53 protein-coding genes (2 of these 53 cut by a window edge) are annotated in these 57,414 nt (G+C 62.4%); 35 read left to right on the top strand and 18 right to left on the bottom strand.

Translation table 11 applies throughout. The features are described 5' to 3' along the window. Positions 1-476: the 5' portion of a sugar kinase gene (locus tag ACWTV3_RS07715; protein WP_498477604.1), read on the bottom strand. It extends 433 nt beyond the left edge of the window; 476 of the gene's 909 nt are visible here — the first part of the coding sequence; it begins with the start codon at positions 474-476; its stop codon lies off the left edge, out of view. A gap of 89 nt (positions 477-565) precedes the next feature. Between ACWTV3_RS07715 and ACWTV3_RS07710 the strand changes: the two genes are divergently transcribed. Together ACWTV3_RS07710 and ACWTV3_RS07705 are read left to right on the top strand one after the other, a co-directional pair. Further along, complete coding sequence (locus ACWTV3_RS07710; protein WP_498477603.1) at positions 566-1,303, top strand: IclR family transcriptional regulator; 738 nt, start codon at positions 566-568, stop codon at positions 1,301-1,303. Between the two features lie 160 nt (positions 1,304-1,463). Beyond that, positions 1,464-2,105, top strand: a complete 642-nt coding sequence (locus ACWTV3_RS07705) for a nucleotidyltransferase domain-containing protein (protein WP_498477602.1) — start codon at positions 1,464-1,466, stop codon at positions 2,103-2,105. A 242-nt stretch (positions 2,106-2,347) separates the two neighbouring features. On the opposite strand, the gene ACWTV3_RS07700 is transcribed toward ACWTV3_RS07705, so the two are convergent. From ACWTV3_RS07700 to ACWTV3_RS07670, 7 genes are all read right to left on the bottom strand, one after another. Then, positions 2,348-3,115: a DNA alkylation repair protein gene (locus tag ACWTV3_RS07700; RefSeq protein WP_498477601.1), complete on the bottom strand. Its 768-nt coding sequence runs from the start codon at positions 3,113-3,115 to the stop codon at positions 2,348-2,350. A gap of 44 nt (positions 3,116-3,159) precedes the next feature. Beyond that, positions 3,160-4,188 (bottom strand): L-glyceraldehyde 3-phosphate reductase, encoded by a 1,029-nt coding sequence (gene mgrA / locus ACWTV3_RS07695; protein WP_498477600.1) that lies wholly within the window; start codon positions 4,186-4,188, stop codon positions 3,160-3,162. Between the two features lie 72 nt (positions 4,189-4,260). Next, positions 4,261-5,034 (bottom strand): lysophospholipid acyltransferase family protein, encoded by a 774-nt coding sequence (locus tag ACWTV3_RS07690; RefSeq protein WP_498477599.1) that lies wholly within the window; start codon positions 5,032-5,034, stop codon positions 4,261-4,263. 71 nt (positions 5,035-5,105) lie between these two features. Beyond that, on the bottom strand, positions 5,106-6,260 hold the full coding sequence (locus ACWTV3_RS07685) for an ABC transporter ATP-binding protein (protein WP_498477598.1): 1,155 nt from the start codon (positions 6,258-6,260) through the stop codon (positions 5,106-5,108). Beyond that, positions 6,257-7,144 carry an ABC transporter permease gene (locus ACWTV3_RS07680; protein WP_498477953.1) on the bottom strand — a complete coding sequence of 296 codons (888 nt, stop codon included), beginning with the start codon at positions 7,142-7,144 and terminating at the stop codon, positions 6,257-6,259. Before ACWTV3_RS07680 ends, ACWTV3_RS07685 begins: the two co-directional genes overlap by 4 nt. Further along, positions 7,141-8,010 (bottom strand): ABC transporter permease, encoded by an 870-nt coding sequence (locus tag ACWTV3_RS07675; RefSeq protein WP_498477597.1) that lies wholly within the window; start codon positions 8,008-8,010, stop codon positions 7,141-7,143. Before ACWTV3_RS07675 ends, ACWTV3_RS07680 begins: the two co-directional genes overlap by 4 nt. Further along, complete coding sequence (locus ACWTV3_RS07670) at positions 8,007-9,323, bottom strand: ABC transporter substrate-binding protein (protein WP_498477596.1); 1,317 nt, start codon at positions 9,321-9,323, stop codon at positions 8,007-8,009. Before ACWTV3_RS07670 ends, ACWTV3_RS07675 begins: the two co-directional genes overlap by 4 nt. A 142-nt stretch (positions 9,324-9,465) precedes the next feature. Between ACWTV3_RS07670 and ACWTV3_RS07665 the strand changes: the two genes are divergently transcribed. Then, positions 9,466-10,185 carry a TVP38/TMEM64 family protein gene (locus ACWTV3_RS07665; protein ID WP_498477595.1) on the top strand — a complete coding sequence of 240 codons (720 nt, stop codon included), beginning with the start codon at positions 9,466-9,468 and terminating at the stop codon, positions 10,183-10,185. Positions 10,186-10,187: 2 nt separating this feature from the next. Then, on the top strand, positions 10,188-10,832 hold the full coding sequence (locus tag ACWTV3_RS07660; RefSeq protein ID WP_498477594.1) for a CDP-alcohol phosphatidyltransferase family protein: 645 nt from the start codon (positions 10,188-10,190) through the stop codon (positions 10,830-10,832). On the opposite strand, the gene ACWTV3_RS07655 is transcribed toward ACWTV3_RS07660, so the two are convergent. Beyond that, positions 10,829-12,268 (bottom strand): dihydrolipoyl dehydrogenase family protein, encoded by a 1,440-nt coding sequence (locus tag ACWTV3_RS07655; protein WP_498477592.1) that lies wholly within the window; start codon positions 12,266-12,268, stop codon positions 10,829-10,831. The genes ACWTV3_RS07660 and ACWTV3_RS07655 overlap by 4 nt on opposite strands. A 113-nt stretch (positions 12,269-12,381) precedes the next feature. Between ACWTV3_RS07655 and ACWTV3_RS07650 the strand changes: the two genes are divergently transcribed. The 7 genes from ACWTV3_RS07650 (at position 12,382) to ACWTV3_RS07620 (ending at position 19,184) form a co-directional block, all read left to right on the top strand. Then, positions 12,382-13,131 (top strand): flavodoxin family protein, encoded by a 750-nt coding sequence (locus ACWTV3_RS07650; RefSeq protein WP_498477590.1) that lies wholly within the window; start codon positions 12,382-12,384, stop codon positions 13,129-13,131. Positions 13,132-13,241: 110 nt separating this feature from the next. After that, positions 13,242-13,937, top strand: coding sequence for a Crp/Fnr family transcriptional regulator (locus ACWTV3_RS07645; protein ID WP_498477589.1), 696 nt, complete (start codon positions 13,242-13,244; stop codon positions 13,935-13,937). A gap of 80 nt (positions 13,938-14,017) precedes the next feature. After that, positions 14,018-14,650 carry a hypothetical protein gene (locus ACWTV3_RS07640; RefSeq protein WP_498477588.1) on the top strand — a complete coding sequence of 211 codons (633 nt, stop codon included), beginning with the start codon at positions 14,018-14,020 and terminating at the stop codon, positions 14,648-14,650. Positions 14,651-14,863: 213 nt separating this feature from the next. Beyond that, positions 14,864-15,967 carry an ABC transporter substrate-binding protein gene (locus tag ACWTV3_RS07635; protein WP_498477586.1) on the top strand — a complete coding sequence of 368 codons (1,104 nt, stop codon included), beginning with the start codon at positions 14,864-14,866 and terminating at the stop codon, positions 15,965-15,967. 73 nt (positions 15,968-16,040) lie between these two features. After that, positions 16,041-16,841: an ABC transporter ATP-binding protein gene (locus ACWTV3_RS07630; RefSeq protein ID WP_498477584.1), complete on the top strand. Its 801-nt coding sequence runs from the start codon at positions 16,041-16,043 to the stop codon at positions 16,839-16,841. A 22-nt stretch (positions 16,842-16,863) separates the two neighbouring features. Then, a complete protein-coding gene (locus tag ACWTV3_RS07625; RefSeq protein WP_498477582.1) occupies positions 16,864-17,721 on the top strand; it encodes an ABC transporter permease in 858 nt (285 codons plus the stop codon). Positions 17,722-17,804: 83 nt separating this feature from the next. Continuing rightward, positions 17,805-19,184, top strand: coding sequence for an NtaA/DmoA family FMN-dependent monooxygenase (locus ACWTV3_RS07620; RefSeq protein ID WP_498477580.1), 1,380 nt, complete (start codon positions 17,805-17,807; stop codon positions 19,182-19,184). On the opposite strand, the gene ACWTV3_RS07615 is transcribed toward ACWTV3_RS07620, so the two are convergent. Beyond that, a complete protein-coding gene (locus tag ACWTV3_RS07615; protein WP_498477578.1) occupies positions 19,181-19,780 on the bottom strand; it encodes a PadR family transcriptional regulator in 600 nt (199 codons plus the stop codon). The two genes, ACWTV3_RS07620 and ACWTV3_RS07615, sit on opposite strands and share 4 nt — an antisense overlap. A 141-nt stretch (positions 19,781-19,921) precedes the next feature. On the opposite strand from ACWTV3_RS07615, the gene ACWTV3_RS07610 reads away from it, so the two are divergent. From ACWTV3_RS07610 to ACWTV3_RS07595, 4 genes are all read left to right on the top strand, one after another. Next, a complete protein-coding gene (locus ACWTV3_RS07610; protein ID WP_498477576.1) occupies positions 19,922-20,416 on the top strand; it encodes a flavin reductase family protein in 495 nt (164 codons plus the stop codon). A 42-nt stretch (positions 20,417-20,458) separates the two neighbouring features. After that, positions 20,459-20,866 (top strand): riboflavin kinase, encoded by a 408-nt coding sequence (locus ACWTV3_RS07605; RefSeq protein ID WP_498477574.1) that lies wholly within the window; start codon positions 20,459-20,461, stop codon positions 20,864-20,866. A 66-nt stretch (positions 20,867-20,932) separates the two neighbouring features. Beyond that, a complete protein-coding gene (gene dcd, locus ACWTV3_RS07600) occupies positions 20,933-21,538 on the top strand; it encodes a dCTP deaminase (RefSeq protein WP_498477572.1) in 606 nt (201 codons plus the stop codon). An 88-nt stretch (positions 21,539-21,626) separates the two neighbouring features. After that, complete coding sequence (locus tag ACWTV3_RS07595; RefSeq protein ID WP_498477570.1) at positions 21,627-22,289, top strand: hypothetical protein; 663 nt, start codon at positions 21,627-21,629, stop codon at positions 22,287-22,289. A 26-nt stretch (positions 22,290-22,315) separates the two neighbouring features. On the opposite strand, the gene idi is transcribed toward ACWTV3_RS07595, so the two are convergent. After that, the gene (gene idi / locus ACWTV3_RS07590) at positions 22,316-22,858 is read right to left on the bottom strand and encodes an isopentenyl-diphosphate Delta-isomerase (protein ID WP_498477568.1); all 543 of its coding nucleotides are present in this window, start codon (positions 22,856-22,858) and stop codon (positions 22,316-22,318) included. A 106-nt stretch (positions 22,859-22,964) separates the two neighbouring features. Between idi and ACWTV3_RS07585 the strand changes: the two genes are divergently transcribed. Genes ACWTV3_RS07585 through ACWTV3_RS07565 form a run of 5 tightly spaced genes read left to right on the top strand, consistent with a single transcriptional unit; the run spans position 22,965 to position 26,943 of the window. After that, positions 22,965-23,831, top strand: coding sequence for a phytoene/squalene synthase family protein (locus ACWTV3_RS07585; protein WP_498477567.1), 867 nt, complete (start codon positions 22,965-22,967; stop codon positions 23,829-23,831). Continuing rightward, positions 23,828-25,405 (top strand): phytoene desaturase family protein, encoded by a 1,578-nt coding sequence (gene crtI, locus ACWTV3_RS07580; protein WP_498477566.1) that lies wholly within the window; start codon positions 23,828-23,830, stop codon positions 25,403-25,405. The genes ACWTV3_RS07585 and crtI overlap by 4 nt, the downstream gene beginning before the upstream one ends. Positions 25,406-25,407: 2 nt before the next feature. Continuing rightward, a complete protein-coding gene (locus ACWTV3_RS07575; RefSeq protein ID WP_498477564.1) occupies positions 25,408-25,740 on the top strand; it encodes a lycopene cyclase domain-containing protein in 333 nt (110 codons plus the stop codon). Further along, a complete protein-coding gene (locus tag ACWTV3_RS07570) occupies positions 25,737-26,093 on the top strand; it encodes a lycopene cyclase domain-containing protein (RefSeq protein ID WP_498477562.1) in 357 nt (118 codons plus the stop codon). The genes ACWTV3_RS07575 and ACWTV3_RS07570 overlap by 4 nt, the downstream gene beginning before the upstream one ends. Further along, positions 26,086-26,943 (top strand): prenyltransferase, encoded by an 858-nt coding sequence (locus tag ACWTV3_RS07565; protein WP_498477561.1) that lies wholly within the window; start codon positions 26,086-26,088, stop codon positions 26,941-26,943. The genes ACWTV3_RS07570 and ACWTV3_RS07565 overlap by 8 nt, the downstream gene beginning before the upstream one ends. A 26-nt stretch (positions 26,944-26,969) precedes the next feature. Here ACWTV3_RS07565 and ACWTV3_RS07560 read toward each other — a convergent pair whose 3' ends face one another. The 6 genes from ACWTV3_RS07560 to ACWTV3_RS07535 all read right to left on the bottom strand — a co-directional run bounded on the left by ACWTV3_RS07560 (position 26,970) and on the right by ACWTV3_RS07535 (position 33,120). Further along, positions 26,970-28,358 carry a sugar nucleotide-binding protein gene (locus ACWTV3_RS07560; RefSeq protein WP_498477560.1) on the bottom strand — a complete coding sequence of 463 codons (1,389 nt, stop codon included), beginning with the start codon at positions 28,356-28,358 and terminating at the stop codon, positions 26,970-26,972. Between the two features lie 2 nt (positions 28,359-28,360). Beyond that, the gene (rfbB, locus tag ACWTV3_RS07555; RefSeq protein ID WP_498477558.1) at positions 28,361-29,359 is read right to left on the bottom strand and encodes a dTDP-glucose 4,6-dehydratase; all 999 of its coding nucleotides are present in this window, start codon (positions 29,357-29,359) and stop codon (positions 28,361-28,363) included. A 5-nt stretch (positions 29,360-29,364) separates the two neighbouring features. Then, positions 29,365-30,234 (bottom strand): glucose-1-phosphate thymidylyltransferase RfbA, encoded by an 870-nt coding sequence (gene rfbA, locus ACWTV3_RS07550; protein ID WP_498477557.1) that lies wholly within the window; start codon positions 30,232-30,234, stop codon positions 29,365-29,367. Positions 30,235-30,295: 61 nt separating this feature from the next. Next, positions 30,296-30,745 carry a MarR family winged helix-turn-helix transcriptional regulator gene (locus tag ACWTV3_RS07545; protein ID WP_498477556.1) on the bottom strand — a complete coding sequence of 150 codons (450 nt, stop codon included), beginning with the start codon at positions 30,743-30,745 and terminating at the stop codon, positions 30,296-30,298. A 21-nt stretch (positions 30,746-30,766) separates the two neighbouring features. Then, positions 30,767-31,570, bottom strand: coding sequence for an isocitrate lyase/PEP mutase family protein (locus ACWTV3_RS07540; protein WP_498477555.1), 804 nt, complete (start codon positions 31,568-31,570; stop codon positions 30,767-30,769). 92 nt (positions 31,571-31,662) lie between these two features. After that, on the bottom strand, positions 31,663-33,120 hold the full coding sequence (locus ACWTV3_RS07535) for an MFS transporter (protein ID WP_498477554.1): 1,458 nt from the start codon (positions 33,118-33,120) through the stop codon (positions 31,663-31,665). Positions 33,121-33,482: 362 nt separating this feature from the next. Here ACWTV3_RS07535 and ACWTV3_RS07530 point away from each other — a divergent pair, with 362 nt between their 5' ends. From ACWTV3_RS07530 to ACWTV3_RS07460, 15 genes are all read left to right on the top strand, one after another. Continuing rightward, positions 33,483-40,727: an SdrD B-like domain-containing protein gene (locus ACWTV3_RS07530; protein ID WP_498477553.1), complete on the top strand. Its 7,245-nt coding sequence runs from the start codon at positions 33,483-33,485 to the stop codon at positions 40,725-40,727. Between the two features lie 259 nt (positions 40,728-40,986). Further along, entirely contained in the window at positions 40,987-42,855 is a 1,869-nt protein-coding gene (dnaK, locus tag ACWTV3_RS07525) for a molecular chaperone DnaK (RefSeq protein ID WP_498477552.1), read from the top strand. After that, on the top strand, positions 42,856-43,512 hold the full coding sequence (locus tag ACWTV3_RS07520) for a nucleotide exchange factor GrpE (RefSeq protein WP_498477551.1): 657 nt from the start codon (positions 42,856-42,858) through the stop codon (positions 43,510-43,512). An 18-nt stretch (positions 43,513-43,530) separates the two neighbouring features. After that, positions 43,531-44,526: a DnaJ C-terminal domain-containing protein gene (locus ACWTV3_RS07515; RefSeq protein ID WP_498477550.1), complete on the top strand. Its 996-nt coding sequence runs from the start codon at positions 43,531-43,533 to the stop codon at positions 44,524-44,526. Positions 44,527-44,531: 5 nt separating this feature from the next. Further along, complete coding sequence (locus ACWTV3_RS07510) at positions 44,532-44,966, top strand: heat shock protein transcriptional repressor HspR (RefSeq protein WP_100387923.1); 435 nt, start codon at positions 44,532-44,534, stop codon at positions 44,964-44,966. Between the two features lie 49 nt (positions 44,967-45,015). Beyond that, positions 45,016-45,798 carry a YqjF family protein gene (locus tag ACWTV3_RS07505; RefSeq protein ID WP_498477549.1) on the top strand — a complete coding sequence of 261 codons (783 nt, stop codon included), beginning with the start codon at positions 45,016-45,018 and terminating at the stop codon, positions 45,796-45,798. Between the two features lie 241 nt (positions 45,799-46,039). Continuing rightward, entirely contained in the window at positions 46,040-46,885 is an 846-nt protein-coding gene (locus ACWTV3_RS07500; RefSeq protein WP_498477548.1) for a nitrilase-related carbon-nitrogen hydrolase, read from the top strand. Positions 46,886-46,958: 73 nt separating this feature from the next. Further along, positions 46,959-48,422, top strand: a complete 1,464-nt coding sequence (gene hydA / locus ACWTV3_RS07495) for a dihydropyrimidinase (protein WP_498477547.1) — start codon at positions 46,959-46,961, stop codon at positions 48,420-48,422. 80 nt (positions 48,423-48,502) lie between these two features. Beyond that, positions 48,503-49,519 carry a TIGR03842 family LLM class F420-dependent oxidoreductase gene (locus ACWTV3_RS07490; protein WP_498477546.1) on the top strand — a complete coding sequence of 339 codons (1,017 nt, stop codon included), beginning with the start codon at positions 48,503-48,505 and terminating at the stop codon, positions 49,517-49,519. A 4-nt stretch (positions 49,520-49,523) separates the two neighbouring features. Continuing rightward, positions 49,524-50,477: an ABC transporter permease gene (locus ACWTV3_RS07485; RefSeq protein WP_498477545.1), complete on the top strand. Its 954-nt coding sequence runs from the start codon at positions 49,524-49,526 to the stop codon at positions 50,475-50,477. Next, a complete protein-coding gene (locus ACWTV3_RS07480; RefSeq protein ID WP_498477544.1) occupies positions 50,474-51,367 on the top strand; it encodes an ABC transporter ATP-binding protein in 894 nt (297 codons plus the stop codon). The genes ACWTV3_RS07485 and ACWTV3_RS07480 overlap by 4 nt, the downstream gene beginning before the upstream one ends. Then, the gene (locus ACWTV3_RS07475; RefSeq protein WP_498477543.1) at positions 51,364-52,215 is read left to right on the top strand and encodes an ABC transporter permease; all 852 of its coding nucleotides are present in this window, start codon (positions 51,364-51,366) and stop codon (positions 52,213-52,215) included. Before ACWTV3_RS07480 ends, ACWTV3_RS07475 begins: the two co-directional genes overlap by 4 nt. Before the next feature lie 107 nt (positions 52,216-52,322). Continuing rightward, complete coding sequence (locus ACWTV3_RS07470) at positions 52,323-53,474, top strand: ABC transporter substrate-binding protein (protein ID WP_498477542.1); 1,152 nt, start codon at positions 52,323-52,325, stop codon at positions 53,472-53,474. A gap of 133 nt (positions 53,475-53,607) precedes the next feature. Continuing rightward, a complete protein-coding gene (locus ACWTV3_RS07465; RefSeq protein WP_498477541.1) occupies positions 53,608-54,933 on the top strand; it encodes an aspartate aminotransferase family protein in 1,326 nt (441 codons plus the stop codon). Positions 54,934-55,030: 97 nt separating this feature from the next. After that, positions 55,031-55,453, top strand: a complete 423-nt coding sequence (locus ACWTV3_RS07460) for a hypothetical protein (RefSeq protein ID WP_498477540.1) — start codon at positions 55,031-55,033, stop codon at positions 55,451-55,453. Between the two features lie 9 nt (positions 55,454-55,462). Here the strand turns inward: ACWTV3_RS07460 and ACWTV3_RS07455 are convergent, their stop codons facing one another. Next, positions 55,463-57,414: the 3' portion of a YcaO-like family protein gene (locus ACWTV3_RS07455; RefSeq protein ID WP_498477539.1), read on the bottom strand. 40 nt of this gene lie beyond the right edge of the window; only the last 1,952 of its 1,992 coding nucleotides appear in the window; the start codon falls outside the window, past its right edge; its stop codon occupies positions 55,463-55,465.

Below are 57,414 nucleotides of genomic sequence, written 5' to 3'. Positions count from 1 at the left end.
TCGAGCACTGACTCAATAAGCGCGGCACACGTGGCCGAGAGCGACGGCGTGATCCCCGAGATGTGGGTGATGGCCGCTTGCTCGAACGGAACCTCGGCGAGATCATCCGGTGTCATGGCCGATGCCGCAGAGCCCGCGCGATAGTAGGTCACACCGTTGCCGGGATCCTTGAAGTAGAAGCCGGTGGGGGCATCCGGAGTGAATTTCACGAGACTCGTATCAACACCGCGCTCGCGCAATTGGCGTTCAACGCGACGACCGAAAGCATCGGTGCCGAGGTGGCTTGCCCACGCGGCGTGATGGCCGAGAGCCGAGAGGTGCACGGCAACGTTCGACTCGGCGCCACCCGTTTCGAGGTGGAACAGTTCGGCGGTCTCGATGGGCTCGGCGACCGTGGGCGTAATGAGCACCATGGTCTCGCCGATCGTGATGATCTCCGGCTGCGTCGTCGTCTGCACGGTTCCACTATCGACCATGTGCGCATCCTGTGCAACACTGTTGCATATAGTGCAACACACTCGAGCGGGGCAAAGCTCCGCCAGTGCAGCAACGAGAGGGAGCCCGGATGTCGCAGAGCGTTCGTCGTGCAGCACGCATCGTCGATTCAATCGCCCGTCGCCCGGCGAGTGTCAGTGAGCTCGCGGAAGAGTTCGGAGTGCACCGCTCCACGATGTTCCGCGAAGTGCAATCTCTCGAAGAGGTTGGCTATTTGCGCAAGCGAAAGAATGGCGAGTACGTGCTCGGCTTGCACCTCATCGCGCTCGCTCACCAAGCATCCGACAGCCTGGATCTGCGCGAGATCGCCCACGATCGCCTACTGAAACTTCATCGCACGGTCGGCAACACCATCCACCTCGCCGCGCTCGTTGACCACAGCATTGTGTACGTCGACAAGGTCGAAGACACCAGCGGGGTGCGTATGTATTCGCGCATCGGCAGCCCGGCGCGACCCTACTGCAGCGGCGTTGGCAAAACGATTCTGGCCGAACTGCCCACCACCGATCGGGATGCCGTGCTCGCTGGCGTCGTGTGGGAGAAGTTCACCGACAAGACTCTGACCTCGCGCTCCCAGCTGGATGCGGAACTCACCACGGTTGCCGCGCGCGGTTGGGCGGTCGACGACGGCGAATTCGAAGACTTCGTGAACTGCATCGCCGTGCCAATCCACGGACCAGCCGGCGTGGTGGGCGCGCTCTCAATCACCGCGATTCGGATGGCAGCCGACCTGAATGCGCTCAAAGCGCACCTGCCGCTGTTGCAGAGCGTCGCCCGCGAGATCTCGGCGGAGCTCGGCGGGGCCTAGCTCGCTGTCGCGTCGCTAATGGGGAGGAGCTTCGCCTGCGGCGGGCTGGCGCGACGGTGTGGGGCTGATTCCCGCAACGCTATGAGTAGAAAACTGACGTTATGAGTAGTATTATAATTAAAGCCTAACGTGACTAGGAAGCGAAGCGATCGGGGAGGGTATGGATCTCAGCAATCCGATCGCGACCGTTTTTCCGTCGCTTGATGGCGACGTGCTCACGGTGCTTGCTCGCACCACTCGGCCTTTGACGGGGCGCCAGGTGGCGGAGCTCGCGCACCGGGGCTCTCAGTCGGGAGTCCGTCTGACGCTCCTCCGGCTTGAAGAGCAAGGGCTCGTTCTCGCCGACAGTGCGGGTAGATCGATGCTGTACCGTGCGAACCGAGACCATCTGCTGTGGGCCGCGCTAGAGCCGTTACTTCACACGGCGGAGTCTGCCGTGCAGCTGCTGCAGGAGCGAATCGTTGCCGTTGCTTCCTCCGCACTCGGTGCCGAAGCGTCGTCTGCAACGACTATCGCGCTATTCGGTTCGGTCGCCCGAGGAACCGCCACTCCGGCCAGCGATATAGACCTCGTGATCGTCCTCCCTGATTGTGTGACCGATGAGGGCGGGCAGGCGGCTATTGATCAGATTTCTCAGGCCGTTCTCGGCTGGACCGGCAACGACTGCAATGTTTTCACGGCGAAGCGGGAGCTTCTGCGGAAAATGGTTACGAGTGACGATCCAATGATCGAATCGTGGAGGGGTGACGCCGTGACATTCAACGGCCCAGAACTCCGAGAACTGATCGATACTTTGTCGTAGCCTCATGCGAAATTGAAGCATGACCAGAACACAGCGGATGAACGCTACCGATGTCGCTCAGCGCGCGGGCGCCGCACGTGCTTACCTCCAGATAGCAGAGGAAAGCCTCCTTCTAGCTCTGAAAAACTGCGGCCCCTCTGCTGATGCCCAGGCCTCGGCCGCGAATTCTGTTCTCGCTGGCATCGCAGCGTCCGACGCGATCTGCGGTAAAGCTCTGGGGCAAGCCCCGAGGCAAACCCGAACTAAGTTAGCGAAGCGCGCACGCGGTCGCGCTCTGGTTGAGGCAGGCGTTCCGTGGCGCGGTGGATGGCAGGCCGCGGCATACTCGACGCGTGCGTCTTCAGAAATGTAAGTACGGCATCCGGATGCACGGCCAGCAGTTCGCGCAGCACCCAACCGAGCGCGCTCGACACCGTCTCGCGCCGGTCGTCCACGCAGTTGGTGAGCAGGCGAAGGCAGGGGTCGATCGGCATGAAGACGGCGTTCTTGCCGCTGTAGTGGATGAGGCTCACCATTGCGATGCGGCGTTGCCATTCGTTGTCGGAGCGGCTCCACTCCTCGAGCGTCGGGTACACGAGTTCCGGTTGGTCGGCTAGCGCGAACGAATACAGCCGGGCAAGGTCGTCGGCGTGAGCCCAGTTGTCGATGCGCCCGATCCAGCCCATTGCGGTGCCCCAGAATTCGACGCTGTCTGCGGGGGCCCACGAGCGCGACCCGATGCGACGCCGATAGAAGTCGAGGACCGCGAACATCACTTCGCCGTTGTCGGCGAGGTTCCAGATGTCATTCCATGCAGCGAGTACGGATGCCGCATCCTGGCTCGTGAAGGAAAAACCGGCGGCGACCCGGCGGCGTCGGTCGGGCGTGCGGAGACCGAAGTACTCGAACTCGGAGCGACGATCAGCCCGCACGAGTTCGCCGCGTTCGGGCGAGATCCCCGTTTCTGCAGCAAGCGCGGTAAGCGCGCCGAGTACTTCGTCATGCTGCTGCTGCGCCGTGGGAGAGCTCACGCTCTACCCTCCCACAGCGACTGCAGCTGTTGTGCGGTGGCGGCTTAGGAAACCGCGCTCGACGCCGCCCACAGGTTGATGCCGGCATCTTTGGCGTGCTCGTCGATTGCAGCCAGCTCAGCATCCTCGAAAGTAAGGTTCTGAACCGCAGCAAGGTTTTGTTCGAGCTGCGTCACGCTCGAGGCGCCGATGAGGGCGGAGGTGACGCGGTCGTTGCGCAGCGCCCACGAGATGGCGAGCTGCGCGAGCGACTGGCCTCGTCCCGAAGCGATCTCGTTGAGAGCCTTCACGCGGCCGAGCGTTTCGTCGTTGAGCATTCCCGACTTGAGCGAGCCACCCTTGGCTGCCCGCGAGTCGGCAGGAACCTCACCGAGGTAACGGTCGGTGAGCAGGCCTTGGGCGAGCGGCGAGAAGGCAATGACGCCCAGGCCGAGTTCGTCGACAGTGTCGAGAAGGTCGGCTTCGATCCACCGGTTGAACATCGAGTACGAGGGCTGGTGGATGACGAGGGGCGTTCCGAGGTCATTCATAATGCGCACGGCTTCACGGGTGAGTTCGGGGGAGTAGCTCGAGATTCCCGCATAGAGTGCACGGCCCGAAGTGACGGCGGTGTGCAGGGCACCCATCGTCTCCTCCAGCGGAGTGTCGGGGTCGGCGCGGTGCGAGTAAAAAATGTCGACGTAATCGAGACCGAGTCGGTTCAGCGACTGGTCGAGGCTCGCAAGCAAGTACTTGCGCGATCCCATCACACCGTAGGGGCCGGGCCACATGTCGTAGCCAGCCTTGCTCGAGATGATCATCTCGTCGCGGTACGGGCGGAAGTCTTCGCGCAGAATCTGGCCGAAGTTCGACTCCGCAGAACCGGCGGGAGGGCCGTAGTTGTTGGCGAGGTCGAAGTGGGTGACACCGAGATCGAAAGCGCGGCGCAAGATGGCGCGCTGGTTCGCGAGCGGCTTGTCATCCCCAAAGTTCTGCCAGAGTCCCAGCGAGACGGCGGGCAGTTTCAGGCCACTACGCCCCACACGGCGGTAGGGCATCGGCTCGTAACGGGCATCATCAGCGACATAAACCATGTGCTCATGCTGCCATGACTTGCTGCGAACACGAACAAGAACACGAACATAGGCCGGGCGCGCGAGTCAGGGTTATTTCTTGTTGCGCGCGGCTTCTGCTCGGCGGGCGTCACGAGCAGCATCCGCCGCGACCGCTTCTGCCGGGGTGGGAGCCGTGCCGCCGAGGTGGCGCGGTTGCCACCACTGACCGGTGCCGTCAACGGGATACGACTCTTGCGCGGTGACAAGCAGCCGTTCCATGGTGGTCTTGAGTTTCGAGGTGGCCTCGGTGGCGTCATCCGTCGGCGCAACTGTAATCGGCTCGCCAACCACAAGAGTGAGCGGGATGTTGCTGCGTTCGCGCAGCGTGATCTTGCGGTTCTTGGTCAGCAACCGCTGGCCGCCCCACAGCGCGAGGGGGATGAGAGGAACGCCCGCTTCGGCTGCCAACCGCACGGCGCCCGTCTTGAAATCGCGAATCGTGAAGGATGCACTAACACCGGCTTCGGGAAAGACGCCGATCAGTTCGCCCGACTTCAGCGCCTTAACCGCAGCAGCGTACGCCGTGGCTCCCGCCTTCATGTCGACGGGGATGTGCTTCATGTTGCGCATAAACGAGCCGACGATGGGCTTATCGAACACGCTCTTCTTTGCCATGAAGCGGATGCGGCGACGATTGTGCAGCCAGAGCGCCCACTCCACAAGGGCAAACTCCAAATACCCGAAGTGCGTCATCGCGATGACGGCGCCGCCCGAGTTCGGCAGATTCTCTGCGCCGATGACGGTGCGACGAACGCGGAGAGCACCGAACATGGCACGACCCGCACCGATCGCTGCCGTGTAGATCGGCTCGTTTCGGTACTTCATGGTTCCATTTTATGAGAACTCGATGGGAGTTTGCCGCTGATGGTCATCACGGCAGCCGTGAGTGGACCGAGCTAAAGCTGAGGCACAGCCCAGAGCGCTTCACAGGGCAGGCTCACGGTGACGAGATCGCCGACCGAGAGTGGATGCCCGGGGGCTGCCTCGGTGTGCACGTCGGCATTCGCGACCTGCACGATGACCTCGCGGCGCGGACCCCGCTGAACGGTGGACGTGACGACACCGTGCAGTTCGCGCGGGCCGAAACGTTGGCACGCGGCAGCGTCGGCGTGACGGGTGACGAGAGCGTCAGCATCCGCCCCGCTCGTGGGTTGACGCAGGGTGGAGGTGACGGCTTCGTGGCGAAAGACGAGCGTGGCTGGCCCGGATGCGACGTCGCCATCGAGAGCGACGTCGCCGAGAGCGGAACGGTGCACGCCATTCTCGATCGTGCCCGCGAACGCGTTCTTACCGCCGAGCAACCGGGCGACCGCAAGGGAGGCTGGACGATGAAAGACGTGATCGACAGAGTCGTGCTGCAACAGCTGACCGTTCTCGAGCACGACGATGCGCTCGGCCATGGCGCTGGCCTCATCGCGGTCATGCGTGACAAACAGGATGGTCGGGTTCACGGCTTGGCGAATCTCGGCGATCATCGCGTGCATGTCGTCTTTGAGCCCCGGATCGAGAGCGCTGAACGGTTCGTCGAGCAACAGCACCGAGGGTTTCGCGGCGAGCGCCCGGGCGACGGCAACCCGTTGCTGTTGGCCACCCGACAGTGAGTGCGGGGAGCGCCCGCCGAACTCCGCCATGTGTACGAGCTCAAGGTACTCTCGCGCCCGCTCCCGGGACTGCGACCGGCTAAGTCCCGCGGCGCGATCGGCAAACGCAACGTTGTCGAGCACCGTCAAATGCGGGAACAACAGTGGGTTCTGAAAGACCATCGCAATGCCGCGCTCTTCGGGAAGCAGTGCTGTGACATCGCGACCGGCCAAGCGCACTCGACCGCCATTGGCATCCTCGAGGCCCGCAATGATGCGCAAGATCGTGCTCTTACCTGATCCACTCGGCCCGACGATGGCGGTGCTCGTGCCGGGCAGAATGTCGAGATTCACGCCCTGCAGCGCGGCCGGCGATGCTGCCGAGTAGGTCTTCGTGACGCCGGTGAGCGTGATCGCCGAGGGGGCGGTTTCGGCGGCTATTGGCGCTGCGGCTGTCGGTGTGGGGGTCATGACTGCTTCCCTGGATTGAGGTTGCGTGCACGCGAAACGAACGCGAGAAGGATAAGCGGCGGGATCACCGCGGAGAGCGACAACACAGCCACACTCGATTCATTGCCGATTCCGGATGCACTGGAAGCGATGATCAGCGGCAGAGTGACCAGTTGCCCGCCACCCACCACCAAAGTGACGAGGTAATCGCTCCAGCCGACCAAGAACGCGAGGAACGCTGAGCGGGCCAACGCCGGCGCAATAAGCGGAAGATGGATGCGCCACAGCGCGAACCGGGAGGTGGCACCGAGCGTGCGCGCGGCCTCATCGAAGCCGTCGTCGTAGGCGGCATACGCGACCCGCATCGAGAAGGTTGTGTACGGGATCGCCACGACCACGAGCACCAGAATCACCCCGAGCTCGGGCGGCACCCACGCGCGCAACAGCACCACGTTGATGCCCAGCACGGCGGCGAACGGGGGAAGCAGCACGGGGGAGAAGAGCAGCACACTCACGAGCCGACCGAACGGAAGGGCGCGGCGGGAGAGCGCGCGGGCCGCCATGGCTCCGAGGGGAGTGGCGATGGCGGCGACGATGAGCGAGAGCAGCAATGAGTCACCAAAGGCAGCCACGGCACCGTTCGCGAGGGCGGCGGTGAGACCATCCACTCCCAGCGTCGCGGGCAGCAAGTCGGGCGCCGACCACGAGTTCGCGAACGACCACAGCACGAGCGGCAAGAACGGCAGCGCGAACCACAACGCCATGAGGGCGGTCGAGGTAATGCGCGCGGTGCGCATCACTCCGCGGGACTGCGAGAGGGGGCGGCCCGCGTCGCCCGGCATCCGGCGTTCCTGCTGAATCCGCTGCGCGTGATCGACGTCAACGTTACTGGTGGAGAGAGTCATCGCCACGCTCGCATTCGTCGCAGCCCGAGCATCGCGACGGCCACAATTACGGCCGTGAGAACGACGGTAATCACGCCAATCGCTGCTGCCTCTGGCCGGGCGGTGAGGCTCGCGGAGTTGAAGAGGCGCAGCGCCATGACCGAGAGCGGTTCGGGGTAAGTCTTGCCGAGCATCCACGCCACTTCATAGGAGCCAAGCGTGTACGCGAAGGCGATAGCGGATGCCACCAGTAGTGACGGTGCCGCCAACGGAAAGAGCACGAGCCGCAATCGCGCGAAGCGGTGCGCGCCGAGAACGGCGGCGGTTTCGTCGTACGACGTGATGCGAGTGGCGAGGGTGCCGACGATGATGAGCGCGATGAAGGCCGACTCTTTCCACGCGTATTCGGCGATCACGGCGAACCAGGTGGGGCCGGCGACGAGGGCGGGCCAGGCTTCGGGCGCGACCCCGAACAGTCGGGCGAGCACGCCGGAGTCGGAGAGCAGTAGGCCAACGGTCGCGGCGCCGACGAGGTGCGGAACCGTCACCGCTGCAGCGCCCAGCGCACCCACGATGCGGCCGCCCCAGTTGCCCGAAATGATCAGCACCGCCGTGAAGAAGCCGATGACCGCGGCGATGGCGGTGGAGACCACGGCAATAGAGAGGGAGAGTAAAGCTGAGGTGAGCAGCTCGTCGGTGTCGTCGAAGGCCGCGGTGCTGAGCTCGGCCGCGCCGACCAGCGGCATGAGGCCGAGGCTCTGCAGCAGAGTCGTGCCCACTCCACCGATCACCACGAAGGCGACCGGGATGACCGCGGGGAGAACGAGCAGTGCCGCGCGCAGCTGACGTCGCTGCGGTCGCACTAGTTGCGTCGGCGCTGCTGTCATTGACCCGCAGCGATCCGGGTGCGCCAAGCCTCATCCAGGGCGGGAACCCACTCGGCGGAAAGCTCCGGGTTGGCGTTGCGCGACAGCACGTCGAAGCTCGGCACGACGGGCGATTGAGGCAGAGCATCGAAGAGTTCGCGATCAGCGGCCGAGAGAGCATCCAGATCAAGAACCGTGAACTGGCCCCACACCGCAGGGTCAGCCTTCGTGACCTGCTGCTCAACCGAGAGCGCTTCGTTGGCGACAACCATGGCACCCGCGATGTTGCCCGAATTGCTGGGGATGCCGAAGAAGCTGGCGTTGCCGAGCGTGCCGTCCTCCACGGTCAGCACTCGTGTCGTGTCCGGCAGCGTGCCGTTTTCGACGAGCGCCGTGAGGGTCGCGGGGCCGTAGGTCATCATCATGTCGATCTCGCCATCGGCAAAGAGCTTGGTGAGTTGTTCAGATGTTGCGGGGTACGTGCTGCCTTCACGCCACAGTGACGGGGCGAGGGCTTCGAGGCGGTCGAACAGTGCAGGCGACAGTTCGTCGAACGCCTCATCGCTGAACGTGGATGGCACGTTCTCGTAGCCACCAGACTCGCTATAGAGCACAGACCGCAAGAAGGCCGAGCCGGTGAAGTCGGGAGCCGCCGGGTAGGTGAAGCGGCCGGGGTTGACTTCGGCCCAATCGAGAATGCCCTCGATCGTGGTCGGCGGGTTTTCGACGTTTGCCGAGTTGTAGACGAAGGAGAACTGCGCCTTGTGCCAGGGCGCTTCGCAGCCGTCTACTGATGTTCCGAAGTCTTCCGTGAGTAGCGGGTCGGTGGCGGAGACCGCGGTCATGTTGGGCAGCAGACCGGTCCAATCGCACAACCAGGCATCCGCTTGCTTGCCGGTGCGAAAGTTGTCGCCATTGATCCACACGAGGTCGACAGCGCCATCCGTGTTGCGGCCAGCCTGCAGCTCCGTGAAGACGCGGTTGAGGGCATCTTTCGTGTCCGCGATCGGCACCCGTTCGAGTGAGACGCCCTGCGCCGCCGCGGCCGGAGCTAGTACGTCGTCAACGTAGGCATTGCCCTGATCGTCGCCGCCCCACATCCACAACTTCACCGTTTGGCCATCGGCCGCGACCTGCACGTCAGACCAGTCAGCAAACTCGGGGCCGCTCGGGGCGTTCGTGGGTGCCGAGCACGCGGTGAGAGCGAGTGCAGTGCCGGCGGCGGTCGCGAGAACGGGAAGGATGCGGTGGGGGGCCTTCGTGGTGGACGCGCCAGCGTCGCTAGCGGGCACGCTCGTGGCGGTCGGGCGGCGGAACGGATTACGAAGCGGCACGCACATGCTCCTTGCGGTCTCGGCGATCAAAAAGGGGCAGCACCCCCGGTGCAGCATCCCTCAACAGTAAGTGCGAATAACTTCATTGCTCAGTAAGCCACATCACATACGCAGCGCCGCACGCCGACATAGCATTGGCCAAATGAAAAAGAACCGCTCCTCTTCCCTGTGGAAAGCAGGCGCGTTTGTCGTCTTCCTGATCGCGATTGTGATTGTGGCTTTCACGATCGAAATTCCCTCGGTTGACGAAATCCAAGCGTGGGCAGCAAGCACCGGAACCCTCGGTGCGGGCATCTTTGTGCTCGCCTACGCGATTCTCACCCTTACCCCCGCGCCGAAAGCGGTCATCAGCATCGCCGCGGGCCTCGCTTGGGGGCTGTGGATCGGCACGCTCCTCGTGCTCGTCGGAGCCGTTGCCGGTGCAGCACTGTCGTTCTGGATCGGTCGGATGCTCGGCCGCGACGCCGTGGAACAGTACACCGGTGGCCGGGTGCGAGCTGTGGACGAAATGCTGCAGAAGCGCGGACTGCTCTCGATGATCGCGCTGCGACTCATCCCGCTCATTCCGTTCACCGTCATTAACTACGCCGCCGGCCTCACGGCAGTGCGCGTGCGTGACTACATGCTTGGAACCGCCATCGGCATCATCCCCGGAACTATGGCCTACGTCGCTGTCGGAGCCTCGGGTGCCGAACTCAACAGCAGCCTCTTCATTGCTCTCGGCGCGCTCGGCGTGCTCACGATCGGCGGGGGAATCGCTGCTTCACGTCTGCGCAAGAAGGACGCCGCTGCGGCTGCGGCTGCAGCTGCCGGTCAGGTAGCAAACGACAGCGCGGGCGACATCACTGCGGAGAAAATCTAACCATGCTGGATGTCCAGCTGCGTCGAGCGGTCAGCAAGCCCCTGAACGCCATGGCTTCGGCTCTCGACGTGCCCTGGATCACGCCTGACCGTCTCACGATGGCCGGGCTCGTCATCGGGCTGAGCAGTGCGGCGCTCGCCGCTACCCAGCTTTGGGCTCTGGCGGTAGTCGCGTGGCTGGCCTCGCGAGTGCTCGACGGGCTCGACGGAACGCTGGCTCGGCGCCGGCTTGCTGCGGCATCCGCGCCTCGTTCGCCTGCCGCAAGCGAAGCGGGGGGCTTTCTCGATATCGTCGCCGATTTTGTGGTGTACGGCGCGACCGTTGTGGGCGTCGCGATTGGTGCCACGACTGCGTTTGCTGCGCCGTGGTGGCCGTTCCTGATCGTCTTGTTTGCCTATTACATCAACGGCGCCGCGTTTCTGGCGTTCTCGTCGATCGCCGAACGCACAGGCCGCACGCTCTCGGACGACGACAACCGATCGCTGTTCTTTCTCGGTCGCATCGCCGAGGGCGGCGAGACAGTACTTGTTCACACCCTGTGGCTTGTGTTGCCGTTCATCGCCTGGCAGATCGCGATGGTCTGGAGCATTGTCGTTCTTGTCAGTGCCGCCCAGCGCATGATCGTCGGCTACCGCCTGCTGCGCTAGGTGCGGGGCTTGCCCAAGATCGCCCGTCGCACGCGAACCAGCAGCTGGATGCCCGACTTCACGACGCCGCTCTTCAAGCGGTACTGCACGTCAGCGATGGCGGCGTTCCACAGCGCATCGCTGAACGTCGGATAGGCATGGGTGGCGCCGGCCAGAGTGCTCGTGGAGAGCTTGGCGCTCACAGCAACGGTCAGTTCGCCGAGGCTCTCGCCGGCACGGGGGCCGACGATGGTTCCGCCGAGCACGCGGCCGCTTGAGCTGACGACGATCTGCGCGAAGCCATCTTCTTCACCCTCGGCGATGGCGCGGTCGGTGGAGCCGTGCTCGCCGGTGAAGACGCGGTGCTTGCCTTCGACGGCGTCCGCAGCGGTGAGGCCAACGGCGGCGATTTCGGGCGAAGTGAAAGTGACGCGGGGCACAACCGCCTCGTTGAACTTGCGGCGCAATCCGAGGATGGCATTGGTGCCGGCGGTGCTGCCGCTCACGCCCGCAATGTGGCTGAACTTCGGCAGCCCGGCCACGTCTCCCGCCGACCAAATGTGCTTGTTTGTGGTCCGCAGCGAGGCATCCACGTCAACGTAGCCCTGGTCGGTGACGTCAACGCCGGCGGCTTCGGGGGCAAGGGTGTCGAGATTGGGCGTGCGGCCGATTGCGGCAAGCAGACGATCGAAGGCTACGCGAGTGCCGTCATCAAGAACTAGTTCGCCACTGAGTCCATCGCTCGAGACCACTTCAACGGCGCTGCGGCCGTTCAGCACGGTGATTCCGTCGCGGTCGAAAGTCGCTTGAAGCACGGCGCTAGCGCGCTCTTCTTCCGCGGGAAGAATGCGGTTGCTGCGGTTCACGATCGTCACGTCAGAACCGAGTCGAGCCATCGCTTGGCCGAGTTCACTGCCAATGGCGCCGCCGCCGAGAACGACGAGGCGCTGGGGGAGTTCGCCCAGCTCCCAAATGCTGTCGCTCGTGAGCATCTGGATGGTGTTGGTGCCGGTGAAGGTGGGAACGCGCGGCACAGTGCCGGTAGCGATGACCGCCTGCACGAAGGTGTGGCGAGTGCCATCGATTTCGAGAGAGTGGCGGCCAGTGAAGCGCGCATCGCCGTGAGCGACCTCGATGCCGAACTCGGCGAAGGCTTCCACCGAATCGTGCGGTTCAATCGTTGCCACGGCGCTCTGCACGTGGCCCATCGCGCGAGCGAAGTCGACCGTCACGTTCTCAGCCGTGACGCCGAAGCGTTCCGACGTGCGCGCAACGTGGGCGGCATGAGCGGCGGCGATCAGTGACTTGGAGGGAACGCAGCCGGTCCACAAGCAGTCCCCACCGAGGCGGTGTCGTTCAACAAGCAGCACGCGCGCGCCAAAGCGGGCAGCGGTTTTGCTGGCGACGATTCCGGCGCTGCCGGAGCCGATGACGATGAGATCCCACTGAGCGGGCATGCGTGTTCCTTTCGAGAGGGCGTTTGCCCACAGTCATGTTTAGCAGCGCATTGTTCAGCGAACCGTACGCTAGGTCACAGTTCGCTGGGAGGGCTCGCCCGTAGCATCGGGTCATGGCTACTGAAACTACTGAGAATTCCGTTCCCGCAGACGCTCCCCGCTACGACGGGCTCAAGGCTGTCTTCATCAACTGCACGCTCAAGAAGAGCCCTGAGATGAGCCACACGCAGGGACTCATGGATTCGAGCATCCAACTGATGCGTAGCGCCGGCGTTCACGTCGATAACGTGCGCCTCATCGACCACGACATCGCGATCGGCGTCTACCCCGACATGCGCGAGCACGGCTGGGAGAAAGACGCCTGGATGGACGAAGTCTGGCCGCTCATCGAAGCCGCCGACATCCTCGTCATCGGTGGACCGATCTGGCTCGGCGACAACTCTTCAGTGACGCGGATGCTCATCGAGCGTCTCTACGCCATGAGTGGCGAGTTCAACGACAAGGGCCAGTACGTCTTTTATGGCAAGGTCGGCGGCGCGCTCTTCACCGGTAATGAGGATGGCGTGAAGCATTCCGCCATGTCCGTTCTCTACAGTCTTCAGCACATTGGCTACGTCATCCCTCCCGCAGCGGATGCCGGCTGGCTCGGCGAGATCGGCCCTGGCCCCAGCTACCTCGACGAGGGCTCGGGCGGCCTCGAAAACGATTTCACCAACCGCAACACCACCTTCATGTCGTGGAACCTCATGCACTTGGCCTCAATTCTCAAGAACGCCGGCGGCATCCCCGCCTACGGAAACACGCGCAAGGCGTGGAACGACGGCGAACACTTCGGCTTCGAAGCCAACCCCGAATACCGCTAGCGAGTAGAGGCGAGCGTGTCATGATGGATTCCTGTGGCGAGAGAGTGGCGTCAGCCCCTCTGGCGGGCGAACGCCCGTGGTCGCCGCAGCGAAGGGATCCTGAACCACTCATGCCGATCGACAATGGTTCTTTTAGTTGCTTGAGCGAAGTTGACCTCTTCGCCGATCTCTCGCCTGCTGAGATCGAGCAGATGGACCGCATGGCACCCTCGCGCTCATACTCGCTCGGTGAGATGGTGTTCAGCCAGAGCCAGCCCGTCACCGCGCTCTTCATCTTGAAGAAGGGCCGCATCCGCATCTTCCGCGTTACGGAAGAGGGTAAAGCCCTCACAATGGCCATCCTCGAGCCCGGTGCAGTCTTCGGCGAGATGATGATGGTCGGCCAGCGCATGTACGACAACTACGCCGAAGCGATTGACGACGTCGAGATCTGTCTCATGAACACGGCGGATGTTGAGCGCTATCTCATCGCCGACCCACGCATCGCAATCCGCATCTCGCGCCATCTGGGAGAGCAGGTGGTGCGGCTCGAAGAGCGCCTCACTGACCTTGCGCTGCGTCCGCTGCAGTCGCGCGTGTGTAGCACTCTGCTTCGTTTGGCGGAGTCAGCGCGCACGCCGCGATTCACGCATCCGACCATCCGCCTCAGCCACGACCAACTCGCCGGGCTGCTCGGCGCCACCCGCGAATCGACGAGTAAGACTATGTCGGAACTCGCCAGCCGCGGCATCATTCGGCAGGGCCGGGCTCGCGTTGTCATTCTCGATGCGGATGCTCTGGGCCAGTTAGCTCGCCAGTCGAACTAGCGGCGCTCACGGGCGCTCGCGGGCGATGAAGTAATTCTTACTCTCTTCCGCCCGGAAGGTTGCAGGGTTACTCTTCACTCATGAACACTGGGTGGGACATAAAAATGGTGGTGGCTGCGGCATCCGCGATGCTTCTCGGTGGGGTGCTTGCCGGGTGCGTTCCCGCGGAGCCAGAAAGCGCAACGACAGCGAGCGCTCCGCCGGCCACAGCGTCGCCGAGTTCTAGCCCGATTCCGACTCCGGATCCACTGATCCTCCCGGGCTGCGACACTTTGTTGCCGCTGAACGACGCGAAGAGTCTGTTCTCTCCCTCGACCGTGGTCCTGGGGGCTGACGACACGATTCCTATTCGCGGCGACGGGTTGCCCGAGATCGACACCGCGGCGGGCAATGCCTCCATTGCGAAGAACTGTCTTTGGGGAGTTCCCAATTCGGATGGCGGCTTCACCGTGGTGGTAGCCGACATTTCCGAGACGGATGCCACCAACCTGCAAGATGCGCTGCTCGCAACCGGATTCACCGGTGCCAGCGCGGGAACGGTGACAACGCTGGAGAAGGAGTTCGAAACCGCCGTCGGGTGGAGCGCTGAGACTCACTACTTCGTGAGCGACCTCTGGGTCTACGTCTCCGGCACGAGCATAGGGCTCACCGTCGACGTCGCCGACGCCGTGCTCGACCAAGTGCGAACGGCGAACCCCACGCGCACTTACTGACTCCGGTCTTCCTCCGCTAACGTCAGTAGCAACCACTCATGCGCTCCCGGGCGCACGCTCTGTCTGCCCGCAGCGAATTAATCGCCGCGCATGGTCGATGGGGGATGGCCACCAAAACGAACGTAAATCAAGTTTGCACAGTCAATCTTGATCATGTACGTTTTGTCTAGCCATCCAATGACGGATAAGGCCTAGGAAGGAACCTGGATCCAAGTGAACACACCTCTTGATTCCAAGAAACTGCGAGGCCTCGGCATCGCAGGACTCTTGGTAACAGCACTCACGCTATCCGCCTGCACAGCACCCGCAGAAGAATCCACGCCCGACGCCGGCGATCTCCTGATTTCTCAGGAAGCCTGCGACCGCAATGCCGCGGCGGGAACCATCACCTACATCTCCGGATACGGATACTCGGCCAGCGCCGGCCAACTCGACGTATTCCTCGCCGAAGAGCTCGGCTACTTCAAGGACCTGTGCCTCGACGTAGAGATCAACGCCTCCGGAGCGAACGGTCAGCAGCTCGTTTCCTCGGGCCAGGCCGAGTTCACCGCCCTCGGTTCAGCATCCGATGTCATGCTCGCCGCTGCCAACAGCCAGAACCTCACGGCAGTAGCGACGTATGGCAACACCCCGCCGTTCTCGATCTTCGCCAATGAGAAGATTGAAAGCCTCAAGGACCTCGAAGGTGGTTCACTCGGTTACTTCATCAACCTCACTCCGATCGCCTCCGCCATGTTGGATGCCGCTGACGTTGATGTCAGCAAGGTCGAACTGATCAAGATGACCAACTACGACCCCACCGTGGTCACCCGCGGCCAGGTCGACGCGATCGTCGGCTACGCCTCGAACCAGCCAGAGAATCTTCGTGCCCAGGGTCTGCCGTTCAGCGAGTTCTTCCCCTCTGACGTTGGTGTTGAGGGCACGTATAACGTCATGGAGGTCAACTCCGAGTTCCTCGCAGAGAACCGCGAAGTCGCCGCTGACTTCATGCGCGCCTCGCTGCACGCTCTGCAGTTCTGCCTCGACAGCTCCGACGAATGCCTCGACATGATCGCGCAGCTCGCCGAAGACAACGGTCAAGGTTCGGCCTTCCCGCGCGATCAGCTCGAACGCACCTGGAACGTGGAATCGCAGTGGGTCAAAGACAGCAACAGTGGGCTCCCCGGAGCCCAGACTGCCGCTGACTGGGCAGCCGAGTACGAACTCGTCAAGCAGTTCGGCAACGTCGACAGCCTTCCTGCCATTACCGACATGATGGATGAAACCCTCGTCTCTGATCTCTATGCAGACGGCGAACTGATCTGGCCGGGAAACTAACCCGACCACCCCGCTCGGATGCCGCACCACCCCACCCGGTGCGGCATCCGGCTTCACAACTCAGGGAGTAACTGTGGAAACCGCACAGCCACACGCCGGCGTTCATATCGAGGACGTCTCTAAGAGCTTCGGCCCCGAGGGGGCGCGCACGCTCGTGCTCAACCACGTGAGCCTCTCAATCAAGATGGGCGAGTTCGTCTCCGTTATCGGCCCGAGTGGCTGCGGAAAGTCGACTCTGCTCAAAACTGTTGCCGGCCTCATCGAGGCAGACAGCGGCACCGTCAAGGTCGACGGGATGACAGTGAAGGCCGCCACAAAGAACAAGATGATCGGTCTTGTTCCTCAGTCTCCCGCGCTGCTCCCGTGGCGCACGGTGCTCGACAACGTGCGCCTGCCGATGACCGTGAACCCCCAAGCAAACGCGAACCGCAACCTGCGCGATCCGCGCGAGATTCTGGAGTCGTTCGGCTTGGGCGCTGCGCTCGACAAGTACCCGGGCCAGCTTTCTGGGGGAATGCAACAGCGCGTCGCTATCGCCCGCGCCTTCGTGTTCGACCCGAGCGTGCTGCTCATGGACGAGCCCTTCTCCGCTCTCGATGAGATGAACCGTGATGCTCAGCGACTGGGCCTGCTCGATTTCTGGCAGTCCAACCGTAAGGCCGTCATGTTCGTGACTCACTCGGTGCCGGAGGCGATCATGCTCTCTGACCGCATCGTGGTGATGGGGGCGCATCCAGGCCACATCGCAGAGATCATCGATGTTCCCTTGCCGCGCCCGCGCACGATCGACGTCTACGCGACCGATGAATTCCGCGACCTTGAGGGTCACGTACGCGAAACGCTGCGCGAAGTGATGGGACAAAAGAGTGCCTAAGTCACGCAAGAACGAGGACACTATGTCAACAACCGAAACCTCCGCTCTCGCCGTTCAGGCGGCCACGAGCGCCACGGGCCGTCGCTTTTCGCCACTAGCCTCTGCCAAGCTCAAGCAAAACCTGCGCTGGACCAACTGGGCTCCTGCGGTGATCACCTTCGTGATTGCGGCAGCGCTCTGGCAGATCACCGCGATCGCGAACCCGTACGTGATTCCTACGATCGACCAGGTCTGGATGAGCCTGGTCAAAGACGCCGACACGTACTGGGCCAACATGCTCGTGACGAGTCTTGAGGTCGCCGTGGGTGCCAGCTCGGGCATCATCGCCGGGTTCATTCTGGCGATCATCATGGCCGAGTTTCAGGTCATGGAACGCGCCGTCATGCCGCTCGTCGTGGTCGTGATGGTCACCCCGATCGTCGCGATCGCTCCCGCACTCGTGGTGGCCTTCGGCTTCGGCATGACCCCCAAGTTCATCGTGACGGCGCTTGTGGTGTTCTTCCCCATGCTCGTCAACTCGCTTGCCGGGCTGCGAGACGTGGATGACCGTGCTCTCGATGTGATGAAGACGCTGCATGCCAGCCGCTGGGAAATCTTCCGCGACCTGCGCTTCACCGGCTCGATGCCCTACGTTTTCGCGGGACTGCGCATTGCGCTTCCGCTGGCGATCGTTGGTGCGGCCGTTGCCGAGTTCGTTGCGGCCGGCCAGCAGGCAGGGCTCGGATCACTCGTCACGATCGCCGCGGCCCAAGCCAACTTGCCTGTTACCTGGGCCAGCATCGCGCTGCTTTGCCTCATGGGAGTGATTCTGATTTCTCTCCTCGCGCTCGTTCGTAAGCGAGTGCTCTGGTGGAGCGATGGAGCTGCCGTGGGCCGCTAAATCCCCACCTTCGGCACCTTTTCCCGCCACCACTCTGTCCTTTTCCACCCCCAGATTTTCTCCCCACCACGAAAGGTTTCACCATGAAGAAGCTTCGCTTCGGTCTATTCGAAAACCCCCAGGCCAACGACTCGGGAACGTCCACATGGCGTCACCCCGACAACAAGCGGGACATGTTCGACCGCCTCGATTACTGGCGTGAAATCACGACCATCTGCGAAGAGGCCGGCTTTGACTTCATGTTCTTGGCGGATGCCTGGGGCTGGGCCGACGTCAACGGCGAGCGTCCCGAGATCTGCTCGGTCGAGGGCCTCGACCTGCCGCGCCTCGATCCCGCGATTCTGGCTGCTGCCCTCATCTCGACCACCACGAACCTCGGACTCGTACTCACGGGATCCACTCTTCTTGAACAGCCCTACGCCTTTGCGCGCCGCATTGCGAGCCTCGACCACCTCTCGGGTGGGCGCATCGGCTGGAACGTTGTCACGACGGGTACCGCGGAGACGGCATCGCAGGCGTTCGGTGTTCCGATGGTGGCGCACGATGAGCGTTATGACATGGCGGATGACTTCATGGAGGTCGTCTACAAGCTGTGGGAGGGCGCTTGGGAGCGCGACGCGCTCGAGCGCGACAAGAACGGTCGCTTCGCTGACCCGGCCAAGGTGCACCGTATCGAGCACGATGGCCCGTACTTTAAGTCGCACGGTTACGGAAACTCGTCGTACTCACCGCAGGGCACCCCGGTGCTCTTTCAGGCCGGCACCTCACCGCGCGGTCGCGAGTTCGGCGGCAAGCACGGCGAGGCCGTCTTCCTCGGTGGCGGTTCGGTCGAGAAGGTTGCCGAGCAGGTGGCATCCATTCGTGAAGAAGCCGTGAAGAACGGTCGCGCTGCCGACTCGGTCAAGATCATGTCGGCCTTCACGTGCGTGATCGGCGACACCGAAGATGAAGCAAAGGCCAAGCTGCAAACGGTGTTGGATGCCGAGAGCCCCGACGTTGCTGTTGCCTCCTACGCGTGGTTCACGGGCCTCGATCTCTCGTCCTTCGACCCGGCGACGCCGATGAAGGAGCTGCACACCGAGCTCTCGCAGACCCAGATCACGCGCTTCGGCGACCAGACCGTTGGCGACGTTCTCGCGCAGTGGCACGGCAACGGTGTGCGCAGCAAGCCTTTCGTGGGCACCGCTGAACAGATCGCTGACGAGATGATCGCGCTCGCTGAGGGCGCCGACCTCGACGGCTTCTTGCTGACGCCGATGATTCAGCCAAGCTCGACGATCGAGTTCATCGAGAAGGTGCTGCCGATTCTGCGCGAGCGTGGAGTTGCGGGCGAAGGCTATGACGCTCCGACCCTGCGCGAGCGCTTGCTCGGAACCGACGACTCGGTCCTGCGCGACGACCACCCGGGAGCGGCGTACCGCGCCACCGCGGGCGACTCAGCGGCAGCCGAGTCGGCTCACTAGTCGGTAGTGGTTCGAGCGGGGCGGTCGCCATCTTCACCGGCAAAGACGTAGTCGCCGGCACTGATGCGGCCGATCACGTCTCGAGCCCACTGCTGCTCTCCGCGCAAGCGGGAGGTGGCCAGTTCGAAGATTTCTCGCACGTACGCGGGAGTCGACGTCGAGGCCGCGACATCGCCGATGTGGTAGGTGTTGCTCGCGATGCGGGCATCGATTTCGGTGACGCGGTGTTCGAGTCCGGCGAGTACCTCTTCGCGCTGCAGGGCGTACATGAACGAGGTGAGAACCATGACGGGTTTGGTGTCGAAGACCTCGACTGTCCAGAGCGTGTCGCGCAGCATCCGGAGCAGTTCAACTTCGCCGGCTTCGGTCATGCGGTAGGTCGTGCGCTCGGGGCGGTTACCGGCAGACTCGGTGCCGTTTTCGGCGAGGTAGCCATCGTTCTTGAGCGAACGCAGCGCGTTATAGATCGATCCGGGCTGAATATTGGCCCACTCGTCGATGTGCCAGGTCATCAGTTCACGGCGCAAGAAGTAGCCGTGAACTGGCTGGAACTGGTTCACAGCTCCCAGTACGACGAGGCGAGTTGTAGTCGACATGCCCCCAATCGTAGGGCAACCATCCCCGCCACAGGGGGAAAAGTCGCTTGTTTACATGATCAAAAATGACTAACATGTAGTCCATTGTTCAAACTTGACTAGCAGTCGCTGGTTGAACATCCTAAGCAAAGGAGTCCGCTCATGTCCCCCAAGGCCACTGCGGAAGAAGTTTCCCCCCAAGTCGCTCTTCGTCGAGCGCTGTCCCTCTTTCCCACCGGCGTTGTCGCCTTGGCCGCCGTTGTTGACGGCCAACCCACCGGAATTGCCGTGAACTCCTTTATCTCCGTTTCGCTCGAGCCGCCGCTGGTTGCCGTGTGCCCCGCGCGCACGTCAACCACCTGGCCTGTGCTGGCTCGCGCGACGCGCATCGGGCTCAGCGTTTTGGGCGCTGATCAGGAACAAACGGCACGCAGCCTTGCCTCCCGCACCGGCGATCGCTTCGCCAACATCGATTGGCGTGCGACTGAGGGTGGGGCTATCCACATGGATGGTGCGGCTCTGTGGCTCGAGTGCGAGATCCGTCACAGCTTCGATGGCGGCGACCACGAGATTGTGACTCTTGAAGTCATCCACTCTGAAGCTTTTCCTGAGGTGACCCCGCTTGTCTTCCACCTCAGCCAGTTCCGCGGGCTCTAGGCCACGCGAGTGCTCGGCGCTCTCGCCGTTAGGGTTGAGCTAATGGAGCATCCACCGACGCTGGGTTTTCGCGGCACCGTCGTGCACGGCGACAAGCGTGGCCGAGAATTGGGGTTCCCCACGGCGAACATTTCGATCGCTGACCACGGTGATCTTCCCGTCGATGGCGTGTACGCCTGCTGGGTCACTTTTCCGCCGGCGACCGAGCCTCACGGTGCGACCATCAGCATCGGTGACAACCCCACGTTCGACGACGTAACGGATCGCCGCGTCGAGGCGTTCATCCACGATTTCGATGGCGACCTGTACGACGCCGAGGTTGAGTTCACGGTGCACGCCTGGCTGCGCGGAATGTTCCGTTACGAGAGCCTCGACGAACTGATCGAGAAGACGGCGGCGGATGTCGCGGCGTCACGTATTGCTCTGACTCTGCCCGCGCAGCGCGCCTAACTTTCGCGGCTCTCCAGATTTGCTCATCTGAGCATGTGGCCGCCGGGTTTTGGTTAGTCTTAGGCCATGCTTCTCAGTGATCGCGACATCCGGGCCGAACTCGACTCTGGCCGTATCGGCCTCGACCCGCTCGATCTCGACATGGTGCAGCCTTCGAGTGTTGATGTGCGGCTCGACCGCTTCTTCCGGCTCTTCGATAACCACAAGTACCCCTTCATCGATCCCGCAGCAGATCAGCCCGACCTCACGCACCTGATGGAGGTGGATGCGGACAAGCCGTTCATCCTTCACCCCGGCGAATTCGTGCTCGGGTCCACTTTCGAGCTCGTCACGCTGCCCAATGATGTTGCGGCTCGACTGGAGGGCAAGAGCTCGCTCGGGCGCCTCGGCCTGCTCACACACTCAACGGCCGGCTTCGTAGACCCCGGCTTTTCGGGTCACGTCACTCTCGAACTCAGCAATGTGGCAACGCTGCCGATCAAGCTCTGGCCCGGCATGAAGATCGGGCAGCTCTGCTTCATCAAAACCACCTCGCCTGTGGAGTCGCCCTATGGCTCAGGCCAGTACGGTTCTCGCTACCAAGGGCAGCGTGGGCCTACGGCCAGCCGCAGCTTCCAGAACTTTCACCGCACCGACGTGCGGGCCAATGACGCGGGCTCGCTCGGGGGCTAAGTCTGCGCTGACCGCGCCGAAGTGAACGTTAGATCACGATCCGAATCGTGGTAGTTGTTTATTCCTCACTCTCACCTAATGTCATCTCATGAGCACATTCGGGGATTCGGGATCACGCACTGCACGACTGACCACGCGAAGGATTGTCGCTACAGCATCCGCAGTTGTGGTCGCTTTTGCGCTGGCTGGCTGTACGACGCCAGTTGACGAGAGCACGCCGTCGACTGCGCCGAGCAGTGCTCCGACGGAGAGCTCGGCGCCGGTTGCTGAGCCTCTCGTGATCCCTTCCTGTGACGACTTGATTCCCCTGAGTCAACTGGCCGAAGAGATGGGCGACACTACCGAGCTGTTGCGAGTAGAGAACACCGGGGAGTTCGAACTTGCGTGGCCGGCCCGCTACGAAGGCTTTGAAAATTTTTTGGCCGAGGTTCCGCTGAGTCAGCAGTGCACGTGGGCACCCCAGGGGAGCTTTGAAGTATTCGTGGGGCTGATGGTCGCCGATACCACCAACACTGACCTCGACGCGCTGCGTGCTCACATTCTGGATTCCGACTACGTCGAAATCGACAACGGCGAAATAGAGACGTATACCCGTCAGGTCGAAGGGTCATCGGCGGATCTCTTCCCCACCCATCTTCTGGTCGACGACCTGTGGATCCACGTCTCGTCTGATAGCCAAGAGCGGGCCCTGAGCTATGGCAACGGCGCTCTCGAGCAGATCAGCGCCGCTAACCCCACGCGCGGCTACTAGTCGAGTTGCTGGAGCTGCTCGAGTCGCTAAAGCTGCTCCAACTGCTCAAGCTGCTCAAGCTGCTCCAGCTGCCAGCCGAGCCACGGGCTAAACGCGAACGGCGTACCGGCCACGGCGGCGTGCAGCGATTGGGGATCAACCCACTCGAATTCGTCGACTTCGTCGGGGTTCGGGGCTGCGGCATCCGTCGTCACTGCGCGGTAGACGGGGCAGATCTCGTTCTCGACGATGCCCGAAGAATCGACGGCGCGGTAGCGAAAGTCGGGCAGCACGAGCTGCACGTCGCTGACGGTGATTCCGAGTTCATGCTGAGCGCGACGGATGATCGCCGCCGCCATGTCTTCGCCGGGAGCTGGATGCCCGCAGAACGAGTTCGTCCAGACGCCAGGCCAGGTGAGCTTGGAGAGGGCGCGACGCGTGACGAGCACTTTGCCGTCGGCGTTGTAGACGTGGCACGAGAAGGCGAGGTGCAGTGCTGTGTCCGTCGTGTGCACGAGTGCTTTATCGGCCACGCCGATGTGCTCTCCGGTATCGGAGAGAAGAACGACCTGCTCAGGGATTTCACTCATGTTCGCGATAGTCTGCCTAGGTGGAACGAAACGAAATGCCGCACCTCATGTGTCGGCCTGCACTCAGCCTAACTAATGTGACTGAGCATGCTGAAGGTGGGCGCGCGTGAGCTCACGCCTCAAGCTCTACGATCGAGTCGCTGAAGACGCGGCCAGCATCGTCATCCGCAGCTATTCCACGTCTTTTTCTGCTGCGTCCCGCCTGCTGGGCGTGGAGGTGCGGCAGCACGTGGAGAACATTTATGCGCTCGTTCGCGTTGCCGATGAAATCGTCGACGGCGGTGCCGAAGAAGCGGGGCTCGACCTTCTCGAAACATCGCGTGAACTGAACGAACTTGAGCGCGAAACTGAACTCGCCATCGAGCAGGGCTTCAGCGCGAATCTCATCGTGCACGCGTTCGCTTTAACCGCGCGCGAAGTCTCCTTCGGGGCAGAACTCACCGCGCCGTTCTTCGAGTCGATGCGCATGGATCTCAGTGCCAAAGAGCATGACCAAGAAAGCTTCGACCGCTACGTCTATGGCTCTGCCGAAGTCGTGGGGCTTATGTGCCTGTGCGCTTTCTTGCATGGTCATGAGGTCAGCGACGAGCAGCGAGCCAAGTTTGTTCACGGAGCGCGAGCGTTGGGCGCAGCCTTTCAAAAGGTCAACTTCTTGCGTGACTTGGCCGACGACTTTGAGACTCTCGGCCGCAGCTACTTTCCCGGCGTCGACGTCGCGTCGTTCACCGAAGCCGAGAAGATCCGGCTGCTCGACGATCTTGATGCCGATCTGCGGGATGCCGCCATCGGCGCCGAACTGCCAGCGAGCAGCAAGAAAGCTGTTGCGCTCGCACACTCTCTCTTTGCCCAACTCTCCACCCGCATCCGGGCAACCCCGGCCAGCGAATTGGTGAAGACCCGGGTGCGCGTTCCGAATGTTGTTAAAGTGCGGTTGGCTGCGGTCGCCGCGATGGGAGTGACCCCTCGACCATGAGTGACGTTGTTGTAATTGGTGGCGGTATTGCCGGGTTGGCGAGTGCGGCATTGCTCGCGAAAGAGGGCCACTCGGTCACGCTGCTTGAGGGGCGCCCCGAGGTGGGTGGCCGTGCGGGTTCGTGGGAACACGAGGGCTTCCGTTTCGACACGGGCCCGTCGTGGTACTTGATGCCCGAAGTCTTTGACCACTTCTACAAGCTCATGGGTACAAGCGCCGCCGAGCAACTCTCGCTGGTCACCCTTGACCCCGGTTACCGCGTGTACTTCGAGGGCGAGAAAGAGGCCCTCGACATCTCGACGGACCTCGAAGAGAACTTGGCGCTGTTCGAGAGCATCGAACCGGGTTCGGGTGCTCGCATGCGTAAGTACTTGGCCTCGGCCGAAGACACGTACGAGCTCGCCAAGAAGTACTTTCTGTACACGAGCTTTGCTGACCTGCGCACGAGTGCAACGAAGGAGGTGCTCGCGAAGGCGGCCCGCTTCATCCGGTTGCTCATTGAGCCGCTCTCCAAGCTCGTGGCCCGTACGGTGAAAGACGATCGCCTGCGCAAGGTTCTCGGCTACCCGGCTGTGTTCCTCGGATCATCGCCGTACCTCACTCCGAGCATGTACCACCTCATGAGCCACCTCGACCTGTCAGATGGCGTGCTCTATCCCATGGGCGGCTTCACCCGGGTGATCGAAAGCATCGCTGACATTGCGCGCACGGCGGGCGTCGACATCCGCACCAGTTCGAAGGTCACGCGCATCGTGACGGTCGATGGTGTTGCCACCGGCGTTGAATACACGGATGCCGCGGGCAAGTCCCACACGCTGTTGGCCGACACGGTGGTCTCGGCCGCCGATCTCCACCACACCGAAACCACCATGCTCGAGTCAAACGAGCAGACGTACCCGGCCGAGTACTGGGCCAAGAAAACTCCTGGCCCCAGCGCACTGCTGTTGTACTTGGGTGTCAAGGGCGAACTGCCTGAGCTCGAACACCACACGCTGCTGTTCATGAAGGACTGGCAAGAGGGTTTCGAGGCCATCTTCGGCCACGAGCCCAGCGTGCCCGAGCCGGCATCGCTCTACATCTGCAAGCCGAGTGGTGTTGACCCCAATGTGGCGCCCGAAGGCTACGAGAACGTGTTCGTGCTCGTGCCGATCCCGGCCGACCCCAGCATTGGTCACGGCGAGATCGACGGCGACGGTGACCCGCGAATCGAACAGCTCGCCGACAAGGTGATTGCTCAGATCAGTGACTGGACCGGCATCCCCGACCTCGCTGAGCGTGTGACCGTGCGTCGCACGATGGGCCCCGGCGACTTTGCCGATGACCTCAACGCGTGGCGCGGTACCGCCCTCGGGCCAGCCCACACGCTCAAGCAGAGCGCGTTCTTCCGCGCCGGCAACGTGAGCAAGAAGGTCAAGGGTCTCTACTACGTGGGTGGCTCGACGATCCCGGGTATCGGTCTGCCGATGTGTTTGATCAGTGCTGAAGTTCTCGTGAAGCGCCTGCGCGGCGACACCTCGGCCGGCCCGCTGGCCGAGCCGCTCATGCCCGTGGTTGCACCCCAGCCGAGGCCCTGACCGTGATCGTTCTTTACCTGCTCGCGCTTCTCATCTCGCTCACCGGCATGGTCGTTCTCGACCGCCGGTTTGGCTTGTTCTTTTGGCGAGACGCTCGTCGTGCCCGCATCGTGTTGCCCATTGGGGTGCTGTTCTTTCTCGTCTGGGACTTGTTCGGTGTCGGCCTCGGAATCTTCTTCCGCGGCGAAACCGAGTTCATGACCGGATTGTTAGTTGCCCCCGAGGTGCCGATCGAAGAAGTCTTCTTCCTCACCCTGCTCTGCTACCTGACGATGAACGTCTACGGGGCACTCACTCGCGAACGCTCGGTAACTACCGCGGGGAGCGCAGCATGACGTACTGGCTTCTCAACGCGGTGTTCTTGGCTCTCGTCGCGGCGCTCGTGGTTGCCGTTGTGGTGCGGCGGCGCTCGCCGCAGTGGCGCGCCGTTGCGATCACCATGGGCATCCTGCTCGTAATGACGGCCGTCTTCGATAACGTGATGATCTCCGTCGGCCTCGTCGGCTACAGCGCGGATGCCATCAGTGGCTCCTTCATCGGAGTCGCCCCGCTCGAAGACTTCGCCTACGCGGTCGCGGCCGTCGTAGCGCTGCCGTGCCTGTGGACGCTGCTGGGGTCGCGCAAGCCGGCCGTCAGCGGCTCAGCCAGCCCCGACATCCGCCCCGCTTCGAAGGATCGCCATGCTTAAGGATCTGTTTCTCTCGTCGCGCCCGCTGAGCTGGGTCAACACTGCCTTCCCTTTCGCGGCGGCGTACTACTTGACCACGGGCGCGATCGATCTCACGTTCGTGCTCGGCACCATCTTCTTCCTCGTGCCGTACAACCTGGCGATGTACGGCATCAACGACGTCTTTGACTACGAGTCCGACCTGCGCAACCCGCGCAAGGGCGGGGTTGAGGGCGCGCTTCTTGACCCGCGGATGCACCGGCCAACGCTCATCGCGGCCGCCGTCACGACCATCCCGTTCCTGATCTATCTCGCGATCGTCGGCAATCCACTCTCGTGGCTCGTGTTGCTGATCAGCATGTTTGCCGTCGTCGCCTACTCAGCCAAGGGCTTGCGCTTCAAGGAGCGCCCGTTCCTCGACTCGCTTACCTCGAGCACCCACTTCGTTTCGCCCGCCATTTATGCACTCGTGCTCGCGGGTGCCGTGTTTACACCGCAGCTCTGGGCTGTACTCGCCGCATTCTTCCTTTGGGGCATCGCCTCGCACGCCTTCGGCGCTGTGCAAGATGTGCTCGCCGACCGTGCTGCAGACATCTCGTCCATCGCCACGGTGATTGGGGCGCGGGCCACCACTCGCTTCGCCGTCATTGCGTATCTAGCCGGCGGCATCCTGCTGCTGTTCTCGGCGTGGCCGGGCCCGCTCGCTGCCATTCTCGTACTGCCGTATGCGGCGATGTGCGCGCCATTCTGGAACATCACGGATGCCACAGCCGAGTCGGCAAACCGTGGCTGGAAGAACTTCTTGGCCCTCAATTTCGTCACCGGATTCTTCGTGACGATGCTGCTCATCTGGTGGGTCTTCATCCGCTAGCAACTGGATATCGCAGCGCTGAAGCGCTAACCCCACACGTCACGGTGGCCCAGATATTCTTGGAGCGCCGCATCAGCATCCCGCGCCCTGAAGCCGGTGGCCTCAATCTTGGTGAGGTCGAGCACGCTATTGAGCGGTCGTGGAGCGCCCTGAGTTGTGGCGAAGTACTCGGCCGTTTCGATGCCCGTCACACGAGCTGCGTCGTGGCCGGTCAGTTCGAAGATCCGTTGAGCTATGGCGGCCCAGGATTGTGCCTCGCCCGCATTGGTCACGTTGTAGGTTCCAAACGCCGCGCGAGTTGAAATCAGATGGTGGATGCCCGCTGCAAGATCACTGGCAAAAGTGAGCCGCCCGACCTGGTCGTTGACCACGGACGGAGAGCTGCCGCGCTCGGCAAGGGACGCCATGGTGCGTACGAAGTTGGCTCCTTCGCCGATGACCCAACTGGTGCGCACGATGTAGTGCCGCGGCACGGTCGAGACGATGGCGTCTGCCGCTGCTTTCGTTTGCCCATAAACGTTAAGCGGTGACGCCGGCTCGGTCTCCGGATGTGGTGCGGTTGTGCCGTCGAAGACGTAGTCGCTGGAGATGTGGATGAGTGTCAGGCGATGCTCCGTCGCAATGCGAGCAAGGGCTGCAGTGGCGGCCACGTTGATGGCCCAGGCTGCGGCACGACCATGTGCCGCTTCTGCGGCATCCACTGCGGTGTAGGCGGCGGCATTGATCACGACGTCGTAGTCGGGCCAATGGATGTGGTCGAAGCATTCGCTGTCGCTGAGGTCGATGTGGTCACGAGTCGCAAACTCGGCTGTCGGTATCGTTTCGCGGAGTGCTGTGCCCAGCTGGCCTGCGGCTCCAAGCACCAGTGTTCTGCGAGGCGTGAGGGGGGTTACCGCCGTGAGCCGCGGATGCGCCCGGTCTTTGTCGCTGAGTTCGGCATCCTGCAGGGGGATCGGCCAGTCGATGGCAATGCTCTCGTCGGCAAGGTTGAGGAAGGTGTAGCTGGCGCTGGCGCTCCAGTGCTCGTTGACGAGGTAGCTATAGGCGGTGTCAGGCGCGAGTGTTTGGTACGCATTGCCGATGCCGCGGGGAATGTAGATGGCGCGTGCCGCGTCGAGCTCCGCGGTGAACACTGAGCCGAACGTGGGGCCAGCGCGGAGGTCGACCCACACTCCGAAAATGCGCCCCGTGGCAACCGACACGAGTTTGTCCCACGGTTCAGCGTGGATGCCACGAGTCGTACCGATGTCGCCGTTGAAGGAGATGTTGTGTTGCACTGGGCCAAAGTCGGGGAGCCCAGCAGCGGTCATCTTTTCGCGCTGCCAGTTCTCTTTGAACCAGCCACGATTGTCGGCGTGCAGCGGCAGCTCTAATAGCAGCAGTCCGGGGATAGGGGTTTCTGTAACGTGGGGCATCGCTACCGAGCCTGCGACAGATAGCGAGCCTCGGTGGCGGCCTTGTGTGGCTGCCACCACTCTTCGTTGTCGCGGTACCACTGCACGGTTGCCTCGATGCCGACCTCGAAGTTCGAGAATTTCGGCATCCATCCGAGTTCAGTGCGAAGCTTCGCGGAGTCGATGGCGTAGCGCACATCGTGCCCCGGGCGCTCCGCGACGTGATCGTAGGCATCCGTCGGATGGCCGAGAGCAGCAAGGATCAATTCCATGACTTCTCTATTGTTTTTCTCGCCGTCAGCCCCAATGAGATACGTCTCGCCGATGTGACCTCGCTCGAGAATCGTCAGCACGGCTGCGGAGTGATCGGCGGCGTGAATCCAATCCCGCACGTTGAGGCCGTCTCCATAAAGCTTGGGGCGCTCCCCGGTGAGCACATTGGTAATTTGCCGGGGAATGAACTTCTCAACGTGCTGGCGCGGGCCGTAGTTGTTGGAGCAGTTGCTGATGGTGGCCTGCACGCCAAATGACCGAACCCATGCGCGCACGAGAAGGTCTGACCCTGCTTTGGTCGATGAGTACGGGCTCGACGGGTTGTAGGGAGTTTCTTCGGTAAAGCGGCTGGGGTCGTCAAGCTTGAGATCGCCATACACCTCATCGGTAGAGACGTGGTGAAAACGTTTCTGGTGGCGTCGCACCGCTTCGAGCAGGATGTATGTGCCCACGATATTGGTATCGAGAAACGGCCGTGGGTCGTCGAGTGAGTTGTCATTGTGAGACTCGGCGGCGTAGTGCACCACGATGTCGGTTTCCGCGACGAGCACGTCGACCACCGAGGCGTCGGTAATGTCGCCCCGTACGAAGCTAAACCGTGCCGCATCAAGCCCGTCGAGCGACGCGATGTTGCCGGCATAGGTCAGGTTGTCGAGCACGGTGACGTAATGGTCGGTGTTCTCGAGAACGTGGTGGACGAAATTCGAGCCGATGAACCCAGCGCCTCCGGTAACAAGCATCCTGCTCATCTGGTCTACCTCCCACGTTCGAGTATTTCGAGCAAATACGAGCCGTATCCCGATTTGGCGAGGTGCTCGGCGCGATCACGAAGTTCGTCGTCTGACAGCAACCCTCGGCGCCACGCAACTTCTTCGGGACAGCCAATCTTGAGCCCCTGACGTCGAGAGATGGTGCGGACATAGTCACTGGCATCCGTCATCGAATCAAAGGTCCCGGTGTCGAGCCAGGCCGTTCCTCGCGGCAAAACTTCGACCTTGAGTTTTCCGGCGTTGAGGTAGGCGCTGTTCACGTCGGTGATTTCGTATTCGCCGCGAGCGGAAGGGGTGAGCCCGGCGGCGATGTCGAGCACGTCATTGTCGTAGAAGTAAAGCCCTGGCACGGCATAGTTGCTTCTCGGGTGCGCCGGCTTCTCGTCGAGGGAGACCGCGACAAACTGCGAATCGAATTCGACAACGCCATAGGCTTCGGGCTGCGCTACCCAGTAAGCGAAGATGGCCGCGCCGTCAATGTCGACAAAGCGACTGAGTTGAGAACCGAGGCCTGGTCCATAGAAGATGTTGTCGCCTAATACCAGCGCCACGGAATCATTGCCCACAAAATCGGCACCAATAACGAAGGCCTGAGCGAGTCCGCTCGGTTCGGGTTGAACGGCGAAAGTCAAAGAAATGCCGAACTGCGAGCCATCGCCGAGTAGTTTCATGAACTGCTCCGCGTCATGCGGGGTGGTGATGATCAGGATGTCGTTGATGCCGGCGAGCATCAGCGTGGACAGCGGGTAGTAAATCATCGGCTTGTCATAGATGGGCACGAGCTGTTTGGAAATGCTCAGCGTTATCGGGTGGAGCCGCGTCCCAGAGCCGCCTGCAAGGATTATTCCCTTCATGAACCCAGTATCCAGCGCTAGCCGGACATCGCCTAGCGCTTTCCCTGATTGGTCCGCTGCCCTACGAGCTCTGGTTACTGAGGTTTCTGGCCATGGTTTCGAGCACCGTGACTGTCGTGTTGTACTGCTCAGGCGTGACGCCTTCGGTCGCCTTCTGGCGGCCCTCGGCGATCACGACGGTGAGGCGGTCGACAACAACACGACCGCGCTCGGTGAGCTCGAAGAGTGAGCCGTCGGTTGTGAGCCAGTCACTCTCCACGAGCTCCTCGAGCGACTCTCGCGAGGTGGTGTGCGGGTCGGCCGAGCGCGGAGTCGTGGCGTTCTTCGGCATCAAGAAGGGTGCGATCTCGATATCGAGACGGTCGATGCCGGCGGGCCCTTTCGTGAGGACGACGAGCAGCTGCCACTGTCGGCGGGTGATGCCGTGTTCTTCGAGGGTGATGGCGAAGAGGTCATCGATGATCCGATCGACTACCTTGACCCAGTAACTGATGGGTTGTTTCGTGTCCATAAACCGACATTACTCCTGTTTTTAGTACACGAAGCCGAGTTCCTCGGGGTAGTCGCCGAGCGCCGTCAACTGCGTTGCGGCCTGCTGCAAGTGCGCCAGAGCAAGGCCGAGAGTGCGGGGACCAAAGCTGACCCGAGCAACCCCCAACTCGGCCAGACGCGTCAGCGGAATGTAGCCAGCCCCGCCGATCACCGAGATGGGCCCGTCAATCTGCTCGATCGCCTGAGCAACCATTCGCTCGTCAGCAAGTCCGAGTACAAAGATGCAATCGGCGCCTGCTGCGAGGTAGGAGTTCGCACGGGTGACCATCTCATCCCACTCGCCGCCGCCGGCGAGAACGTCGACGCGCGCGTTGATCGCGATGGGCACACCCGTCGCCTGCGCGGCCGCCCGAGCTGCGCCGACACGAGCGGTGGCATGCGCAAGGTCGAAGAGTGGAGCTTTGGCCGGGCCTGAGCTGTCTTCGATGTTCAGTCCGGATGCTCCCGCCGCGATCAATCGTTCGACATTGGCTTGCACACCGGCGGCATCCAAGGCGTAGCCCTTCTCGAAGTCGACGGAGACAGGAATCTCCACGGCCCGACAGATGATGGATGCGGCGTCGAGGGCTTGCTCCACCGTGAGGCCTTCGCCGTCGGCCACGCCGTGCGCGAAGCTCACCGCGTGGCTCGCTGTAGCGAGGGCGCGCACTCCGGGGGCTTCAGCAACGATGCGGGCGGTGATGGCATCCCACACGTTGGAGACGATGAGCGGCGTTCCGGGCACGTGAAGAGAGCGCAGCAGCTCGGCACGGGCGGCGGGCGAAAGCGGGGAGGTTTCAGTCATGACTCCAGCATCGTCCTCAGACGTGCTGGGCGCTAGTGAATTTCAGACGCGACCAGCACACTCTCCGCTGCGCGGGCGGTGAGAGGCCCTGGCTAGTCGATCACCGACTGCTTGGCCTTCACCGGCAGCATGAGCGCGAGACCTGCGAGCAGTACGATCACAATTCCGATGATGCCGAAGCGGGTGTCCCCAGTCATGGCCACGAAGAGCGTGAAGAGTCCGGGAGCTAGGAAGCTCACGGCGCGACCCGTGGTGGCGTAGAGGCCGAAGATTTCGCCTTCGCGGCCGACGGGGGTGATGCGCGCCAGGAAGCTGCGGCTTGCGGCCTGCACCGGACCAACGAAGAGGGTCAAGAAGAGTCCGGCGATCCAGAACCCGGTCTTGGCGTCGCCGACGAAGAGCACGGCGAGGCCGGCGAGTACGAGGCCAATCAGGGCGCCGATGATCACGTTCTTGGCCCCGAGTTTGTCGTCGAGCCATCCACCAATAAAGGTTCCGATGCCGGCCACAAGGTTGGCAGCCACCGCAAAGTAAATAACCTCGCTGGGGCTGAAGCCGAAGACCTGGGCTGCAATGATCGCCCCGAAAGTGAAGACGGCGGCGAGGCCGTCGCGGAACACCGCACTGGCGAGCAAGAACATCAGCACCTGCGGGCTCTTCTTGGCCAAAGTCTTGATGGTGCCAAAGAGCTTGGCGTAGCTGGCAAAGAAGCTCACGCGGTTTTCGCGGGCGCCAGCGGGGATCTCGGGAACCGAAATGAGAATGGGAATCGCGAAGATGGCAAACCACGCCGCCGAAGCAAGAATGGCGAAGCGGATGTCGAGAGCGCCACCGTCAGTACCGGATGGTGCGTCTAACAGGCCGCTGCCCGTTTCGCTTCCAAAGTCTTGAATGAAGAGAACGAGCAGGATGATCAGCAGAACGATGCCGCCGATGTAGCCCATGCCCCAGCCGAAGCCCGAAACGCGCCCGACGGTCTTGGGCGTGGAGACCTGCACGAGCATCGCGTTGTAGTTGACGCTGGCGAACTCGAAGAAGATGTTGCCCGCGGCGAGGAGTGCAGCGCCGAGGTAGATGTAGGACGGCACCGGCACGACGAAGAACATGGCACCCATGGCGACAACGACGAGGCCAGTGTTGATTGCGAGCCACAACTTACGGCGACCGGAGCCGTCGGAGCGCTGACCGAGGATCGGCGCCAAGATGGCGACGAGAAAGCCCGCAATCGTGAGTGCGCCGGAGATGACGGTGGTGTTGTTCGCGAGAGCGAGCACGAGGGCGGGGTTCTTTTCGTCGCCGCCCGCCGCGGCCACGATCTCGGGATCGACGAACAGCCCGCTCGCGAGGTAGGTGCTGAACACGAAAGTGGTGACAACGGCGTTGAACGCTGCGGAGCCCCAGTCCCACAGCGCCCAGGCCCGCACGCGGCTTTTGGGGATGGTGGCATCAGTGATGAGGCCCTGCCCGACGGTACCTATAGCGCGTGTGTTCGAGACGCGCGGAACAGCGGGGGTGCTGGGGGCGCCGTTGTCGCCAGTGTTGTCCGTCATGCGAACAGGCTAGTGGTGTGCGGTTAACAATGGGGGCTGCTGTCGCCGCAATCTGCGGGTGAAAGATTTTTTTTTCGAATTTCACGACCCTGCTCGCGCACGCAAAGAGACCCACATCCGCGCGTTTCTGGGGTTGTCAGCGCTTGAGGGGACAAATCGGGGGACATAGACCGAACGTTTCACCCGCCTACTAGGGCTACAGGCGGTTGCGGCGCCTGACGTACCGTGGTGCACGGTGTTACAAATCTGTCCCCCCTATGGAGGACTACCCGTCAACACCACAATCCCGACAAAACCCGAGTTATCTACGGCCTACACCCGAATCCAGGTAGGCCCTAGGTCAATTATTAAGGCCCTTACCCGTGAAGTTTTTGCTGCGCTCCCTGCTTGTTTCTGCCCTGATAGTCACCGGAATAACAGTTCCGGCTGCCGTCGCTACGGCGGCGGGCACCCCCGACGTTCAACTTGACCGTGAAGTCAGCGCTTCGACGCTCTACGGCAGCGACGTGTCGGTGACGCTCTCCGCGCAGCAAATCTCGGGTAGCAACGCCTACAACCTGACGTTCACTGACGTGCTGCCAGCGGGGGCAACACTCGTGGACTCCACCTATCCAGTGAGTGAAACCATCGCGCTCGCGGGCGGCGCGACCAAGCTCATCTGGAACAACGTGGCAGACCTCTCGTCGGGAGTCGTCGTGCCACTGACTTACTCGTTCTCTTACAACACAGCCACTTACGACGTCGGTGATAGCTTCACGAGCGAAGCTGAAGCGTTCGTGAACTCTGACCCACGCGTTTTGGTGAAGTTCGCAGCACTGACCGGTGATGTGATCGAGAGTTCCCGCACGGGTTGGGACGCTGCCGAGTCGACGACCACTCTCATCCCGTTCGTCCTCACCAAGGGCGAGCCGAGCACGGAATCCGAACTTCAGCGCGGTGTGCACGATAACAAGACGGTCTACACGCTCAGAATCACGAACAACAGCGTGAACGCGACCGACGACTTCTCCGTTACTGATTACCTCCCCGCCGGGCTTGAGTTCCTTGGCTGCACCAGCGAAGACAACAGCCTTGCGGGCACCGAGGAGTACCCCGGTTCCGGTCGCATCGACGACAGCCCGTTGCCCGCAGCGGTTGACTGCGCGGGCTTCGCGGCAGTGAGCGAGACGGTCACTGTTGACCCCGATGGCAGCGGATCGCTTCCCCTCGACGTTTACACCAAGGTTGACTGGAGCTCGCTCGGCACGATCGCCGCTGGCGCCACCATCGTCATCAAGTACGCCGCAGCCATCCCGCTGCGCGAAAACGTTGCCTCCACTGGTGAAGCCACCGCCAACCTCGACAACAACACGGGCGCGCTCACCGAAGATGAGCAGGTCCTCACCAACTATGCGGTCGCCGAGGGCAACTACGACGGAACTGTCTATTCAGACGATGACCGCGCCACAGTGACTGCTGAAGACGTTGCCATTCAGAAGTCGGTTGACCAGTCCGCTATTTCTCAGGGTGGGACGAGCATCTGGACCCTCGACTTCCAGGCGTCCGAGTACGCGCTGTCCACGAGCATCATTGAAGTAACCGACACGATTCCCGATGGTCTCGACTACGTCACCAGCTCACTGACTCCGGATTCTGTCGTGACCAACGCGGATGGAACGATCACGGTGACGTGGAACGCTGAAGCGTTCGCTGCTGCATCGGATGACGGAGCAATCACCGTAGAGACGCGTACGCGTGCCGACTACCGGGTTCGCAACGGTGGCGGACCCGTTAGCTCGAACGACTCGTGGACCAACACTGTTGATCTTGGTGCCACTGCCACGGTTATTACCGACAACGACGGTTCGACCTCGGAGCTTCCCGTGGTGGACGATTCAAGTGCTGGGCAGCAAGCTGAGGGCATCGAGATCGACAAGCGGGTTGCGGAACCGGCAGACATCGCGACCGACTGTGCTGCGGCATCCGGACTCGCGTTCAGTGACACCGTTACCGGGCCTTTTCACCCCGGCGACGTGGTGTGCTACGAACTGACGGTTACCTTCCCCGGAAGCCTTGACACCCTCGATAACAACGTCAACGACTTCTTGCCTGCTGGAGTCACGCTCCAGAGCTTCGAGTACACCGACTCCAGCACCATCGACGACAGCGACGGCGTCACCTTTGCCAATGTTGAAGGCGAGCCGCTTCTGTCGTGGAGTATCGGGGATGTTGACGCTGCGACGGTCTTCCAGGTGCTGGTGACCGCGAAGATCACCGACCCGGCGGCTGTTCAAAACGGCGACATCACCTCGAACATCATGAAGATGACCTACGAGAACACTGCTGGCGACGTCTTCCAGCTGCGCGATACGGCAGACACTCTCGTTGAGAAGCCTGTCGTCACACTCAGCAAGGGAATCACCCACCTCAACACCGTCGCGATCTCTGGCGCTCCCGTCAACTCCCTCACGGTTCAAGCAACTGACCGGGTGACGTACGCCGTGGTTGTCAGCAACTCGGGTAGCCAAGAAGCCTTAAACGTTTCGGTACGCGATGTGCTGCCGTCCCTCTTCAACTGCACGGATGACGTGTCTAACGTCAGCAACGCGGGAGTCTGCGCCTCGGGTGCCATCAACTGGACGATCGCGTCGATCGCTCCGGGTGCAAGCGCCACGGTGACCTACGACGTTGTCACGCCGGTTGATTCTTCGGCTGGCGATATTTTCTTGAACACCGCCGGCGTGCGCACCTACGAGGGCGAGACCAACACAGGTACGCCCCAGGTGTACGTCCCCGTCAATAACATCGACTCCTCTCTTGAGGCAGATGCCAACAGCATCGAAGCGAAAGACACGGCGAGCACCAACCTTCGTCGTCCCACCGTCGTGAAGTCGGCGACAACATCGATCACCGAATCGGGCAACAACGCGGCGAACCAGGCCACCGTCGGCGAGACGGTCACCTACACCGTGAAGACCACGATTCCTCAGGGCTCAACGGTGTACGTCAACCCGACCGTTACTGACGTTGTCAACAGTCGTTACGAGATCATCGGAACTCCCACGTTCACCGTCAACGGTGGAGCATCGCAGAACGCGACCGTCACGGGCCAGACCGTGCGTGCACTCATCGGCGCCAACTACGTCAATCTTGCTAACAGCGGGGATGACGATGTAATCCTGTCCATCACCGTTCGAGTTCTCGACGCCGCTAGTGTCACTCGCGGCACTGGCATCTCGAACGTCGCGACGCTGACGTGGGAGCGTGTCAACGGAACCGCTGACTCGCAGCGAAGCAACACGACGACCACGCGTGTCGTCGAGCCCGACATCAATCTCACCAAGAAGAGCAACGCTGTTTCGGGTCAGGTCGAAGCCGGCCAGATCGTGACGTACACGCTCGAGCTGCGTAACGCTAGCGGCACCTACGTGTCGACGGCGCACGACACGACCGTCGTTGACCACGTGCCGAACACTGTTCAGCCCGTCGATGCCAGCAACGTTCCTGTGACCTCTGACCAGATTCTGCCCGGCGGGGGAGTGTGGGATAACACCGCTCGCACCATCACCTTTACGGTCGCCTCGATCGCACCCGGTGCCGGCCCCGACCTGACGTACAAGGTTCGCGTCGTTGACCCGCTTCTGAGTGGTGCGACGATCGTCAACACGGTCGATGCCATTACGTCGTCGATTGCCGGTGGCAACCCCAACGAGCGCACGTCGCTCTCGCCGCTCGGAACCGAAGCCAACGGCTACCAGGCCAACGACGACCTCACGCTGCGCGCACCCGAGTTGGGCGTCAGCAAGTCGGCGACGCCGTCGTCACGCACGATCGGTGAGGTCATTACCTACACCGTCGACGTAACCATCCCCAAGGATGTCGTTGCCTACGACGCCACGATCATCGACACGATGCCCACCAACGTGCGCTTCGGTGAGTTCGTGAGCTCGACGTGCGATCAGGCTGGCTCGCCCTGTGCTGAGTCCGCTGCGCTGATCGGTTCGCCGACCACGACGGACCGCACCATTGGCTACTTCATCGGTGACATCGATCCCGCTGAGGCTGAAGTGCGCACCGTCACGATTACCTACACCGGGATCGTCACGACTGCTGCGGCATCCGGAAACACCCTGACCAACACGGTTCGTCCGTACTGGAACAACACCGACACGATCACGGGTTCGCCCACGACCGTTCCGGCACCGGGTGACTTCGACAAGGTGGGCACTCCGTCGACCGCGAACGTCTCGGTCATCGAACCGCGACTGACGATCGACAAGGATGTTGCTGGCCAGGTTGGCGACTCTGACACTCGTCGTGCCAAGCCGGGCGAAGAGCTCGAGTACACGATCGTCGTACGCAACGCGGGCAACTCGCCCGCCTACGACGTGACCGTCACTGACACCCCCGACTCTCGCGTCACCGACTTCACCTCCGCTGGTGTTGTTGGCGTGACCCCGACCGACGTCGACCCTTCAGACGGAACTCTCGGCTGGACGATCGCTGGCCCGATTGCGGCGGGCGCATCCGTGACGATCAAATACACCGTCACGATGCCGGTCGTCGACGAAACGAGCGAACTCGTTTCGGCGCGCGAAGTCATCAACACCGCTGACGTTCCTCACTACTTCGGTGTGGCCCCGAGCGCGCAGGTCTCCGGTATCGACTACAAGGACTACGACAACGTGACTCCGGATGTCGTGAGCGTCGAACTCGACCTCGCCTCCATCGGTGACTACGTCTGGTTCGACGTCAACAACGACGGTGTTCAGGATTCCACTGAGCCCGTTCTTGCGGGCGTCGGCGTCACGGTTGTCTACGCGGGAATTGACGGCATCTTCGGCAACACCGACGACGAGACCTTCACTCGCACGACCGACAGCAACGGCGAATACCTTGTCACCCAGCTGCCCGGTGGGTCATACCGCGTAACCGTGGATGCGTCCACGCTTCCCGCTGGAATGACTCCGAGCTACGACCTCGACGGCACCACCGCAACGCCCAACGGCGTGTGGCAGGGAACCCTCGCCGAGAACGACAAGAAGCGTGACGTCGACTTCGGTTACACGGGATCCGGCTCGATTGGCGACTTCATCTGGTTCGACCAGAACAAGGACGGCATTCAGGACTCCAACGAGCCCGGCCTGCCCGGCGCGACGGTCACGGTTGTGTTCGGCGGCCTCGATGGCGACCTCGCCACGACCGCTGACAACATCACCTACACGGCGTCGACGGATGCCGACGGCAAGTACCTTGTAGAGAACCTGCCTGCGGGCCCCTACACGGTGACGGTCAGTGACCTGCCTGCGGGGTACTCGGTTGTTTCCGACCCCAACGGCGGTACGAGCGCGACCTCGACGACGTCATTGACGGCCGGCCAGAACCGTGACGACCAAGACTTCGGCTACGCGGGCACCGCATCCATCGGTGACTACGTGTGGATCGACCGCAATGGCGATGGCGTTCAAGACGCCGACGAGCCCGGAATCTTCGGCGCAGAGGTTGAGCTGACGTGGTTCGGCGAAGACGGCGTGCTGGGCGGTGGTGACGACGGAGTCTTCACCACAACCACCGACGGCGACGGGCTCTACAGCTTCCCGAACCTGCTCCCGGGCAACTTCTCGGTAGCAGTGACCGGCGGCCTGCCCGCTGGCGCAACGAACAGCTACGACCGCGACGGCGACAACGACTCCGAAGCTCCCGTATCGCTCACCGTTGGTCAGGCAGTCACCGACGTTGACTTCGGCTACGACGTGACCTCCGTTATCGGAGACCGCGTCTGGTGGGACCGCAACAAGGATGGCGTGCAAGACAGCAACGAGCCCGGGTTGGCTGGCGTAAAGATTCTCGTCACCTACCTCGGCACCGATGGTGTTCTTGGTGGCACCGGCGCGGCTGGCGACCTCGAGTTCGAGGCCACGACGGACAGCAACGGCGACTGGACTATCACCGAGATCCCCGATGGCAACTACATCGTCGAGGTTGTCAGTGGTGTCCCGGCTGGCTTCAGCCCGACCTTCGACAACGACAGCGGAACGACGTCGCCCGACGAAGAGTCTGCGGTCACACTGGTCGGCTCTGACCTCATGCAGGACTTCGGCTACGCCGGAAACTCCAGCATCTCTGACACTGTGTGGCTCGACCTCAATAAGGATGGCGTCAAGGATGCTGGCGAGCCTGGCTTGCCCGGCGCCGAGGTCACTCTCGTGTGGTTCGGTCCGGATGGCGTAGCGGGTGGCGGCGATGACGTCACGTTCGTTGAAACCACCGACTCCAACGGTGAGTACCTCTTCGATGGTCTGCCCGAGGGCAACTACACCGCCACGGTTGACACGACGACCCTGCCTGCTGGCCTGACGCCGACGTTCGATGCGGATGCCGGACCCAACCAGCCGACGGCCGGGACGGCGGCATCCGGTGTTGGCCCCAACTCCACGACCGCCATTGCGCTGCCCGCAGCGACCGACCTCGACAACATCGACTTCGGTTACGTCGGCACGGGCAAGATTGGCGACACCGTCTGGCTCGACCAGAACGGTGACGGCATTGTTGACGCGACTGAGCCTGGCATCGCCGAGGTAGACGTCACGCTCACCTGGGCCGGCCTCGATGGCATCCTGGGCAATGAGGATGACGTTGAGTCGACAACGAAGACCGATGCCTCGGGCAACTACCTCTTCGAGGACCTGCCATCAGGGCTCTTCACTGTTGAACTGTCGGGACTGCCTGCAGGGCTGACCTCTACGGTTGACCCCGACGGGGGAGCTGATGACCAGTCCGAGCTAACGCTCGCTGGTGCTGAAGAGAACCTCGATCAGGACTTCGGCTACCGCGGTGACGCGGGAGTGGGCGACCTGCTGTGGCTCGACGTCAACAATGATGGCGTTCAGGACACCAACGAGCCCGGTCTTCCCGGAATCGTTATGACGGTGACAAGCCCCGGCTTCGATGGAATCTTCGGCAACGAAGACGACATCATCGTCACCACCACGACGGATGAGAACGGTAACTACCTCGTAGAGGGACTGCCGGCTGGCGAAGTGAAGGTCTCGTATGACCCCACAACGTTGACCGAGGGTTACGTGCCAAGCTCTGACCTTGACGGCGACGTGTTCTCCGAGACGACGGCAACGCTTGTCTCGGGTGAGACGCTCCTCGATGTCGACTTCATCGTGATCGGTAGCGCAACGCTCAACGGCATTGTGTTCGACGACCCGAACGGTAACGGCGTTCGCGACAGTGGCGACCGCGGCATCCCCAACGCTGAGTTGGATGTGGTGTGGGACGGCCCGAAGGGCCCCGTCACCGTGCGCGTCACGACCGACGCGAATGGTGCGTGGGAACTCACGAACCTTCCTGCCGGAACGTACACCGCAACGGTCGACCTCGCGTCGGTCGATGCCGAATACCGCCCGTCAACGGGTACTGCTTCAACGGTCGAGCTGCCCGCCTTTGGCGAGCGCTCGGTCATCCAGGGACTCACGACGTTGATGCTCGCCTTCACGGGTTCGAACATCGCGCTGGGAGGCCTGCTTGCTGGGCTGCTCTTGCTGAGCGGATTGCTGCTCCTCCTGCCTGCACGTCGGGTGCGTGGCGGAGGTAAGCGCGTCTTGGCTATCACTGAGTAGCCGCAGCTAGCGAAAGGCGCGACGAGCGTGCCGGGCGTCGGGCCCGGCACGCTCGTCGCGCCTTACTTCGTTTATCGAGGTGTTCGCACAGTGCCCCCGCCGCACCCGAACTCACGGAAATGCAGGGCACTCGGCGAAACCTTGAGTCACTCCCACTCAACTTTCAGCTAGGCAGCTTGACTCTCGACTCAAGCAGGAGCAAACTTGATACAGCGCGACTCAAGTTCGCAAACCCAAACGCTTAAAGGAGTAAGAGCACATGGCTCGAGCAGTAGGTATTGACCTCGGAACCACGAACTCCGTAGTTTCCGTTCTCGAAGGTGGAGAACCCACCGTCATCGCAAACGCCGAAGGAATGCGCACTACGCCTTCCGTCGTCGCATTCACTAAGGATGGCGAAGTCCTCGTTGGTGAAACCGCCAAGCGTCAGGCTGTCACTAACGTCGACCGCACCATTGCTTCCGTCAAGCGCCACATTGGTACAGGCTGGACCGTCGCAATCGACGACAAGAAGTACACCCCGCAGGAAATCTCCGCTCGTACGCTTGCCAAGCTCAAGCGCGACGCCGAGCAGTACCTGGGTGAAGACGTCACCGACGCAGTAATCACCGTTCCCGCTTACTTCAACGACGCTGAGCGTCAGGCAACGAAGGAAGCTGGTGAGATCGCGGGCCTCAACGTTCTGCGCATCATCAACGAGCCCACCGCTGCTGCACTCGCGTACGGCCTCGACAAGGGCAAGGAAGACGAGCTCATCCTGGTCTTCGACCTCGGTGGTGGAACGTTCGACGTTTCGCTGCTCGAAGTGGGCAAGGACGACGACTTCTCGACCATTCAGGTCAAGTCCACCTCGGGTGACAACCGCCTCGGTGGAGACGACTGGGATGCCCGCGTCGTTGACTACCTGATCCAGCGCTTCAAGGACTCGACCGGTGTTGACGTTTCTGGCGACAAGATCGCTAAGCAGCGCCTCAAGGAAGCCGCTGAGCAGGCGAAGAAGGAACTCTCCTCGCAGATGTCGGCAAGCATCCAGCTTCCGTACCTCTCGCTCACCGAGAACGGTCCAGCCAACCTCGACGAGACGCTCTCACGAGCCAAGTTCGAAGAGCTGACCGCCGACCTTCTCGACCGTGTTCAGAAGCCCTTCAACGACGTCATCAAGGAGGCAGGCGTCAAGCTTGCCGACGTATCGCACGTTGTTCTCGTGGGTGGATCGACTCGTATGCCCGCCGTTGTTGAGCTCGTCAAGAAGCTCACGGGTGGCAAGGAGCCCAACAAGGGCGTCAACCCCGACGAGGTCGTAGCTGTTGGTGCTGCACTACAGGCTGGTGTCTTGAAGGGTGAGCGCAAGGACGTTCTGCTCATCGACGTCACCCCGTTGAGCCTCGGTATCGAGACCAAGGGCGGAATGATGACCAAGCTCATCGACCGCAACACGGCTATCCCGACCAAGCGCAGCGAGACCTTCACCACGGCGGATGACAACCAGCCTTCCGTCTCGATTCAGGTCTTTCAGGGTGAGCGTGAGTTCACTCGCGACAACAAGAACCTCGGAACGTTCGAGCTCACCGGTATCGCACCGGCGCCTCGTGGCATCCCGCAGGTTGAGGTCACCTTCGACATCGACGCCAACGGCATCGTGCACGTGTCCGCCAAGGACAAGGGCACCGGCAAGGAGCAGTCGATGACGATCACGGGTGGCTCAAGCCTCTCGAAGGACGACATTGAGCGCATGGTTCGTGAGGGCGAAGAGCACGCTGCAGAAGACAAGGCTCGCCGCGAGGCAGCCGAGGTTCGCAACAACGCAGAGCAGCTCGCGTACTCGACCGGAAAGCTCATCACCGACAACGCTGAGAAGCTGCCAGAAGACGTGAAGACCGAGGTTCAGGCCGACGTTGACGCGCTCAACACGGCGCTTGCCGGCGACGACGAGGCCGAAGTAAAGACGGCCTTCGACAAGCTCACCGAAAGCCAGCAGAAGCTCGGCGAAGCAATCTACAAGCACCAGGAAGAAAACCCTGAGGCCGCTGCAGAGGGCGACGACGCACCCGCTAGTGAGAGCTCAGACGAAGACATCGTTGACGCCGAAGTTGTTGACGAAGACGAAGCTGACTCGGACAAGAAGTAAATGTCTGACAACAACCACGACCACGACGAAAACCAGGAGCCGGTGATCAACGACGAAAGTCAGAGTGATCCGGAAACCGGCGACGTCAGTGCGTCTGACTCGGCTGCCGCAGAGGAATCTGCGGCAGCCGAGGGGCAGCCCGCTGCAGAAGATGCTGCGGATGCTGCTTCGGACGCCGAGAAGGCTCCCGACGAGCTGAGCGAAGAAGACCAGCGTCTTCTCGAAGAAGCTAGCCGGGACCTCGTCGCCGAGATGCGTGAGCAGATGTTGCGTGCGCAGGCCGAGCTGGTTAACTTCCGTACTCGCGTAGAACGTGACCGCGTTGCTAACCGTGAAGCCGTGATCGCTGACGTCGTTCGTTCGATGTTGCCGGCGCTCGATGACCTCGATCGTGCGGACAAGCACGGCGACATCAGGGAGGGAACCCCCATCGCGCTCGTTGCCCAGAAGATCAACGCGAGCTTTGAGCGGTTTGGCCTGCGCAAGATCGGTGAAAAGGGCGAAGCCTTTGACCCCGCCTTCCACGAGGCCGTTGTTCACCTGAACGACCCCGAAGCAACGGAGAACACGATCGCTGACGTCATCGAGCCGGGCTACATTCTTGGTGAGCGCGTAGTGCGTGCCGCGAAGGTTGCTGTCTCTGGCCCCGCTGACTAGGGCCGGGGGTGGCGTGTAGTGGCTAGCCAGGATTGGTTCGATAAGGACTTTTATAAGGTGCTTGGAGTGTCGAAAGACATCTCCGAGGCCGACTTGAAGAAGACCTATCGCAAACTCGCGCGTCAATTCCACCCGGATTCCAACCCGGGAGATCCGAAAGCTGAAGCACGCTTCAAAGAGATCAGCGAAGCGCACTCCGTGCTTTCTGATCCGGAGACGCGCAAAGAATACGATCAGGTTCGTGCCATGGGCTCGGGCGCTCGCTTCCAAGCGGGTGGCCAGGGCGGTCAGGCTGGCGGCTTCGAGGATGTCTTTGGTGGCATGTTCGGTGGCGGTGGCCAGAGTTATGGTGGCCAGAGCTACGGCGGAGGGCAGTCGAGCGCAAGCTTCGAGGACCTCCTCGGTGGCATGTTCGGCGGTCAGGCGGGCCCCGGTGGTGGCCCCGGTTTTCGGGGCGGCCCCGCTAAGGGTCGCGACCTAGCTGCGAACACCACGCTCGACTTCGCTACGGCGATTAACGGCGAAACGATCAAGCTCCAGCCTGCTGGCGGCCGTCCGATGAACGTCAAGGTTCCTGCGGGAGTCAGCGACGGTCAGAAGATCCGCCTGAAGGGCAAAGGCGAGCCGAGCCCGAATGGTGGCCCGGCTGGCGACCTCGTGTTGACGGTGACGGTGCGCAAGCATCCTGTGTTCGAGCGGGAAGGCAGCAACATTCGTGTTGTTGTTCCCGTCACGTTCGCGGAGGCAGTGCTCGGCGCCACGATCGAGGTTCCCACTCTCGGCGGTGCTCCGGTGAAACTGAAGGTTGCACCGGGAACCCCGAGCGGGCGAGTATTGCGAGTAAAGGGTCGCGGCGTCGCGACAGCAAAAGCAACCGGAGACCTGCTTGCCGAAGTGCAAGTGGCGGTGCCTAACCGCATCCCGGAAGCTGCGTTGGCGCACCTCGAGGCCTTTGCAGAAGCGATGCCCGCAGAGAATCCGCGGGACGACCTGATTGCCCGAGCCAGGAGCTAATAGCCATGGATGAGCTAACCCCCGCGTTTGCTATCGCCGTTGCGGCGGAGCTAGCGGGAATGCATCCGCAGACGTTGCGACAATACGACCGTCTGGGTCTCGTGTCTCCCACGAGAACCAGCGGTCGGTCGCGGCGCTACTCTATGCGCGACGTGATGCAATTGCGCGAGATCGCGGCGCTCAGCGCCGAGGGTCTCAACCTCGAAGGCATCAAGAGAATTCTTGACCTCGAAAACCAGGTCACTGAACTCACCTCTCGCGTTCGCGAACTCGAAACGGCGCTGGCCGATGAGATGCTCTCCAAGCCGGGCCGACGCGTGTTCGCGGCGGGTCAGGCCGGCGAAGTGATCTCATTGCGCGCCGGAACGCGAGCCGAACGCACCGACCAAGTCGTACTCTGGCGCCCCTTCGTACGCCGCGACAACCAGCTTCCCCGCTGATGATGCGCGCGGCATCGAACAGCCACACGTCCTTGCGGCGGGCACCCTAATGTTTCGCGAAGCACCACCGCTCGGTGGCCCCGCAATCTTGCGTCAGCGCTGGAGCGAAGTTTCCTTTTTGCACTGGCGCGTTGACCCCGCCATTGTTGCCCCGTTCATGCCCGAAGGGTGTCGCCCCGACACCCTCAACGGCAGCTCCTGGGTGGGGCTCATCGCGTTTCAGATGTCACAGAGTTCGTTCTTTGGCGGGCCCCGCATCCCGTGGCTCGGCGATTTTCCCGAAGTGAATGTGCGACTCTATTCGGTCGACGAGAAGGGCAGGCGCGGCGTTGTCTTTCTCTCGCTCGAGGCCTCGCACCTGATTCCCGTTCTCACCGCGCGGGCCGCTTTTAGTTTGCCGTACCAGTGGGCCTCGATGAAGATCGGGCAGCGCGACGGGCAGATTGCCTACAAAACGAAACGGCATGGCCGGCCGGATGCGGCATCCCACATCATTGTGCGACCGATCGACGACCCGGCGGCCAGCGTTTCACTCGCGACTGACCCCGAGGCAACGTTCTTGACAGCGCGGTGGGCGTTTCACGAAACCCACCGCGGACGAACGATCTACTGTCGCAACCAGCACGAGCCGTGGCCGCTGCAGCCGGCCGAAGTGGTCTACCTCGACGACGGTTTACTCGCTGCAGCCGGGTTCGAGGGTCTTGCCGACCGCGCTCCCGACTCAGTTCTCTATGCCAGCGATGTTACGACGGTGTTTGCTGCACCCCAACAACCGTTCCAGATTCGTGCGCCTCAGTCGCGACCAGTGTGGACGTCTGCGCGCTCTTCGTAGCTTCCGCGAGCAATATGCCTAAGTTGCATAGACAATTTTGGGCAATATGGTCTCACCAGCACAAATGAGCATTGCCTCTCGCGTCAGTCGAGGCCATGATGAGTAACCACAACGTCATATAGGCACAACACGATTGAAACGATGAACCCGGAGAATGAACGCACGGGGATAGTTCCCGTTCGCGCGTCACATTCCCGGTTTATCACCGAAGGCAATGACGCCGAATAACGCAGGAGGCACCATGACGACAGTTCGCGCAGCAATCACTCAGACCACTTGGACAGGCGATAAGGAGTCGATGCTCGACAAGCACGAGCAATTCGCCCGGGATGCCAAAGAGCAAGGCGCTCAAATCATCTGCTTCCAAGAGCTCTTCTACGGCCCGTACTTCGGGATCACTCAAGACAAGAAGTACTACCGCTACGCCGAGCCTGTTGATGGCCCGATCGTTACGCGCTTTCAGGCGCTGGCTAAAGAGCTCAACATGGTCATGATTCTGCCGATCTATGAAGAGGCGATGACGGGCGTGTATTACAACACCGCCGTTGTTGTTGACGCTGACGGCACCAACCTCGGTTCGTACCGCAAGCACCACATTCCTCACCTCGACAAGTTCTGGGAGAAGTTCTACTTCACGCCCGGCAACCTCGGCTTCCCGATGTTCAACACCGCCGTCGGCAAGGTCGGCGTTCACATTTGTTACGACCGCCACTTCCCCGAGGGATGGCGTGAGCTCGGCCTCAACGGTGCCGAGATCGTGTTCAACCCGAACGCCACGAAGCCCGGACTCTCCAACCGTCTCTGGGAGGTCGAGGGTCCCGCAGCAGCAGTCGCCAACGGCTACTTCGTGCTTCAGCCCAACCGCGTTGGCCTCGAAGACAACGAGTACGGCGACGAAGCCGTTGACTTCTACGGCACCAGCCAGGTCATCGACCCCCGCGGAAACTTCGTGGGCGAACGTGGCTCAGGCACCGACGAAGAGATCATGATTCGCGATCTCGACATGGACCTCGTGCAGGAGATGCGCGACGACTGGCAGTTCTACCGCGACCGTCGCCCCGACGCCTACCTGTCGATCCCTAAGTAAGCGATAACGTCAGCCCCGGGTTGCCTCGGCGCCCGGGGAACAGCAGGCATTCGACATCGCAGAGGAGCGAATCATGGCCACCACTCTCATTTCTGGCGGTACGGTCGTCAGCTCAACGGGGCGCGCCCCAGCAGACGTACTGATCGACGGCGAAGTAATCAAGGCTGTGCTGTCACCCGGCAGCACGCTGTTTGGAACGGATGTTGCGGCATCCGTCGACACCGTCATTGATGCCACGGGAAAGTACGTCATTCCCGGTGGTATCGACGCGCACACGCACATGGAGCTGCCCTTCGGCGGCACCGCGGCAATCGACACCTTTGAGACGGGCACTCGCGCTGCGGCGTGGGGCGGCACGACCTCGATCATCGACTTCGCGGTGCAGACCTTTGGCGAGCGCATCGAAGATTCTCTCGCAGCCTGGCACGGCAAGGCATCCGGCAACTGTGCGATCGACTACGGCTTTCACCAGATCGTTGGTGACGTTACGCCCGATTCGCTGAAGGCCATGGCGAAGCTGCCCGACGAGGGCATCACGAGCTTCAAAATGTTCATGGCGTACCCGGGCGTTTTCTACTCGGATGACGCTCAGATTCTGAAGGCCATGCAGGTGTCCCGCGACACCGGCCTCATGACGATGATGCACGCCGAGAACGGCCCGGTTATCGACGTTCTCGCCGAGCAGCTCGTGGAGCAGGGCAAGACTGACCCGTTCTATCACGGTGTCGCTCGCGCTTGGGAGATGGAAGAGGAGGCGACGCATCGTGCGATCATGCTCGCCAAGCTCACCGGTGCTCCGCTCTACATCGTTCACGTCAGTGCGAAGCAGGCGGTCGAACAGATTGCCGGCGCTCGCGACCGTGGCCAGAACGTGTTTGCTGAGACGTGCCCGCAGTACCTGTACTTGAGCCTCGAAGAACAACTGGGTGCTCAGAGCGAGCAGTACGGTCACTTCGAAGGCGCCAAGTGGGTGTGCTCGACTCCGTTGCGTTCGCGCGAAGAGGGCCATCAGGATGCCATGTGGCAGTCGCTGCGTACGAACGATGTGCAGATGGTCTCGACCGACCACTGCCCGTTCTGCATGAAAGACCAAAAAGAGTTGGGCCTCGCGGACTTCCGCAAGATCCCCAACGGCATGGGAACGGTCGAGCACCGTATGGACCTCATGTACCAAGGCGTTGTCACGGGAGAAATTACTCTCGAGCGCTGGGTTGAACTGACGAGCACCACCCCCGCTCGAATGTTCGGAATCTATGGCCGTAAGGGCGTTATCCAGCCCGGTGCCGACGCCGACATCGTCGTGTACGACCCCAACGGTCACACCTCGATCGGTATGCCGGTCGATGAGAACGGCAAGCCCACGGGTAAGAAGCACCACATGAACATGGACCACGCTGCCTGGGAGGGCTTCGAAATCGACGGCCATGTCGACACCGTTCTCTCCCGCGGCAAGGTCATTGTTCACGACGATCAGTACCTCGGTTCGAAGGGTGACGGCCGCTTCATGAAGCGTGGCCTCACCCAATACCTCACCTAAACGGCTCGCAGGCAGCATCCGCATGGCTCCGGCCAGCGGATGCTGCCTTGGCCTTCCTTCCATCACGAACCAGGAGCATCATGGAATTCGGAGCAGTACTTCAAACCAACCCGCCGTCGGCACGAACCGTTCAACTAGCGAAGCTTGCAGAGGCGCACGGCTTTGACTACGTCTGGACGTTCGATTCACACATTCTGTGGCAAGAGCCCTATGTGATCTACAGCCAGATTCTGGCCGAGACCCGCAAAATCAAAGTCGGCCCGATGGTCACGAACCCGGCCACCCGCGACTGGACCGTCACGGCCTCCACCTACGCCACGCTCAACGAGATGTACGGCAACCGCACCGTCTGCGGCATTGGCCGCGGCGACTCGGCTGTGCGCGTGACCAACGGCAAGCCCACCACACTGAAAGATCTTCGCGAGTCGATTCACGTCATCCGTGAACTCGCCAACTCGCGTTCGGTCGAATACGGTGGCGCCCAGTTGCAGCTGCCGTGGAGCAAGGGCTCAGAGCTCGAAATGTGGGTTGCCGCCTATGGCCCCCTCGCCCTCAAGCTCACCGGTGAAGTCGGAGATGGCTTTATTCTGCAGCTTGCTGACTTGGACATCGCAGCGTGGATGATTAAGAAGGTGCGCGACGCCGCTGAGGCTGTCGGTCGCGACCCCATGTCGATCAAGTTCTGTGTTGCCGCTCCGATGTACATCGGTGATGACTGGGAGCACATGCGCGACCAGTGCCGCTGGTTCGGTGGCATGGTGGGAAACCACGTTGCCGACATCGTCAAGAAGTACGGCACTGACGGTGACGTGCCCAAGGCTCTCACCGACTACATCGAGAAGCGCGAAGGTTACGACTACAACCAGCACGGTCAGGCGGGTAACACCCACGCCGACTTCGTGCCCGACGAGATCGTTGACCGGTTCTGCCTCATGGGCACCGCCGAGCAGCACATCGAGAAGCTCGAGAAGCTGCGCGAGCTGGGGGTCCACCAGTTCGCTGGCTACCTGCAGCACGACAACAAAGAGGAAACGCTGCGCGTCTACGGCGAGACGGTCATTCCGGCTCTCACCGAAACAGTGACGGCGAAGGCCTAACCCGATGACGGCAACCCAAAACGATAAGCGTGGGGAGGTTGCCGTCCGCCCCGCGAGTTCGCCGGGTGCGCTGGCTAACCCCGCGCGCGCTCGGCTGCTCGGCGGCTTCGGCTGGGGCATCGCTGGCGTTCTCTTCATCGCGCTGCTCTGGGAGGGCTACAAGTTCCTCGGCCCCGATAACGGCGTGCTGATTGGCGAACTCCGCGTTCTTCCGCGCACGACCGACCTGGCCATGCCGCACCTCTGGGACATGATGGTGCGGTTGGCCGAGCCGGTCACGCGCGCCGATGGTGCGCTTCCGCTCTGGGCCGTCGTTGCTCTCGCTGCTCTCACCACGCTCGGGATCGCCGCAGCGGGCTGGGCGGTCGGAGTGATCGTGGGCATCGCCTTCGCGCTGCTCATGCAGCGCTGGCGTCTGGCCGAGTTCGGGCTGCTGCCGTGGATCGTCATCAGTCAGACCGTGCCCCTCATCGCCTTCGCCCCGGTGGTGAAGAGCTGGGGCTCGCGCGTCGAAATCGGCTCGTTCGAGTGGCAAGACTGGATGTCGGTCGCCCTCATCGCAAGCTACCTCGCGTTCTTCCCGATCACCGTCGGCGCGCTCAAGGGGCTGCAGTCTCCTGACCGCATCCACGTTGAGCTCTTCGAAACCTACGCTTCGGGCTACTGGCCGACTCTGCTGCGTTTGCGGCTGCCGGCATCCGTTCCCTATCTTCTTCCGGCCCTTCGCCTCGGTGCGGCTAACGCCGTGATCGGCGCGGTCGTGGCCGAAGTGTCAACGGGACTTCAGGGCGGCATCGGTCGCCTGCTTATTCAATTCGCCGGTCAAGCATCGGGTGACCCCTCCAAAGCATGGGCTCCCATTTTCGGCGCGATCGTTCTCGGGCTTGTTGCGGCCGGTTCGGTCGCCCTGCTCGGAGCGATTCTCAAGGACTACAGACGAACCGAGGAGGCCGCATGAGCGACCAGATCCCGACCACCACTTCTGCCATCGACCTCGGCGCGACCATGACAGCGGATGCCGCTGCCGTGCGGGTGCGCGGAGTGAACAAGCAGTTTCAGACCACGACCGGCATCGTGCATGCGCTTGAGAATGTCGACCTCACGGTTCAGGCTGGCGAGTTCGTTTCGCTCATCGGTCCCTCGGGCTGCGGCAAGTCGACACTCATGCGCCTGATCGCCGACCTCGACGATCCGACCTCGGGGGAGTTGACGGTGTTTGGCAAGACCGCCACCCAGGCTCGTCTCGATCAGGACTACGGCATCGCGTTCCAGCAGGCCGGGCTGTTGCCGTGGCGCTCGGTGGCCGCGAACGTTGCGCTTCCGCTCGAACTGCACGGCGTCGCATCCGCTGCCCGTCGCACTCGCGTTGCGGAACTTCTCGACATGGTGGGCCTCACCGAGTTTGCCGACCGCTTTCCTGATCAGCTCTCGGGTGGAATGCAACAGCGCGTTGCCATCGCGCGTTCGCTGGCGGAACAGCCGCGACTGCTGTTGATGGATGAGCCCTTCGGAGCGCTCGACGAGATGACCCGCGAGAAGATGCAGACCGACCTCGTACGCATTGCCGCCGATACCGGCGCTGCCGTCGTCTTCGTGACGCACTCGATTCCCGAGGCCGTGTTCCTCTCTGACCGTGTCGTCGTCATGTCGCCGCGGCCAGGTCGCATCAGCCAGATCGTCGAGATGCGATTGGATGCCGCCGACGGCCGCGAAGACCGCGACGACGACCTGCGCGAAGCATCCTCCTTCTTCGAAATGGTTACCGAAGTGCGGGAAGCTCTGCACGGTGGAGCCGACCACTCGGCCGGCGACGGTGCGGGAACAGCGCGGGGAGTGGACACGCGATGAGCGCGAGCACCAGTACTTCGGCAAACGCGATCGTCGGTCGCGGAGTAGGAGCGCGCCGCTCGAAGGGCTGGAGTCCCCGCACGGAAGCGACGCTGCGCATCGTGGCCCCGATCAGCTTCGGGCTCATCGTGCTCATCATCTGGCAGCTGCTCGTGACCGTCGGTGGCGTCTCCGACTACCTCCTGCCCAGCCCGATCTCCATCGTGACGGAACTCGTCGAGTTCTGGCCCTCCGTCGTTTCGGCCACCGCCCTCACCGGCACCAACAGCCTGCTCGGGCTGCTGGTCGGCTCACTCGTCGGAATCGTGGCGGCAGCGCTCGCGGCCCGCTCGCGCATCGTTGACCAGATGAGTGCCCCGATCGTGGCGGCCCTCGCGGTCGTCCCGATCGTTGCCTTGGCTCCCGTGCTCAACTCCATGTTCGGTGCCGATAGCCAGTTCGGCCGTCAAGCGATCGCGGCTATCGCCTCCTTCGTGCCGATCTTCATCAATACTCTGCGGGGGTTCCGCCAGACGAAGCCCGTGCACCGCGATCTGATGAAGGCCTACGCCACGAATTCCGGGCAGATGCTGATGAAGCTCACGCTGCCCACGGCACGTCCCTTTATCTTGACCGGCATCCGCATCGCCTCCTCGCTCGCCGTGATCTCCGCCCTCGTGGCCGAGTACTTCGGCGGACCACGTGGAGGCCTCGGCAGCCTGATTGCAACCTCGGCAGCCTCGAGCGCGTATGGCCGCGCGTGGGCTTATGTCGTGGCATCCATTGCTCTCGGTCTGCTCTTCTACCTCGCGACGCTCGCCCTCGAACGACTGGTGCTGCGTCGCGTTCCGACCGGGGGCTCCCGATGACAGCACCCCGCCCACAAAAGAAAGGGAGATAACCGCTCCACCCGCAGTACAGCAGTACCGCAGTACCCCGCAGTATCCACTTGCACCGTGAATCTGGAAGGTCTGACATGAAGTTCACCAAACGCCGCTCACTGGCGGCTGGAGCGTTTGCCGTAACGGCAGCGGTCCTCCTCGCAGCATGCTCCACCGGCGATGGGGGTGACAGCGGTTCTTCGGAGTCTGCTGACGGCCTCACCGAAATCAAACTCCAACTCCAGTGGCTGCCTCAGGGGCAGTTCGCTGGCTACTTCGCCGCCGCCGATCAAGGCTTCTTTGAAGAAGAGGGCCTTGACGTAGAAATCATCCCGTCGGGCGGCGACATCGTTCCGCAAGACGCTCTCGCCAACGGCGACGTTGACTACGCCGTAGCCTGGGTTCCCAAGGTGCTCGGCTCCATCGAACAGGGCGCCAACCTGACCAACATCGCCCAGATCTTCCAGAAGTCGGGCACGCTTCAGGTCTCGTGGGCCGACTCGGGTATTGATTCGGTCGCCGACTTCGAAGGCAAGAAGATTGGTTCGTGGGGCTTCGGAAACGAGTGGGAAATCTTCGCAGCAATGGCTGCTGAGGGACTCGACTCCTCCACCGTGCAGATCATCACGCAGGACTTCAACATGAACGCCTTCCTGCAGGGTGACATCGACGCCGCTCAGGCCATGACGTACAACGAGTACGCCCAGCTGCTCGAGTCGACCGACCCCGACACCGGAGAGCTGTACCAGCCTGAAGACTTCAACGTCATCAGCTACGAAGACACCGTTGGTGCCATGCTCCAGGATGCGATCTGGGCTGACACCGAGCGTCTCGACAGCGACGAGGACTACCAGGAGACCACAGTCGCTTTCCTCAAGGCCGTTGTTAAGGGCTGGATCTACGCTGCTGAGAACCCCGAGTCTGCTGCCGAAGGCACCGTTGCTGCCGGTTCCGGTTGGGGCCCCAGCCACGAACTGTGGATGGTCAACGAAACCAACAAGCTGATCTGGCCGGCTGCTAACGGCATCGGCGTCATCGACGAAGCTGCGTGGGACCGCACCGTAGAGGGTGCCATCAGCGCCGTCAACGAGTCGGGCGCGAGCCCCATCACCACGGCCCCGCCGGCAACGGCATGGTCGAACGACTGGATCATGAAGGCACTTGAAGAACTCGAAGCCGATGGTGTTGACACCACCGGTTCCAGCTTTGCGCCGATCGACGTCACCCTCCTCGAGGGCGGCAACTAGTCGCACTGAATAACCACTAGTCGGATGCCGCCCTTACGCTCGTGAGGGCGGCATTCGTTTTCTTGCAGCACAGCTTCACTCGCAGTACCAGTTTCATGTCAGCACCGCGTAATCACTCTGAAGGGCCAGCGCCATGACCGAGCACGAATCCCGAGACCTCGACGCGTACGCGCTCGAACTCGATCAGGCCCACATCTTTCATTCGTGGTCGGCGCAGACTCCTGCCCATGCTGCGGCCGTGAGCATTAAGAGTGGGCTCGGCACCCGCGTGTGGGATCACGCCGGAAATGAATATCTCGACTTTTCTAGCCAGCACGTCAATGTGAATCTGGGGCACCAGCATCCGGCTCTGCTTGAGGCAATCCGGGTGCAGTCTCAACTGCTCGCGACGATCTCACCGCCCACCGCCAACGTGACCCGTGGTGAAGCAGCCAAGCGTCTGGCAGCGATCGCGCCCGAGGGCTTCAACCGCGTGTTCTTCACCAACGGTGGCTCGGACGCGAACGAGAATGCGATGCGGATGGCGCGGCTCTACACCGGGCGCGACAAGATTCTCTCGGCCTACCGCTCGTATCACGGCAACACCGGCAGCAGCATTGTGGCCACGGGTGACCCGCGCCGTATCCCGAACGAGTTCGCTCGAGGGCACGTGCACTTCTTCGGCCCCTACCTATACCGCTCCGAGTTCTGGGCGACGACGCCCGAGCAGGAGAGCGAACGTGCACTGCAGCATCTGCGGCGCGTGATCGAAGCCGAAGGCGCGGAGTCGATCGCGGCCGTGCTGCTGGAGCCGATTCCGGGAACTCCGGGAATTCTGGTGCCGCCGGCTGGCTACCTCGCCGGCGTACGCGAGCTCTGTGACCAGCACGGCATCCTGCTGATCTTCGACGAAGTGATGTGCGGTTTTGGGCGCACTGGTGAGTGGTTCGCGTTCGATGCCTTCGACGTGCGGCCTGACCTCATCACCTTCGCCAAGGGGGTGAACTCGGGCTATGTTCCCGTCGGCGGCGTGATCATCGACGACCCGATTGCAGCGTTCTTCAATGACCGGGTGTTCCCCGGCGGGCTGACGTATTCGGGGCATCCGTTAGCGGCCGCAACCGTGGTGGCCTCCCTCGACACCATCGCCTCCGAAGGTGTGCTTGAGCACGTGCGCGACATCGGCGAGAACCACATTGGGCCGGCCTTGAACGCGCTCGCCGAACGCCATCCGTCGATCGGTGAAGTGCGCGGTCGTGGAGTGTTCTGGGCGATCGAACTCGTGACCGACCGGGGCACTCGTGAACCCGTTTCCGCTGCGACCATGGGGCGTATTCGGGCTGGCCTGGTGGAGCGCGGCTTGCTGCCCTTCGTAACCGAGAACCGCATCCAGGTGCTGCCGCCGTGCGTAGTTACGCCCGACGAAATCGCTGAGGCGATGGAGATTTACGATGCGGTGCTGACGCTCGAATTGGGGTAACGCGAGAACTGTGAGGCAGGGTTCAATCTCGCCGCCAATTCATATACTTGGGTGAAACTCAATTTATGGGTTCGATGAGGGGATGATCATGGTCGGAATGAGCGGCACGCCTGACGGGTCCGACGAACTGACCCAGGACTACGCGGAGCTCGAAGAGTCAGAGTTCATGCTCGCCCCGCGCCGGTATGACCCCGAAAACCTTGCAGCTGGTAAGAAGCTCAACGCAACGAAATTGCACAAAGCCCTCCTCGCAATGGACGAGTCCCTCGGCGGCGGCGGCATGATCACTGACCCCGCCGAATGGATCACCCAAGAAACCACGGATCTGGCGCTCAGTGACTTCGCCGGCGTGACGATCTTTGCCGAGAATGGTGCGGTACGGGCCGTCGCGATCGAATTGGGCTCGCCGACCAAGCAGCAGTGGAGCACGCTGTACCCGCAATTGCGCCGCCTTGCGAGAACTCTCTGGGTGCACTTCGCGCATGATCAGTCGGAAACTTGGGCTGCGAACCGCGAGTAATCGCTAGTCTCACCAGCCGGGGTAAGGGCCCGGGTTCGGGGCGGCATCCCAATCGAGCGATTCGCGAGCCTCGGCTACGCGGCCGAGCGGATCGAGCGGAAAAGCTGCTGGCTGCAAGCGGGCAAACCCCGGGATGATGGCGCGCACCGCGTGGAAGCCTGCCGCCCGCACTCGTTCGGTCGTGACATCCACGGTGATGAGGGTGGCGGCGACGGCGGCGGTGACCGAGGGGGATGCAGCCTTGGCTGCGGGCGTGATGACGCCGGGCTGGGTGCGTTGTCGGGTTTGCGAGACGACGGTTGGGTCGAGCCCGTACTGCACGTGCGCCATCGGATCGATGAGACCGCGGTGTTCCGGTCCGAAAGCGTGAGCGTAGCGACGCTGGGGGTCCCACGACACGAGGCCAGCAATCGCTCCGTTGCCTAGAGCGCCCGAGTTGCGGATGAGGCTGTTCTCCTGCGCAAGATCCTGCGCGGAGGCGTGCTGAATGAGCGCTTCCACCATGGCGATTTCGCTCGCGGTGTCGTCGTCGGTGTGTGCCGCGAACCCGAGCGAAAGGATGGCGTTAGCTACGTCATCCACCACGGCAAGACGCACGGGAATGCCCGTGGTCGACGGGATGGCGAGGATGTGAACCTTCAGTTCTGACTCCGCCAAAACCGTTGCGACCGATTGCGGCAGTGGCACTGCGCTCGCGGCGGCGGTCGATGACCACCAGACAGCCACGGCGTCGTGGGCCACGGCATGGGCGGCGGCTCGTTCGACGGCATCGGCCAGAGTGCGCCCGGCCTGTTGCCCCACAAGGTTGTTCGTATTCGTGGCGAGCGCTGAGGTGCGACTGCCGCGCAGGTAATCGGCAAACACAAGGCTCTGCGGCACCCAAATGTTGCCTGTCGCATCCTCGCCTCGAACCCAATCGATGCGGGTGTCGGGGCGCAGCTCTACGAACGGGAATCCGGCCAGCGCGTGCAGCGCAGGATCGTGTGGCTGCCATGACGCGAGCTCGAAAGCGCGCTCACCGCTCTGCTGGAGTTCGGCGAGCGATGCGCGGGTGCGGATGCCCTGCTCAAGGTCGGCGCCGCAATAGTGCGCGACGCCCGAAAGCAACGCGGGTTCGAGCAACTCGGACTCGGAGCGCGAGCCGTCGTCGAGCGCCCCGGCGGGAGCCAGAGCATCCGGAGTGAACGAGGCCTTGACGCTCTGCAGGTGCGGCAACTCGGCGTGCAGATGAACGAATCCGGCCGGCAGCGGGGTGTGGTTGCTGCGTCGACGCACCCGATGCAGGAAGCCCGTCACCGGGTCAACGAGAGGCGACGGGGTGAGCGCGTGGCCGAGCCAGCGGCCATCGGTCCAGCGTTCGAGAATGTCAGGCCGGGGCGCGGGGATGGCTTCGTCGTTGAGGTCGAGAGCAGCGACGCGGGTAGCGGGAGAGGCCGTGACTGCTGGCTGAATCAACGCGGATGCCGTGGCGGGGTCGGCGATCGTCGCCGCGAGGCAGTCGGCCGCGAGCTGGGCTGTAGCGACAGCGCTACCGGTTTCAAGCAAGAGCCGATGCCAGTGCCCCGCGAAGGGGAAGAGAACGCCGAGCGACATCGCAGGCTCGTCGCTGTCAGTCCCGCTGCCCTCACCGTCATCGGCGCCGCAGTCACAGGAGCAGCCGCCAGCGCTGTTGTCGAGGAGCCGCGCGAGACCGAGCATTTCCTGCACCGAATCGAACCGGACGTCGAGGGGCGACACTCGTGGAAGCGGTGTCGGGCGAACGGAGGCACGAAGTTGCTTGAGAACGTCGGCGGTCACCGCGTTCGCCGCCACCGCAAGATGCCACAACTGCCCGTCGCTGCCAACCGCGAGGCACGATTCCGCGGCGAGAGGAACGATCGCGACTCGCTGTTCGGGTGCTGGCCCGGCGGCGGCGACCGTCGTCGCCACCGCCGCGTCCGCTTCGTCTACTGCGCTCGCAG

Source organism: Salinibacterium sp. AL4.1, from assembly GCF_059767305.1.
This window is presented reverse-complemented; position numbering and strand designations above follow the sequence as displayed.

Excerpts from the sequence above, each read along its gene's own strand:
- ACWTV3_RS07480 (WP_498477544.1), top strand. The coding sequence starts at position 50,474 with ATGAGCGACCAGATCCCGACCACCACTTCTGCCATCGACCTCGGCGCG.
- ACWTV3_RS07510 (WP_100387923.1), top strand. The coding sequence starts at position 44,532 with ATGGATGAGCTAACCCCCGCGTTTGCTATCGCCGTTGCGGCGGAGCTA.
- ACWTV3_RS07660 (WP_498477594.1), top strand. The coding sequence starts at position 10,188 with ATGCTGGATGTCCAGCTGCGTCGAGCGGTCAGCAAGCCCCTGAACGCC.
- ACWTV3_RS07605 (WP_498477574.1), top strand. The coding sequence starts at position 20,459 with ATGGAGCATCCACCGACGCTGGGTTTTCGCGGCACCGTCGTGCACGGC.
- ACWTV3_RS07505 (WP_498477549.1), top strand. The coding sequence starts at position 45,016 with ATGTTTCGCGAAGCACCACCGCTCGGTGGCCCCGCAATCTTGCGTCAG.
- ACWTV3_RS07595 (WP_498477570.1), top strand. The coding sequence starts at position 21,627 with ATGAGCACATTCGGGGATTCGGGATCACGCACTGCACGACTGACCACG.
- ACWTV3_RS07485 (WP_498477545.1), top strand. The coding sequence starts at position 49,524 with ATGACGGCAACCCAAAACGATAAGCGTGGGGAGGTTGCCGTCCGCCCC.
- ACWTV3_RS07680 (WP_498477953.1), bottom strand. The coding sequence starts at position 7,144 with ATGACTCTCTCCACCAGTAACGTTGACGTCGATCACGCGCAGCGGATT.
- ACWTV3_RS07675 (WP_498477597.1), bottom strand. The coding sequence starts at position 8,010 with ATGACAGCAGCGCCGACGCAACTAGTGCGACCGCAGCGACGTCAGCTG.
- ACWTV3_RS07545 (WP_498477556.1), bottom strand. The coding sequence starts at position 30,745 with ATGGACACGAAACAACCCATCAGTTACTGGGTCAAGGTAGTCGATCGG.
- rfbB (WP_498477558.1), bottom strand. The coding sequence starts at position 29,359 with ATGAGCAGGATGCTTGTTACCGGAGGCGCTGGGTTCATCGGCTCGAAT.
- ACWTV3_RS07535 (WP_498477554.1), bottom strand. The coding sequence starts at position 33,120 with ATGACGGACAACACTGGCGACAACGGCGCCCCCAGCACCCCCGCTGTT.
- ACWTV3_RS07490 (WP_498477546.1), top strand. The coding sequence starts at position 48,503 with ATGGAATTCGGAGCAGTACTTCAAACCAACCCGCCGTCGGCACGAACC.
- hydA (WP_498477547.1), top strand. The coding sequence starts at position 46,959 with ATGGCCACCACTCTCATTTCTGGCGGTACGGTCGTCAGCTCAACGGGG.
- dnaK (WP_498477552.1), top strand. The coding sequence starts at position 40,987 with ATGGCTCGAGCAGTAGGTATTGACCTCGGAACCACGAACTCCGTAGTT.
- ACWTV3_RS07560 (WP_498477560.1), bottom strand. The coding sequence starts at position 28,358 with ATGCCCCACGTTACAGAAACCCCTATCCCCGGACTGCTGCTATTAGAG.
- ACWTV3_RS07565 (WP_498477561.1), top strand. The coding sequence starts at position 26,086 with ATGCTTAAGGATCTGTTTCTCTCGTCGCGCCCGCTGAGCTGGGTCAAC.
- mgrA (WP_498477600.1), bottom strand. The coding sequence starts at position 4,188 with ATGGTTTATGTCGCTGATGATGCCCGTTACGAGCCGATGCCCTACCGC.
- ACWTV3_RS07465 (WP_498477541.1), top strand. The coding sequence starts at position 53,608 with ATGACCGAGCACGAATCCCGAGACCTCGACGCGTACGCGCTCGAACTC.
- dcd (WP_498477572.1), top strand. The coding sequence starts at position 20,933 with ATGCTTCTCAGTGATCGCGACATCCGGGCCGAACTCGACTCTGGCCGT.
- ACWTV3_RS07460 (WP_498477540.1), top strand. The coding sequence starts at position 55,031 with ATGAGCGGCACGCCTGACGGGTCCGACGAACTGACCCAGGACTACGCG.
- rfbA (WP_498477557.1), bottom strand. The coding sequence starts at position 30,234 with ATGAAGGGAATAATCCTTGCAGGCGGCTCTGGGACGCGGCTCCACCCG.
- ACWTV3_RS07650 (WP_498477590.1), top strand. The coding sequence starts at position 12,382 with ATGGCTACTGAAACTACTGAGAATTCCGTTCCCGCAGACGCTCCCCGC.
- ACWTV3_RS07690 (WP_498477599.1), bottom strand. The coding sequence starts at position 5,034 with ATGAAGTACCGAAACGAGCCGATCTACACGGCAGCGATCGGTGCGGGT.
- ACWTV3_RS07620 (WP_498477580.1), top strand. The coding sequence starts at position 17,805 with ATGAAGAAGCTTCGCTTCGGTCTATTCGAAAACCCCCAGGCCAACGAC.
- ACWTV3_RS07520 (WP_498477551.1), top strand. The coding sequence starts at position 42,856 with ATGTCTGACAACAACCACGACCACGACGAAAACCAGGAGCCGGTGATC.
- idi (WP_498477568.1), bottom strand. The coding sequence starts at position 22,858 with ATGAGTGAAATCCCTGAGCAGGTCGTTCTTCTCTCCGATACCGGAGAG.
- ACWTV3_RS07500 (WP_498477548.1), top strand. The coding sequence starts at position 46,040 with ATGACGACAGTTCGCGCAGCAATCACTCAGACCACTTGGACAGGCGAT.
- ACWTV3_RS07615 (WP_498477578.1), bottom strand. The coding sequence starts at position 19,780 with ATGTCGACTACAACTCGCCTCGTCGTACTGGGAGCTGTGAACCAGTTC.
- ACWTV3_RS07470 (WP_498477542.1), top strand. The coding sequence starts at position 52,323 with ATGAAGTTCACCAAACGCCGCTCACTGGCGGCTGGAGCGTTTGCCGTA.
- ACWTV3_RS07645 (WP_498477589.1), top strand. The coding sequence starts at position 13,242 with ATGCCGATCGACAATGGTTCTTTTAGTTGCTTGAGCGAAGTTGACCTC.
- ACWTV3_RS07625 (WP_498477582.1), top strand. The coding sequence starts at position 16,864 with ATGTCAACAACCGAAACCTCCGCTCTCGCCGTTCAGGCGGCCACGAGC.
- ACWTV3_RS07475 (WP_498477543.1), top strand. The coding sequence starts at position 51,364 with ATGAGCGCGAGCACCAGTACTTCGGCAAACGCGATCGTCGGTCGCGGA.
- ACWTV3_RS07655 (WP_498477592.1), bottom strand. The coding sequence starts at position 12,268 with ATGCCCGCTCAGTGGGATCTCATCGTCATCGGCTCCGGCAGCGCCGGA.
- crtI (WP_498477566.1), top strand. The coding sequence starts at position 23,828 with ATGAGTGACGTTGTTGTAATTGGTGGCGGTATTGCCGGGTTGGCGAGT.
- ACWTV3_RS07540 (WP_498477555.1), bottom strand. The coding sequence starts at position 31,570 with ATGACTGAAACCTCCCCGCTTTCGCCCGCCGCCCGTGCCGAGCTGCTG.
- ACWTV3_RS07665 (WP_498477595.1), top strand. The coding sequence starts at position 9,466 with ATGAAAAAGAACCGCTCCTCTTCCCTGTGGAAAGCAGGCGCGTTTGTC.
- ACWTV3_RS07570 (WP_498477562.1), top strand. The coding sequence starts at position 25,737 with ATGACGTACTGGCTTCTCAACGCGGTGTTCTTGGCTCTCGTCGCGGCG.
- ACWTV3_RS07685 (WP_498477598.1), bottom strand. The coding sequence starts at position 6,260 with ATGACCCCCACACCGACAGCCGCAGCGCCAATAGCCGCCGAAACCGCC.
- ACWTV3_RS07610 (WP_498477576.1), top strand. The coding sequence starts at position 19,922 with ATGTCCCCCAAGGCCACTGCGGAAGAAGTTTCCCCCCAAGTCGCTCTT.
- ACWTV3_RS07640 (WP_498477588.1), top strand. The coding sequence starts at position 14,018 with ATGAACACTGGGTGGGACATAAAAATGGTGGTGGCTGCGGCATCCGCG.
- ACWTV3_RS07705 (WP_498477602.1), top strand. The coding sequence starts at position 1,464 with ATGGATCTCAGCAATCCGATCGCGACCGTTTTTCCGTCGCTTGATGGC.
- ACWTV3_RS07710 (WP_498477603.1), top strand. The coding sequence starts at position 566 with ATGTCGCAGAGCGTTCGTCGTGCAGCACGCATCGTCGATTCAATCGCC.